We start from the raw sequence: 57,671 nt of genomic DNA, 5'->3' as shown, positions 1-57,671 counted from the left end.
CCATATTTATAGAATCTATGCTGATACCATAGCTTTAAAAAACCACTAGAGCGTATATACATTCCCTCATTAGTAAGAAAAATCGCATTTCTTTGACGAAACAAGAGCCCATTAAAGCTCCATAAAACCAATAAAAAAGGTGCAGGAAAGCAAATACTATATAACCCCAAAACAAGCCAATTTTCTAAGCTCAAATATGTAGGATAACTAAAGATTAGAATCATCGTATCATAGATTGCACTATAATTATAAAAATCTAAAATCAATCCAAGTGAGACAAATAAAACTATTATTGTCGCTACTCTATCTACTATCCGCTCAAAACGATTAAACCACCCCTTTGGAAAACTATACTTAAACTCATAAATGATTTCATCTTTGTGTGGTTGTGGTGATTTATTCCAAGCCGACATTTGCACCCCTTGTTTCCTCTGCGATTATCAATCCTTATGCTGTGATTATAACAAAATCTTTTATGATAAATTTTAGTCCCAACCCCCCCCCCCTTTTTTTTTGACAAAATGTAAGTATTTATAATGCCAAAATTGATTTTATATTAGATTGCAAGGAGCAACAATGCAAAGCACAATTTCTCACTCTCAGCAGAATTTTCTGAAAACTTCAATGATAAATTCTAAGCTTTAAAGTTTAGGCAAGATTTTTTAACTCACCTTTGATAATTCCTCTCAATGTGCGTACAAGTAGCCATATAAAAGTAAGTGTTACAGCAATTAAGAGCATACTAGAGAGTGCAGAAAAGAATATTGCTCCACCACTTAGAGCAGAGGATTTTGAAGCGATAGATTCTGCAATATTAAAGCTTGCAATACACATTGCAGCCAAAGGGAAACTAATCGCCCACCACGAGATTCTAAATGGGCAACATTTGCCGATTTGAAAGACTTGAGGCAATAGAGCAAAAAGCAAAAATAATCCAATGGAAAGCAGCGCGTAGTCTAAGTTATTTGTACTATTAAGGAGACTAATAAGAGCTTGTACATAGCTTGAATTATCTATGCTACTAAGAATAGGAATTCGAATGAATACTGCATAGGCACTTACTCCTGCACCAAATGGAGCTAGAAGTATCACAAGGGTGGGCATTAGCTTTTCAGGGAGTTTTTCAAAAAACACGATGCGTGCAAAAATAAGCACACATAGCACGATACTCCAAAAGAATCCAACACCCACACAAAATCCAGCAATGATAAAGCTAAAATCCTGCACCCATACTTTATCCACAAACAAAGGCAAGGCTAAGGGCAAGTCTAGCAAACCTACGACAGGGATAATCCACGCAGGGGTAATATGGGAAAGCTCAAGCTTGTTGCAAATCCAAAATTGCACGATATGCACACTAAAGATAAACATTAAAATTGCTCCTACAATCCATACCGCAAGGCTTAAGGATTCAGGAAGTCCAAGTCTATGGAGTGCAAAGGGCAAAAGCAGTAAAGAGATAAAAAATGTGCCAAAAAATGGACGCGTCAGAGGCGAGACAAACTCAAGCTTGACACTCTCAAAGCTGCTTAGAATCTTCAAAGCATAGGCACTTACTAGCCCTATAAACGCAATGAGGGCAAGGAGTGCAAAAGAGACAGAAAGAGCAAAGCTAAAATTAGCAAGGAGAGTTGAAGGCAAGAAGTTTGTGTTATGGGTTGGGGCAAGGAAATTTTCTGTATTTATGGTGAGGTTTTGGATTAAGCGCATCATTTTATCCCACGCCACGCTGATTGCACTAAGCCCCATACACGCACCAAAAAAGCTTATGGGCAGATAGCTAAAATAACCTTTTGTTTTATATTCTTGTGTCATTTTGGATTCCTTATATGGCATATTATTTTGTATTATATTTTAATTGAGATTTATTTAACTTTTTCTTTATTTTATCGTGCGTATCAAAATCTTTTTCAAACTCATCTTTTGGTTTGATTTATACTATTTTATGTTTTAGAATCCTCACATATTGCTTTGCTACTTTTGCATAAGGCAGAGTGTGCAAATCTTTAAAATGCACTTTTATAAGCTCCCGCGCATTTTTGGCAAAGAATTTCTCCATTATTTTAAGCGTTTTTTGCGCTTGTTTTAAATCCCCTAGTTTATAGCACTTATAGAGAGTTTTGCGCTCTTTAGGCTCTAAAAAATGGGGTAAAAACTTATATTCCTTGCCTAGAGAAAAAGCAAAATTATTTTGTCTTAATGCCACACGCCAAGAAAGCAAAATCAAAAGCCCCTCTCTCATCATCGCTAAATGTGCGTTTGCAAGGAGCAATTCGCCTCTTAAAATGTCCTTGTGTGTGCAAACATAGAGCCAATACAATTCATTGCAGCAGTCCAAAAAGCTCTGTTTGGTTAGAGGCTTGATAAAAAATGCACTATCACTTGGCTCATTGATAGGCATAAATTGATTATCCTTATCAAGCAAAACGCGCATTAGCCGCTCATTGTCCTTATACCATTCTATGTCTGCAAGGGGAATAAGGCTCAAATCTATGCGCACTCCATCATCAAAAAGCACTAAAAAGCTAAACCAACCCTCCCTTAAATCAGGCGGGTAAAGTTCCATAGATTCGGGCTTTTGGAGCATTAAAATATTGCCAAAGATTTTAAGCCATTCCTCATTGTTTTTAAAGGATTCTAAGTTTTTAGCGTTTAAGAAAAAAGAAATATCATAATCGCAAAATTTATCTTGCTTGATGTTGGGATTTGCCCTTGAACCCTCTAATGTAACCGCGCGGATAGAATCTGTGCGTTTGGCAAAATCTAAAATAAGGGCGAAAATTTCTTTTTGCGTGCGCATTAATTCCCTCGCCACCTTTTTAGTGTTGGGAAAATTTTAGTGCAGTGCGCATTGAATTGCTCCTTTGAAGTGATAGGCATACCGCAGTTTTGGCAGATTGTATTTTGCATTAAGAATCCTGTGTCATATACTCTGCGAGGAAGTTAAAAAACTCTTTGGAGACTTCAAAATGCCCAAAACGCAGTTTGCTTGCGTAGGCTTTCCATTCTGGGTGTGTCTTTGCCACGTTTAAAGGGCATTCTCGCTTAATTTCACTCCATAGCACATTGCGCCTAAAAGGGAAAAATCCCTTAAACATCTCCACTTGATACACATTTTCATCTGCGATTTCACCTAGTGCAGTGAAGGCTTGATAAGGCTCTTTAGATTCCATAGTAAGCTTAGGGCTATAATAGATGATTTTATCATTTTGCTTCATTCTTTTAAGCGGTGCGGCTTTGCCGTGGCAGAGTTGGCAAAATCCCCCTGCTTGTCCTATTTGAATATGATTTTTTGATGCTATGCCGATGAAGTAGCGCATTGGGTGTCCTTATTTTAATTATTTAGTGAAAATATCAACATTCCAAATTTTGAAAAATTCTTGTGTTAATCTCTGTGTCCTATCCCTTATGGTATCTTCGTTCCATATTGTTTTATCGCATAGCTCTCTAGTAATAAGCAAATCCGCACAGCTTTTAATGCTATTTTTACGACTTCCATCGCCGTTAAGTTTGATTTTCCAAGAAGCATTTTTTATTGCACTATTAAGAGAGCTTTTTAAAAGCGTCATATTGCCTATTTGATAGATTAAATCTTCCGCGTGAGTCTCATCTTTTGCAATATTTTTCCAATTTTCTTCCCACGATTGCGGCATAAGATGTTCCAATGTCCATTTATAAGAAAGCTCTATACTATCTTGTGTCTTTTTATTTGTATGGCGTCTATAAAGTTCTATCCAAAAAAGGATTAATGCAGCTTTTTTATTTGCAAGATAGCAATCTTTAGATATTAAACAATCCTCAATTTCATATCTCTTTGGAATATCTTTTTCTTCTAAATTATTTTTTAAAAATTCTAGAGGGTTGGTTTTGTTAAGCTTTTTTGTCATATTTGCAAAGAGTTTATTATAATCTTTTGTGCTTTTAAGACATAGCCAACGCGTAAGGATAAAAACTTCTAATAAGTTTAAGCAGCTTTTCATAGTATCGAAATCGTTTTTAAGGTTAAATTTTAAAGCTAAAATTAAAGGCATTATTGTATTTGTATCTGTAACTTTTAAAATATGAAATAAGCGTTGCTCATCATTTTCAAAGCATAATGGAGTATCTTTGGTAATGTATGGAAAATTTTGATAAATTAAAGCATATTCTTTGATTTTCTTTAAAAAAGATTCTAGTTGTTGTGCACTAAAATCTCTTGTTTTTTGTTTATAAATATCACTTAAGTTTTCTAAAGTGTCTTTCTCAACATCAAAGAAACCCCCGATAATCGCAAAAGCGTGTAAAAAAATCTCACTTTGCACCCTTTTAAGTCTTCCTGTGGCAATTTCTTCTTCCCAAAATTCTTTATTTTCTTTTGCTTCAAATAAATCTTCCCAATACTCCTTATAAAGCTTTTCATAGTCTGCGTTTAATGCCATAGCTTTTGCAAAAAGCGCATTTTTAATAATATCTGTTGCGGTGAGTTTTAAACCTGCGGTGTTAATAGAGTCAAAGATTTTTTGTTCGTCTTCATTTGTGTCTAAATTAATGGTAACCCATAATTTAGAGTTGAGAATAAAATCTAAAAATTCTTTATAATTTTTTTCTATTTCCTCTATTCGTTTTGTAAAATATTCATAGCATCGGATCAATCTATTTTTGATTTTATCCTTATCTTTGCCTTCTTTACATCTTTCAATATCTTGCAAGGATACAAAATCTTTAGCCTGTAGAATTTGATTAAAAGAAGTTTTATCAACCTTAGAATGTTGAATTTTTGGATTCTTTTCTTTGGTCGGCTTTTTGAATAGATATTTAACATTGTCTTGCTTATCATCTTCATCTAGCTTATCATATAAAGATTTTACGAGAATGGAGAAAGTTGTTAGTCTTTGTTGTCCGTCAATTAGGCTTCTTTTTGTTCCCTCTCCTGCGTTGGTAGGAAGTTGTTTTAAAACTATTGAGCCTAAAAAATGTTCTCTGTTATTTGTATAACTATCTTGTAGGTCTTCAAAAAGTTGTTTCCACTGGTCTTCTTCCCATACATACGCTCTTTGAAAAAATGGAATTTCAATCAAAGATTCTTGCTCCATAAAACCAAAATTATTTTCTGTTGCTTTCATTCCCTCTCCTTTTTTCTATTAATTTCCAAATCTAATATTATAACCAAAAGGCTAATTTACCGCAAGTTTCAGCCTTTCTCCCCTTGCGCTTTCTCTTTGTGTTTTCTCACCCCTCACGCACAGGAATGCGTAAAATTGTTTTAAATTTATGCACGGGAGTTTTGTGTGGATTACTCAAATAGATTTCGTGGTGCGCTCTTGTGAGATTATCTTTGCCGATGTCATTTTGCAAGCCATTACGAGTGATAAATTCCTCTATTTTTGCGAGACTTTGTGGCTCCTCATCATACGAGCCGATATGTAGTATCTGCACGCAAAGCCCCTCTTCAAAGCGCAATAATCGCGCTTTGGAGCAGTCTATGCCCTTTTTGCTCTGCACCTCTTCACACGCCCATTCAAAGAGTTCTTGCGTGATAAAATCAGGCTGGGCAATCATCGCTTGCCATTTGAAATTTGCCTTATTGCTCAAGTTCTCATTACCCCACCACAAGCTTTCTAGCGGAGGCACGACATATTCTACATAGTCTTTCAAAGCCTTTGTGGTTTTGCTCATTTTGAGCGTGTAGGAGAGGGTAAAGAGAGTTTTTAAAGCTGCTTGATATGCACCATTTGGCTCATTTGGATTCCCTGCTCCTTGCACACTTATAAAAGAAAGCGTTGGCACAAAAAGCTTTAAGGGTGTAGGTTTGGGCGCGTAGCAGTCTTTATAAACCTTTTTGAAGTCAAATTTTGCACTTGCAGGATTTTTGGTGGCATTATGGAATCCTTTTGTTTTCTATTTTTCATTTCTTAAACTTCACGCCATATCTACCTCCACCCATAAATATCAAGGCAATACAAGGGAGCATATAGAGCAAATGTAGCTCAATTACCCACGCGCCGTGATTATCAAGGGTAAAAATCTCAAATCCTGTTGCAACATAAATCGCCACAAGCATTGTAAAAGCCTCTAAGGCAGCAGCTATACGCACTTGATAGCCTACAATTATCATCAATGGCGCAAGCACCTCGCCGATATACGCGCCATAGGCAAAAAGTGTGGGTAATCCGTGAGATTCCATAAAACCCTCTATACCGCTTACGCCATTTGTGATTTTATTGACTCCGTGAAAGAGCATAAGCCCACCTACGCATAAGCGCACAATTAATTTGCCCAAATCATCATTATATAACATTACAAATCCTTTTTATTGATTGAAAACCCCGCATTCTATCAAAAAAAAAAAAAACAAATTGCAAGGCAATGGATAGAATATTGTAATGAAGAATAGGCACAAAATCTTTTTGCATAAAATCTGTGCCATTATATCATTTAGAACCTATAATTCAATGAGGCTTATTCTTTGGCACATTTTAATTTCTCCACTAGAAAGCAGTTTGATAAGTGCAGTCGCATAAGTGCTATAAGACACTCTACTTTCACCTTTTGTATTGACTTTAAATTCCTCGCCTATTAACTCATAATTTTGCGATTTACCTTCATAAAAAAGTGCTGCAGGGCTGATATAGAGCCAATTGAGATTGCTTTTACGCACAAACTCAAGCACCTCTGCAGTTGCTTCTGCCACTCCCATATATTCCTTAGGAAACTCTGGCGTATCCATTAGTCTAAGAGTATGCGTTGTATTCATATACAGACTTCCTGCACCTCCTACTACGATGAGCTTTGCCTCATTGCCTTGCAAAATGGAGTTTAAATACTCAATATGTTTTAAATGTAAAGACAAATCTTGCCACTCTCCAAAAGCATCAATAATCACATCAAATCCTTGCAAATCAGTGCTTGTAAGTGAAAACATATCTTTCACAACAAGATGAACCCTCTCATCAAAATGCGCTTTGCTCCTCACAAATGCACTCACTTCAAATCCTGCATTGATTGCCTCTTGCACGATTGCACTGCCCGCCCTACCTTTTGCTGCTAAAACTGCGATTTTCATTTTGTCTCCTTTGAATCTTAAATGTTGAAATATGAAATTTCAGCTTTGCAATTTTATAGAACTTAGTATATAAAATCAAGTAAGCACTTTTTTAATATATAATATCTATTTTGATACTATTGTATAAATTTGGGATTTATTTGTGCTATAATTTTTGAAAACTTTAGAATCTTGCGTATAAATTATAGAGAAAAGAGGTGCAAAATGAATGCGTATATTTCAGAATGTCCGATTGAGACGACTTTAAACCTCATTGGCAATAAATGGAAAATCATCATTATCCGCGATTTGCTAAGTGGCACAAAGCGATTTGGTGAGCTTAAAAAGTCTGTGGGTGCGACAAAAAATCAGAGCATTTCTCAAAAGGTTTTAACTCAAAACTTGCGCGAATTAGAGGAAGCAAAGTTGCTCAAAAGAAAAGTGTATGCAGAAGTGCCTCCACGAGTGGAATACAGCCTCACTCCACTTGGGCAGAGTTTGGAGTGTGTCTTAAGAGCTTTAGAATCTTGGGGGGAAGGCTATAAGAGGGAGCATTAGGGAAATGCGTCTGTATTCAAAACGCAGTTTGCTTACGCATTGTTGCCACTCATCGTGTGGTTTGCTACGCTTAATGGATACTCTCGCTCATACACTTGATGAGGATTTGCGGTTTAAGCATTCTTAAACCTTTTTCAAGCTCCTCACACGCTTTTTTATACATTTACTTGCCCAATCATAATGGCTTGAAGTCGCACTCACACAATAGCTCCCAAGACTTGTGTTGCCGCACCACTTGTAGTGCTTTTTGACAAAAAGTTCCTTTTGTGGGAGAGTCTCTATCAGCTCCATACATTCTATGTGGCTTTTTCCTAACATTGCCTTTGCGTTCTCTAATGGCGTGCTTTGGTGCTTTTGCCAAATCTCCCTATTCATCGCGGGATAGGTTTTGAAACTATAAGGCGCAGGGAGAAAAGGCACAAAATCACTCGTCCTCTCAAGGTTTGTGCGCACAAAGCGAAGCAAAAGTATCTGCCATTCATACAAATGCACAAGCACATCGCGCAAAGCCTTATCTCGCTCGTTATATTCAAAGGGTGTGCTTTGTTGTTCAAGCGGGATTTGCTCTATCAACGCAAGCAGAGATTCATAATTTTTCTGACTTAAGGCAAGCAAATCGCTTTTGTTGGTAGGGCGTGGCATAGGTGTCCTTTGAACAAATCTCAAGGCATTATAAGATTCTAAGACTTAATTTTCAAGCGTGCAATGCTCTATCACATCAAAGTGGATTTTGGGGTATATTTGTAGTTTAATCAGTTCCTTTGACTTTGGCATTGCTAGATTTTTTATCGCTTTGGTTAAAAGGTTGTGTTTTCAAAGTGAAATCTAACTCTAACTTGTCATTGCAATTTGTGATTTTTGGATAAATCACAAAGGTTTTTAAATCATTTAATCGTAATCTGTTGTGCTATAATTTTTGAATGATTTTAAGGATATGCAAGTGAGAAAATCAAAAATAGAAATTTTTTTAGAACTAGCCAAGCCTGATAAAAATGGCATTTCAAGGTGGGTAAGTGTGAGTGAGTTTATAGGGGAGTATAAAGCACTCGCGCTTGGCAATGGTGGGAGTTGGTGTCGTGCAAGTAGCACTTTGGCAAAAAAATATATTTTAGAATTTGATAAAAGCAAGAGTGCGGGGAATGCCATTGATGCAATAAGGCTAAAGGGATTTAATACGCAAAAAACTTTCAATCAAGCCATAAGAAAAGATATTAAAGATTTTTATAAAAATCAAAATTGTGTGATGTTAGGAATTTGTGGCAAAAGCGAAAATACCAAAATAGAAATTGACCACAAAGACGGACGCAAAAATGATTTGAGAATATCCAATCAGCAAACGCAAAAATTAGAGGATTTCCAACCTTTATGCAAAGCAGCAAATGATGTAAAAAGGCAAATTTGTAAAGTTTGCAGAGAAACGAACAAGCGGTGGAGTGCTAAAAATATCAAAGGCAATCCTTACGCATTTTATCAAGGTGATGAGAATTATACGCAGGAACTAGGCTGTGTAGGTTGCTATCAATATGACCCTGTCGCATATCGCAAAGAGAGTGCAAGAAAAATTGCAAAAGAAGCTGCAGATTTTATCACTCAAAAACTCTATAAAAAAGAATAATATATGAACTACATTGGCTCCAAATTTAAACTCTCTCACTTTTTGCAAACGAGCATAGAATCTACACTGCAAAAAGCCCACAAAAAGCCCCTTAAAGATTCTATCTTTTGCGATATGTTTGCTGGAACTGCGGCAGTGGGGAGGCTTTTTAAAACACAAGTCAAGCAAATTATTAGCAATGATAGGGAGTATTATAGCTTTGTCTTGGCGCAAAATTATATCGGCAATCATCAGAAATTAACACGCGTTAATGAGCTGCTACACATTCTTAATGACACAACTCAAACGCCACCACAAAAGGGTAAAATCTACACTCATTATGCGCTTGGCTCTGGGAGTGGGAGGCAGTATTTTAGCGATGAAAATGCACAAAAAATTGATGCTGTGCGCTCTAAGATTGCGCAATGGAAAAAAGAAAGGTTAATTGAGGACAAAGAATATTATTTTCTCCTTGCTTCCCTTTTAGAATCTGCCGACAAGGTTGCAAACACTGCTTCAGTGTATGGAGCGTTTTTAAAGCACCTTAAAAAAAGTGCGCTCAAAGGTTTTATTCTAAATCCTGCGGAGTTTGAATGCAATGAAAATGAACATTTGGTATTTAATGAGGACGCAAATACACTTATTACTAAGATAAAGGGCGATATTCTTTACCTTGACCCGCCTTATAATGCACGAGAGTATGGCGCGAATTATCATCTTTTAAACACAATTGCCTTATATGATGACTTTATCCCAAAGGGCAAGACAGGATTAAGAGAATATGCAAAATCGCCTTGGTGCAGAAAAGCAAAAGTCGCAGACGAACTAGAAAACCTCATCAAAAATGCGCATTTTGAGTGGATTTTTCTAAGCTATAATGATGAGGGATTGCTTAGTTTAGAGCAAATTCAAGCTATTTTTGAAAAATATGGCAAATATTCTTTTGCCACACAGAAACACCAGCGCTTCAAAGCAGATTCTAAACGAATCCAAAAGCAAGATTGCACTTTAGAATATTTGCATATTTTGAGGAAGTAAAGAGTGCTTTAGATACTATTTCTTAGGAGGGTTAGGATCATCAGGGTCATAGATTTTATGTGTTTTGCTTGGAACAATCACATTTATTTCTCTAGGATCTACATCTTTGCCGTTATTGCTTAGCCTTAAAAGCAACTTTTTAAACTCATACGCACTGCTTGGCTCATAAAAACTTCCTTCTGTGGCAAGGGTAAGCTCTTTTAAAGAATCAAGGTTTTTATTTAAAGCTAAAGTATGGATTGTAACCCAATTTTTCTTGGAGCCACCGCTATTTTTCACAATATTGCGATTAAGATTCTTCGTAAGATAGAGCATTTTTTCCGCACTTCCTCTATCATTTGGGTTGCCATCAGTGATGAGAAAAATTTCTTTCTTCAACCCATTATCTTTTGTAAAATGGCTCATCGCTTTAATGAGCGCATAATTGATGAGTTTTGTTTGCGAATTTACAACTTTTAGATTTTTTGCACTTTCCACAAATTCGCTAGAGCTAAACACATCATCAAAATCCTTAACATCATAATTACTAAAGCTCACAAGCGTGATTTTGGCATAGCTACCTCTGCTTTCTTCTTGAAGTATATGTTTGGCAATAAGGGGCGCGATTTCCTTAAACGCAAAGACATAATCTTTCATTGAATTTGCGACATTGATTACAATAGCAATTTCTTTGGCAGGTTTTGCGCGAAGTTTGAGATTATAATCCTCTTTTTCTTTGTCATAATTGTTTAAGATAAGCTGCTGTTTATCGCAAATGCTCATAACCTCTAAATCAGCCCCATTTAGTGTGTAGAGAAATTCTTTATCCGCACTAGTATAAGTGCTATTTCCACTTGAGATACCACCCGATAGAATCCTTCCCGCAAATCGGAGATAGCGGATTTTAGCTGGGATTTTTTGCATATCAATTTTATCTTTATCTTTTACCCACAGCACACTTGGGTCAAAGTGCGAAATCATCGCCATTTCATCGCATTTTGCTCCATAAATAAGGCGAGAGAGCATAGTATCAATGAGCTTTTCATCTACTTCTGGAATCTTTGTTGAAGGATTTGCACCTAATACACTAGAGGTAAAAACGAAGCACAGCAAAGCTTTAGCTAAGAGTGATTTCATCAAATATCGCATTTGAAATCCTTTTACACTTATTTTGTAATTGTTTTCAAGGATTCTATCAAGCTTTTGCTTAAAGGGTCTCTATTTTATCAAAGGAATGTTATAATTGATTACCACAGCAAAAGGAAAGAATATGAAAACAAATACTTCAAAAACCATTCGGCTTATCTATCCGCAATGGCAGGGTGGAGACATCGCGCATTGGTTTAAAGGGCTGCCTAAAGAGGAGATTTCCAAAGGCTATTTTTTAGGTGCAAAACTCCTTGAACTTCTTACACATAACACCTCTCATCAAACCCTTGAAGTGCCTGTTTCACAAGAGTTTAAAAGAGAGGTAAAAGACGGGGTGCTAGATAAAAGCGATATTTTAAAGCAAACCAAAGCCGCAATGAAACTCATCACAGAATCTAAACCCGATAAGATTCTCACACTTGGGGGTGAATGCTCTGTGTCTGTCGCGCCTTTTAGCTATCTTGCAAGTAAGTATGGCGATGATGTCGCAATGCTATGGATTGACGCACACCCTGATATTGGGCTGCCAAATGATGAGTATAAGGCTTATCACGCAATGGCGGTTACGCATTTGCTAGGGCTTGGCGATAAAGAGATTCTTAAAGTCCTCCCCGCAAAAATACCAGCTCAAAATACCCTGCTTGTGGGATTGCATAGTGAGGAGGCAAAATTTTATGCCAAGCGTCAAAAGGAGCTAGGGCTAAAAGCCCTTAAAGCAAAGAAAGTAAGCAGCAAAAAGGTCTTGCAATGGTTACAAGGCACTAAAGCCTCTAAGGTTGTAATACACCTTGATTTAGATGTGCTAGATTTTAGCGAGATTTATGTCGCTGTGGGCAATAGTGGCAAACTCAAAATGAAGGAAGTCGCACACATTATTGAATCTGTGAGCGCACACTATGAAATCGTGGGCTTAAGTATCGCCGAGCTAATGCCAAAGGAACTCATTAAGCTACAAAATATGCTCCAAAAACTGCCTTTGATGTGATAATGTTTAACCCTACTTTATAACCTTAGAATCCGCTTTTGCTTAAAGGGAATAAAATTGTATTTTATTATTCGGTAAGGGTTTTAAGTAGTGAAGGCACTATTTAAATTATCCACAAATGCACACCACTTGTAGTGCTTTTTGACAAAAAGTTCTTTTTTTTTGGGGGGGGGGGGTTCTATCAGTTCTATATATTCTATGTGGCTTTTTTCTAACATTGCTTTTGCGGCTGTAAATCTAATGATTCCTGTGCTTCTTGGCTTTGGCGCGGTGATTGTGGCTGAATTTTAAGCTTTTTAGTTGTTCTTTACTATCTAACAACACAGCGCGCCAAATAGGGCTATGGTTAAAATTCATCATTGCTTTGTTGGTTGCTTATCCTCTTCTTTATCTCCTCTTTTACCCTTTGTAAGTCGCTGCAAGTTAGCAGCGGGATTAGACTTTGAATCTCTGCTATGCTTTTCTCCCACCATTGAAACGCAAGTAAAAGCGCAATAAGCTCCTCATCAAAACGCTTTTTGATTTCTTTTGCAGGATTCCCCACCACAATGCTATAAGGTGCGACATTGCTTCCCACAACAGCATTTGCGCCGATAATCGCGCCATCACCGATATGCACACCGGGCAAAATCGTGGCATTTTGCCCAATCCATACATCATTGCCAATCATCGTATCGCCCTTAAGAGGCAGATTTTCGGGCGTTGGAGGTGGCGCATTCCAACCCTCAAAAATATTAAAGGGAAAAGTGCTGACTGCATTCATTTGATGATTTGCGCCGTTCATCACAAACTCCACACCCGCAGCGATTTGACAGAATTTGCCGATAATGAGTTTGTCTCCATTAAATGCGTAATGGTGGCTGATATGCCGCTCAAAATCGCTATCACTAATGTATGTAAAGTCGCCCACGATGACATTTGGATTCTTTATGATGGGTTTGACATAGCAGACATAATCCACGCCCTTAATTGGAAAGGGATTGTTTGGATTGGGAAAGATTCTATGTTTCATATTTGTCTCCTTGTGTCAAATCTTATAAGGCAGATTTATTAGTAAAAGTCTGTTATATGAGGTGTTATTTCAATCTGTGATTTATGGATATAGCCAATTTTTGCATCTTTAATCTTTTGCACATTGGGTGGGAAATACAATACTTTTACCCATTCTTGTCCAAGCTTTTGGCTATCTTGAAAATCTAGTTTTTGTTTATAGCCAATTTGTCTTTGCCACTCGCTTATTTTATTTAGACTCCAAAGCATATTTGAGAGATTGATAAGTTTAATGTTTTCTTTATCTTTTATAAAAATTTGCGCTAGAATTTTCCCATTTGGCTTATTGCGCAGATTCACATAGTTATCCGAAGTATTAAGGGTTACTTTATAATACTCGTTATCTGCATAATCTTTCTTTTGGCTTGGATTTTCTGAAATCTTTTTAAGAATCTTAATATTCTTAATCTGTATCGAATTTCCGGTAGCACAAGAAAATTTCCACGGCATTACGCTTTCAAGTTCTAGCTCTACTTCAAAGTTCACACTCCCACCAAGTCCCTCTTTATACCACTCTGGCAAAAGAGGTGCAAAAAGATTATAATAAGTTTGGTTATATGTTAAATCAACTTCTCCAAATGCAAAAACAAGATTCTTATTATGTGGTTCAAAGGCAATATAAGGAGAAGAGCCATCATCACAAGACCCTAGTCTTGCAGGTTGCAAGTGGAAATCTTGTATAGCTTTTAGCACTCCTCGCAAGACAAGAGGCTTTTTAGGGACAAACCTACACTCTCCGCTTTCTGCAGTAACATAGTGACAAATTTTTTTTCTCTTACCATTATCATCTATTTCTGTTGCTATTTTAAAATGCTTTTTCATAAAAAGGAAGTTTTCATACGCCTCTTTTTGTGAAGGGCTATTTTTGTTTATTGGAAACCAAAATACAATCTCATCGTAAAGATAATATTCTTTTTTATATTCAAAATTTTCATATCCCATATTCGAGCCCATTCCATATTCTGCAAATAAATGTCCAAACTCTTTTGCCATAAATTTAGTGAAGAAATAAGCTGCATTAGTAACAAATCCCGGTGTTACGCAATCCTCAAAAGGTGACATTTCACACAGCATTAATGCTTCTAATTTTTGATAATCCTCAAAACTCAAATCGCGTTGCTTTGCACGAGATTCCAAGCCTTTTAATAAAGCTTTTGCTTGCGTATAATCCTTATTGTTTAATAATTCTACATTTAACCCTAGTTTGTCAAAATCAAGGCCAAAAGTAAAAGTTACCAAACAAATAAAACAAAGAATCTTTTTCATTTTTTCTCCTTTTTGCGTATATCTAAAGCGGCATTGTATCAAAAGAATCAAGGGATTATTAGGTTTTGTTTGAAGATTCTTTTACTCTTCTCTCTTTAAAAAGTTTGAAATAGCCTCTTTTGCCCAATCTTTATTCTTATTTTTGTTGATTTTATCTCTTCATATTGACATACAGAATGTATGTATGTTATAGTATTATAAAATTTAGGGGGAAAAGGTGAAACACAAAGACCATTATAATGATGCCTACATCGTGGAGTTATCCCAAAAGATTCTAAGTGTAATGCCACAATTTGAAGCGCAAAAGTTTTGCGCAATGTTGCAGGGTAATTTAGAGGATAAGGAACTCTTTGCAAGATTAGATTGTATCGTTGATGCAATGGTTAAGACAATGGGGAGCGATTATACTCAAAACATTCAAAGCTTTTTTCATCTACTTGGCGAGGAGCTAGAAAAAGCGGAGGGAATGTTTAGCTTTGGCTATTGGTTGTTTCCTATTTCACGCTATGTGGAACGCTATGGCAATACAAATTGGCAAGTTTCTCTAAGTTTTATCAAAGAGCTTACCAAGCGATTTACAGGTGAATACGCTATCCGCCCGATTCTAAGAAAGCACCCAAAGGAAGTAATGGACGAACTCATTTTATGGAGCAAGGATAGTAATGTGCATATTCGCAGGCTTGCAAGTGAGGGTGTGAGAATCCACCTGCCTTGGTCGCCAAAGCTCCTTGTTGTGCTTGATGAATTTGAAAAGTATGCGATGATTTTGACAAACTTAAAAGATGATTCACAAAAATTTGTGCAAAAAAGCGTGGGGAATAATCTCAATGATTTGTATAAAGAAGCACCGCAAAAAGCGCAAACTCTCATCGCACAATGGCGACAAAGCGGGGTGAGTAAGGCTTGTGAGTGGATTATCAAACACGGAGAGAGAAATCAAAATAAAAATCAACAAAAAAGAAAGAGAGGAAAATAAATGGCACAGAGTATTTATCCCGTCCTAATGACAGACAAACTTCAAGAAAGTAGCCTATTTTACAAAACTTATTTGGGCTTTGCGCAAAACTTTTCTAGTGATTGGTATATTAACTTATCTCACCCTGATGGTGGCGAGTTAGCCTTGATTGATGTAACTCACGAAAGCATACCCGCACTCTATCGCGCAAATGCGAATGGAATCCTCATTAATCTTGAGGTAGCAAATGCCACACAAATGTATGATTTTATCAAAAGCAAAGATGAACGCATTATCGTAGCGCATTTGGCAGATGAGGTTTGGGGGTGGCGACATTTTATCATAAAAGACCCAAATAATGTGTTGATTGATATTATTGAAGTTTTGCCGCCAAGTGCGGAGTTTTTAAACAATGATTCTAGCGGTGTATTATGACAAATAAAGAAGCTACGCACAAAACTACCTCCGCCTTGCTAAGCGTTGCAAGAGCGCATTTTGCGGAATATGGTTACTTTGATGTCGCACTAGAAAAAATCGTAGAAGAAGCAAATGTAACGCGCGGGGCGGTATATCATCATTTCAAAAACAAGCAAGGGCTTTTTGTCGCTGTGCTAGAGAGTGTGCAAGAAGAGGTTGCCGCGCAGATAGAAAAACAGGCTTTGAAAAGTGATGAGGCGTGGGAGCAGCTGATATTAGGCTGTGTGGGGTTTATCAAAGCAGCAAATGCAAAGGAAAATAGGCAGATATTATTAGTTGATGCACCTGCTGTGCTTGGTTGGGAAGTGTGGAGAAGCGTTGATGCGAAGCATTCAATGAGTGTGTTGCAAGCGCATATTGAGGAGCTAAAGGCGCAAGGCTATTTGCGTGAAGAAGTAGATACGCAGTTGATGACATTTGCGCTCTCTGGTGCGCTCAATGAGCTAGCATTGCAATTTTGTGCGAATTTCAAAAAGAAGCAAGAAAAGAAACTTCTAGCCACTCTTACACAATTTGTGAGCGGGTTTAGGAAAGCTTGATTTGTAGAGCGGGAGTTGGTTGCCCTTTGCTCTTAAGCCTTATTTTTCTTTGGCTTTTTGGGCTTTGGCATAGGCAGAGTGGGAGCAAGGGTAAGCACGACTTCTCTTAGAGTCGTATAAGAATCCACATCAAGGATATAAGATTCCTTTGCACCCGCGTAAGGAAATCCAAGCGGGGCGGATTCTAAAAGGGGCTTTAGAATTTCAAATTGCTTGACATAGAGCATCTCATCACAGAGCAAGAAAATAGGCTTAGGCACACTCTCGCCCCTATCAATCACATAAATGCAATATTCGCCAAACATCTTTTTAGCGCTAAAGTGATAAGGCGTATCCTCTAATGCGCTTTTAAGATTTTCTAACACAAAATCCTTAAAACTCTCACTTGTAGCCATATAAACTCCTTATTTAGAATGAATTATTGGGTAGCTTAGCATAATTTTTCTTGCGAAAAAATAGTTAATATCTTTTTACTTGGGATATTAGATAAAGAAACGAGCTTATTAACCATAGCAATAGGAATAAAAGATTTTTCATATAAATCACATTTAAGCCGAAACAATACTTCTAAAATATTTTTTAATGAGAGAAAATCCTCAATTTTTGGTTGTTTAATATAATCCTTGTATGTGATGCTTTCATCAAATGGAATCGCTACATCTAAAACAAAGGACAATTCTTTTTCTTTTCTTACAAACATCTTAATCCCAAAATAAGTATTTTCTCCAAAAACTGAAGTATTGTTGCCTGTAATGTATTTTTTCATATAATCTAAATTTGGCAAAAGAATGCTTCCTAGAGGGATTTTAGATTCTATATTTTTAAGATGTTCTACAAACATACCACTTTTATCCAAGCCTACAAGATTAATATAGCTTATATTTTCATTCAAAGATTTTGCATAAAGAAATTGTATAAACGGACGCACAATTTTAAAAGCAAAATCATCAAGACGACTAAATAAAGCCAAAGGACCATCTTTGATAAAGAGAATCTTTGGTAGCCATTGTATAGTGTTTTCTTCAAAAAGGAATCGAAACATTGAAAGCATTAAAATAATTTCAAAAGCACTCATAATGTAGGATTCTATAAGCGTTGCTCCATTGATTTCATCAATGAGAGTATGTAAGTCAAAACAATCTGTAATGTAAATGATATTTTCACATTCTGAACATTTTACAAAATTATTTTGCTCATCTAAATAATTGGGGGTTTGCTTTTGGAATGTCTGCATTTTCTTGCAGTGAGGACACGCAAATGTTATAGAACTTTTCCCTTTAGAATTTGAATCTAAATATTCTTTAAAAATGAGCCATTTAATTGTATGGATAAATGAACTCTTTTCATTTCCCTCGCTTAAATAATTTTTGAGGAAAACTTCTTCATAAAGTGTTTTTCTAAATGTAGAGATAAAATCCTCATTTTTTAAACGAATATTTTGTGTGGGTATCACAAAGCTAAATCGTTCAAGATTCTCTAATTTGCCTATATCGCTTGGGTTAATTGTTTGTTGCCTTTCAACTACTTCTAAATCTTTAACACTAAACATAAGAATACCTATATTATAGTAACAAAGTTTTTGTGAGGGAAAATTATCATTGATATTTACTTCTTGGTAGCCACCATCTATTGTGATGACGCGTTCAATGCAAGAGGAAAATTTGTTTTGTATGTTAGATATTGGTGAAGTGATAGCTTGAGAATCAACTTCCAAAGGTAGATTTTGTCCTATCTTTTCGCATTTTGCAAGATAATCTTTAACCTTTGGATTCTCAATAATATATTGATGATTGATTTTGGAGGCTTTTTCATTAAAATATGCCATTTTAATCCCTTACTTCAAATTTTTGAATCTGAACAGGCACAATAAAATTATTGGAATAAGTTTTTACTCTAGCAAACCCTACATCGCTATTGCGGATAATATTTTGAGAGAAATCAGCAAAATCATAATACTTTTCTAACGCTTTAATTTCATCTTTATTGTTAAGATGAGAAATAAACCAATTTTGCGTATTTTTTAAAATACTTGGAGCAATAGAGCTGACCTCTTGAGTAGAATAACTAATGCCAATTTTAAGCTTTGCTCCCTCTTTTGCCAAACGATTATAAATGTTTTTTAAATCTTTATCATCTTTTGGAAAAATATTATGTGCTTCTTCAAAATACATTTGGATAAATTCAGGCTCTTCATCATTAGTGAATTTTTCCATAGATTTTTTAAATATATACTCACAAAGCCTATCAATATATTTTTGCTGTGTTTCGGTTGAAGCGGTGGATAAATCTACTAAAATAATTTTTCCCTCACGCAATGCAGAATCTATATCTTTTTTATAGTCATTTTCACCTTTTAAGGAATGCAAATAATTAAATTTTGTTAAAAATCTATAACCCGAAACCTTAGTCCCTTGAAACACTTTTAATAAAGATTCCCAATCCTTGTCTTCAGCATATTTTTTATCAATATTGCCATTATTATTGTCTATCTTAATCTCATCAAAGTATTCGCAAGCCTTTTTTATATCTAACCCCTCTCTTGGTATAGAATTTAAAGTTGAGCTGCTAAAACCAGAAAACTTAAGTATTTGTTGTGGAGTTTCAAATTTAGCTCTATATAATATGCACTTATATAAGGCTTTTTTGCGCTCTTGATTGCGATATTCACTAGAGTTTTTATCACTAATATTTTCAAACATATTGATATTGGTAAAATGCGTTATATAGTCCGCTTTTTTATCAGATTGTGTAATTTCATCACACAGCAAGTTAAAGGATTCTTCCAAAGTTTCATCATTATAAAAATTATACTGCACTGCTCTAACATCTGGGTGTTGTTGGGATTTTTTAAGCGAAGTGCTAAAGCGAATGACTCTTTGTTTAAATCTATCATAGATTGAGCCTTCATCTTGTCTATTGCTAAAGGTGTATTCACCATTAACATCAAAAATAATTTGCCCTATTTTTCTCTCTTGTTTTGTATTAAGATTTTCAATAGCACTGATAATAATCTTGATTGTATTAGACTTACCTGTTCTTGTCATTCCAAAAAAGGCTGTGCGTCTTGCAACTATATCATTTGTCCTTAAGAAAACATCTGGAGCATAGTTTTTATCTTCATCATAAGATTGGCTAGAAGCATATCTTAGGATTCCTATCTTTTCTTGTGTTTCGTTATTGCTAGATTCTGTATTCTCATTTACAATGATTTGTAGCTGCTGTTTTTGAGGCTTATACACTCTATAATTATGCGCTCCTAAGAAATTTTCTATATCTGTTCCAAAGATTAATTTTTTATCTTTATCTAAAAAGAATGTCCCTAGAACCCTACAAGATAAGCCCGAAAATTGATAAAAATATTTTGTATAAATATCTGGGTCTGTGTTTGCTCTATTTTCTTTTTTTGAAATATAAGAATCTGTCATACTTTGGATAATCTCTTTCTTTTGTGGAATTTCACAAACGCCAATCACTCTAAGTAAAATAGCCTCTGTTTGATTTTGTCTTAATTCATTATTATAAATTGCAACCAATAAACAGCCGTGAGGCAAACCTTTGATAGCATTCTTATCAAAATCATTGACTAAGATTTTGGCTTCTTCGTAGTCCAAATCATACAAACTCCCAACAAAATTTTTATCTTTCTTAATTTCCTCAAAAAATTTTGTTTTTGCCTCTATCAACTCTCCTTGAGGTTTCTTTTGAAATTCATCTGTAATGCCCATTTGCCTACTCCTTTTGCAAAACTAAGATTCTATCAATTTTTGTTGCCTTGCCTTTTTTTGCACCCCAAATTCTTGTTACCTTTTTTTCTTTATCATTGGCAATGACATCTTCGGCAATGTGTTTAAGTCGTAATTTGCACCCACCATTATTTTGTATGTAATCCCAAGTGTCTTTTGCAAGGTTGCGCTTGTCAATATCTCCAATAACAACAAAAGCATAGGATTTTGGCTTCAAAATTTTTTCCCAACTTTTGAAGAGTTCTTGCATATATTTAGCATAATTTTCAAATGCCAAATTATCTTTTAAACCTTTAATTTTTTGCATATTATGATAAATACTTACGTTCTTATCTACTTCTTTTACTTCCTTATTGAGCAACCAAAGCCTAATCCAATTATATTTACCATAATTAATGTTTTTTAAGTATGGAGGGGAAGTAATAATGAGTTGGACACTATTTTCTCCATATTTTTTAATGATTTTTTTTGTGCTTTTGATTGCATCTTTATTAAAGCAATCACCTTTTTGATAAGAATCTAAACTTTGAAATTCTTTTGTTTGATTTTGAAATAAATGCTCAATGCGTTGTTGCAAAAGTTCAAAAACATTTTGTTTTATTTTTTTAAGATGATGTTTGGCAATGAAATTACGGATATAATTAGGCGACATACTAAAAGTATTAGGCATATCAATGCTACAATAAATTGAAGTCCCATCTTTTCTATGTTTGCCGTGCATAATGCCTGTTAAAACTGCAAGAATAAAATTATCAATCTTTCTATTTTTGTTTAAATTATTTTTTAGATATACAAGTTGTGGCAAGGTTTCGCTTTCTTCATAAAGCATTTTAATATCATCTGAAATGTTTTTAATTTGTTTATTTGTAATGCGTGTAGTTGTGAAATCTTGTTTTAGTTTTTCGAGTCTTTTTTGTATATTATGTTTTTTGGGTATATCAATTTTACTTTTTGTTAGACACACTGCAAGTGGATTTAAGTCATTTCCTATCCCTTTTCTTCCCATTCTGCAAGCTTCAAATGCTGTTGTTCCTCTTCCAGAAAATGGGTCAAACACCAAATCCCCCTTTTGGGAATATTTTTTGATAAAATGATAAGGAAGATTAGGCGGAAACATTGCTAAATATGCGGTTATTTGGTGTATTTTTGAAAAATCTCTACAAAAATATTGTTTATAGTCATTGGTATTTATTTCATCACTCAATATACTACTATTGCCCATAGCGTTTAGCCCTCATTTCTTGTAGTTGAGACAAAGACGAAAGTTTGGCAGCGATATTCCCCATTTCCTTTGCGCCTCCATAAAATGCCTATTATAGCATTAATTACCTAAATTGCGCGTTACTTGATAGCCTTTAGGGATTCCCTCTCAAGCCCTAATAGCCACTCTTTGCGTTTCAAACCTCCCGCATAACCCGTGAGGCTTTTATCACTCCCAATCACTCGGTGGCAAGGGATAAGTAGCGCGATAGGATTTGCTCCTACTGCACCGCCCACAGCTTGAGCGGACATTTTGGCTATGCCTCTTTGGCAAGCGAGAGTTTGTGCAATCTCCTTGTAAGTTATCGTGCGTCCATAGGGGATTGTGCGTAAGATTGTCCATACAGATTCTCTAAAGGGTGTGCTTTGCGTGTGAAGTGGAGCTAGAGGCGGAGTGAAATGTGGAATCTCTCCGCTGAAGTAAATCTCTAGCCATTGTTGCGTTTGGGCTAAAATCGGCGTTTGCTCCCGCACACAATCTTTTGGCAATGTAAAATACTTTTGCCCCTCAAACCATAAGCCAAGTAGTGTGCTTTTATCACTTGCAAGTGCGATTGTGCCAAGCGGTGAGTGGAATTGCTGCGTATAAATCATTAAAACTCCACATATAATCAAAGGTAATGATGAAACGATTTTGCTCCTAAGCTCCGTTATCCCCGTCTTCTATAATTTCTACTTTTTGTCCATTTTGTTGATATGTATTCTTAAAATCTGATTCATCAGAGCAGTCATTATACTCTATTTCCAAAGTATTTTGATTTGGACGCTTTATATCCATAAAACAAGTTTGACCATACTTGTTTTTTATTTCTACTCTTTTTGTAGTTTGGATATTTGGTAAATCTTGCAACAAAGCTTTTTGATAAAGGTGTGTTTGTGGTTCATTAGCCCTTTCTCTTCTTTGTGCGCTTTCTATCCAAAACCTTAAATCATTTCTAAACGCAGTGAGAATATCTGTGTTGTTTATCCAACACTTTGAAGCTTCGCAAGAATAATCATCACCACATATTTTCTTTCTATATCCTACTTCACATTGTATATCAAGCCTCTGTGCAGCATCTATAAAGCCAAAGCTAACAAAACATAATATCATTAACCTCTTCATTGCGCCCTCCTTAAATTTAAGAAAATTTTACCAAAATATATTTAATAGCTTGTGTTTTAAGGCTAGGATTGCACTTTGTATGAAACTAAGGAATCCACTCTACAATAGCATTTTGCGGACGAGATTTGTGCCATTGCATAAACTCTGTAAAGTCCGTAATGCCTTCTTGTAGCACGGCTTGATAGTATTCTATCCCCGCGATTTTAAGGTTATCTGGCGTTTCAAACTTAAGCTTTAGAATCTGCTCTTTTTGTGCTTCGCTCATTATTTGTAAAATACGCTCCGCCACTCTCTCAAAATACCCCGCATACTTGCTGCCTTGCACAATGTGAATCATATCTATTTGCCAAAGTTGCTCGTCTTGATAGAATGCGTGCCATTCCAAACACTTATCCTCTTCCTCCAAAAGATTGCGATACTCTATGTGGATAATTTTAGGATTGTTTGCGAGTTTTGCCATTGCGTCAAAGCTTCGGGTAACTTCAAGTGTGGGCGTGTAGATATGGAAATCAATATCAAGATGTTTGCACAACAAGCCCATTTTGAGTGAGCCAATGCAGTTAATCTCCGCACCAATGCTTTGCCAACACTCCAAAACTTTGGTTTGCTCTATCACTTCAAAGGCTTTTTGTTGGTTTTCTTTGGCGAGTTCTAAGAAATGCAAAGCTCACTCCTGTTATGCAATGAAATCACGCAAGATTCTATAATGCTTTTTTACACATTTTAGCAGATAGGTAAATCACATTATAACATATTTTGCAATTTCCCCTTGACAAACACTAGGTATCAGGCTTTATAATTTCAAAGTTGGTTTTATTTTACCTCTAAGGAGTAACAATGCAAGAGCACAAAGAGCTACTAGAGCGCAGGGAGTTTCTCAAAACCTCTGCAAAGTTTGGCGCAGCAGTAAGTCTAGCAAGTTTAAGTGGATTTGCTTTAAGTGCGTGTGATTCTAAAGAGGATTTGAAAACAGATTCCACACAGAATCTACAAAGCACAGAAAAAGCGGGAAAATCCCAAATACAAAATCATTTACAAGGAGACACAATGGAATTTATCACTTTAAACAATGGCGTAAAAATGCCAATTCTAGGCTATGGAGTATATCAAATTGACCCAAAAGAAACGCAAAGATGCGTAGAGGACGCAATTTCTGTGGGATATAGAAGCATTGATACCGCACAAGCGTATTTCAACGAAGCAGAAGTAGGTGCAGCAATAAAGACAGCTCTACAAGGTGGGCTAAAGCGCGAGGAACTTTTCATCACGACAAAGCTTTGGATTGACAATTACCCTGAAGAAAAAGCACTCAAAGCGTGTGAGGAATCTTTACGCAAATTAGGTTTAGAATATGTGGATTTAATGCTACTTCATCAGCCTTATAATGACACTTATGGAGCGTGGAGAGCATTAAGCAGATTCTATAAAGAGGGCAGATTCAAAGCCATTGGTGTGAGTAACTTTTATCCTGATAGGATTATGGATTTTTACCTCAACAACGAGATTAAGCCGATGATTAATCAAATTGAGCTGCACCCTTTCTACCAAAAACAAGCCGAACAAAAAGTAAATACAGAGCTTGACATAGTTACACAATCGTGGGCGAGTTTCGCAGAGGGCAAGAATGGACTTTTTACCAATGAGATTCTTAGAAACATCGGGGAAAAATATAATAAAAGTGCCGCACAAGTGGTGTTGCGTTGGCTTATCCAAAGGCAAATCGTGGTGATTCCAAAAACAACGCGCAAAGAGCGAATGATTGAGAATTTCAATGTGTTTGACTTTAGCCTAAGTGGCGAGGATATGCAAAAGATTGCCACAATTGATACGGGCAAAACGCTTTTTTTAGACCATCACGACCCACAGAGCGCGAAATTCCTCTTTGATTATACCAAGATACATAAAGCATAAATTTTAGGAGAACAAAATGACACACACAACATTCACACAAACTTTCACACGCATTTTTATAATGCTAATATTTTTTATAGGAGGTGGAGCAATGGCTCAAGAGAAATGGGATAAGGTGTTTGCAAAAAGCAATGAAGTCAAAGTCCAAAAGGTAAAATTCACCAATCGTTATGGAATCACACTCACGGGGGATTTGTATCTACCTAAGAATCTAGGCAAAGCACAAAGGCTGCCAGCAATCGCAATCAGTGGTCCTTTTGGCGCAGTCAAAGAGCAAGCGAGTGGATTCTATGCGCAAACTTTAGCGCAAAAGGGCTTTATCACTCTTGCCTTTGACCCTTCCTATACAGGAGAGAGCGGAGGCAAACCTAGAAATGTCGCCTCACCCGATATTAATACAGAGGATTTTAGTGCAGCGGTGGATTTTCTAAGCAATTATGCAAATGTGGATTCTAACAAAATCGGCATTTTGGGCATTTGCGGATTTGGCGGATTTGCACTTAATGCTGCCGCAATGGATACGCGCATTAAGGCAGTCGTGGCTTCTACAATGTATGATATGAGCCGCGTCAATGCCAATGGCTATAATGATTCAATGGACGCAAAGGCGCACTATAAGCTTAAAGAAAGTCTCAATGCACAGCGCACAAAGGATTTCAAAAGCGGCACTTACGCCAAAGCCGATGGATTGCCCCAAAAGCTTAGAGGCGATGAGCCACAATTTATCAAAGATTATTTTGACTATTACAAAACGCCTCGCGGATTCCACGCACGCTCTATTAACTCCAATGGGCATTGGAATCTCACTTCGTCTTTAGGCTTTATCAATGCGCCTATTTTGGCATATAGTGATGAGATACAAAGTGCGGTTTTAATCATTCACGGCGATAAGGCACATAGCAAATATTTTAGCACTGACGCGTATAAAAAGCTTAAGGGCAAAAATAAAGAATTGTTGCTTATCAAAGATGCCAATCACACGGATTTGTATGACAATGCGCAAAAGATTCCCTTTGATAAAATCGCAGTGTTTTTTAATGCGAACTTGAAGTAGAACGCAAAGGAACAATATGCGCAAATATACATTTCTTTGTTTATTGTTTGCGCTGCTAACGCAATGCGCTTTAGGCAAAGACTTAAGGGGGAGATTGGAGGGGCAAATGCAAATACAAATGCAATTTCAAGGGAAAAGCTTTGTTTTGACTTTAGAAAATAATGCGGCTGCAAGGGATTTCTACGCACTCTTGCCTTTAGCTTTAAGCTTTAGTGATTATGTAGGCAAGGAAAAGATTGCTAGGCTTGATAAAAGCCTAAGCACACAAGAGAGCGGAGAATATGACCCACAAAGCGGCGATTTTTTCTATTTTGCCCCTTGGGGTAATGTCGGAATCTTTTATGCCAAGCAGCCCCCATACAAGGGCTTGGTTAAGCTAGGCGCACCAAAGGCAGAAAAAGAATCTTTTATCACGCACCTGAAAGCCCAAAAGCAGGATTTTATCCTCACGATAGAAAAATATCCTGGCAGGGAGAAAAATGAAAGCCTTAGTCGCGTTTTTTAGCGCAAGTGGAATCACAAAAGAAGTTGCGCAAACTTTAGCAGAAGCCGCAAATGCGGAAACTTTTGAGATAATCCCCGCGATTCCTTATTCTCAAGCGGATTTGGATTGGAGAGATGAGCAAAGCCGCAGCACTTTAGAGTGCAAAGACAAAGCCTCGCGCCCAAAAATTGCTAAAGACATAGAGATTTCAAGCTACGATACAATATTTATTGGATTCCCCATTTGGTGGTATAGTGCGCCACAGATTATTTTTACCTTTTTAGAATCCCACGATTTTAGCGGCAAAGTCATCGTGCCTTTTTGCACAAGCGGTGGGAGTGATTTGAGCAATGCCCCGTGTGATATGGCAAAGTGCGCTCCTAATGCGATTTTCAAAGAGGGCAGACGCTTTAATTTTGGCACAAGCAAGGCAAAACTCAAAAAATGGCTTGAAAGCTTAGAGGTATAGTGTCTGTATTTTCACAATTCTAACGCATACACCTTTGTATGTGTAAGGGCAGATTTGTTTATTTCGTAAAATTAAAATGTCTTTAAAATCTAAAAATCAAATTCTACCGCTTCAAATAAAAGCATTTTCTTGGACGAATGATTAAGAGAGGTTTGCTATAATTAGATAAATTGTAAAGGGGCGAATAATGAATCAACAAGATCAATCTTTAAGAGATATTGTAGGGCTAAAAGATAAAAATTTTATCATTCCAAGCTATCAAAGAGGCTATCGCTGGGGAGAAAGAGAGGTTCAAGCGTTACTGCAAGATATTTGGGATTTTGCACAAATGCAGAATCAATCTGACTTTTACTGCTTACAACCTGTGGTTGTGAAAAATAATAAAGAAAAATATAGAATCATTGATGGACAACAAAGATTGACGACAATATTTTTAATCATAAAATTGCTTGAAAATAAAAATTTCTTTAATATTTCCTATGAAACTCGTCCCAATAGCACCAATTTTTTGCAAAATATTCAAGATAAAACCCAAAAAGAAGTTGAGAATATAGATTTTTACCATTTTCATAAAGCTTATGAAGTTATACAGGTTTTTTTCGACAATAAAGATATTAATCAAAATAAATTCTTAGAGGTATTGCTCAATAAATGTAAAGTACTTTGGTATGAAATAGCCCCCAAAGAAAATGAAAATGAAGTCTTTATTCGCCTCAATATTGGAAAAATTCCTTTAGCTGAAGCGGAAAATATTAAAGCCTTATTTTTAAGCAAAAATGACGAATTAGATAGTGATGATTTAAAAGATAGAGCAGAACTTTGGTATCAGAGCGAAATTGAAGCAAGAGAAAATAGGGATTTTAGGTATTGCGTGTTAAATAAAATTGATAAAGAAGATATAGAAAATAAAATCCTAAAAGATGATATTCAACGAATTGAAGCATATTTAAAATCACTTGTTCCTTACTCAAATAAAAAGCATTATTTGTTTGAGTATTTCTATAAATGCTATAAAGACGGCACACTCAATAGCCAATGGAACGAGTTAGAGAATGCAATCAACACACTCTCTGGCTTTGCAAGTGGAAATGGGAATGATAAAATAGATAGAGAAATTTTTCACCATCTTGGGTTTTTAATTTTGAGTGGAAAAAATATTTATTCCCTCTATAAAGAATGGAAAAACGATACAAACAAAGAATCGTTTTCGCAAAAGCTTTTAGCAATAATTCAAAATGAAATTTCAAAGATTGAAAATATAGAGCAACTACGTTATAAAAAAGATGATGCAAAAATAAAGGATATTCTCCTACTTTTTAATTTGGAATATCTTATTCGCGAGGAAAGTTCCAATGAATATTTTAAGTTCAATCGTTTTGTGTTGGAGCAATGGACCTTAGAGCATATTTATGCCCAAAACTCTAAAAGCATCAAAGAAGCTATAAAAGGTAAAGATAATGAAAATATTATTCAATGGCTTCAAGAAATTTTATCATATATTGATGATGATAAGCTTAAACAAGAAATTGAACAAAGCATAAAAGAAGTCATTTTTGCTGATAAACTATTTGAGGACATTGATGACAATTTTAAAAATAATGAAACTTTGCATACAATCCAAAATCTCACATTGCTTGATAAAGATTCAAATAGTCAAATTGGCAATCAAATATTTAGTCAAAAACGCAAAGCAATACAGAAACTTGGTGAACAGGATAAACTCATTCCCATTACCACAAGAAAGGTGTTTGAAAAAGTATTTTCTGAAAACAAGAGCAATCCTGACATTTTTGAGCAAAAAGACCAAGAAGATTATCTCACAGCTATCAAAGAATCTTTAAAAAGATATATAAAGGAGGACAAATGAATCTCAAAGAATTGCTAGAAAAATATAGAATTGAAATTCCTATATTACAAAGAGATTATGCGCAGGGTAGGAAGTCTCAAAGTAAAATCGCTAATGAGTTTTTATCCGCAATCTTTAATGTATTAAATGGCAAAAGACAATCCTTGCATATTGATTTTATTTATGGCTATCAAGAAAATGATAAATTTTTGCTTATTGATGGACAACAACGCATTACAACACTTTGGCTATTGCATTTTTACCTTTATAAAAAAGCAGATTGTTTGGGACAAATCAAAGATTTATTGGCGAAGTTTTCTTACAATACGCGTAAAAGCTCTGCAAATTTTTGTAAAAATTTATTGAAAAAAGACTTTGATATAAACAAAAAACCAAGTGAAGCTATTAGGAATAAAGGTGGAGAGTTTGAGAAAGCAGAAAACCTCAATAATGACCCTACTATCAAAGCAATGCTATATATGCTTGATTTAATATTTGAAAGAGTTGAAAATAAAAAAGATATTCAAAAACTTACAGAAAACTTAGATAACATCACCTTTAATTTATTTGATATGGGAAAGTTTGAGCTTGGTGAAGAGTTATATATCAAAATGAATGCGAGAGGCAAGCAACTGAGCAAATATGAAAACCTCAAATCATTTATTGAAAAAGATTCTAAAATCTCTAAAGAGCAAAAACTTTTAGAGAGTATAGATACTAATTGGAGCGATTATTTTTTTGATAGTAAAAATCCAGAAAAGTTTGATGCGCGAGGATGTAATTTTCTCCATTATGCTACTCTCTTTTTTGCATTGGAAAATAAAGAAATAGAATCTAAAGACATTAAAGAAGCTATTGAAAATCCCAATCAGCAGGTAAATGAATTTTATGAACCTTTGCAAAATATTGAGAATATAAAATTACTTGATAGAGTAATAAGTTTGTGTATTTTATTTGATACTCTAGAAATTAAGGAGGTTTTGAAAATAAAGGATTCCTCTTTTTTTGATCAAATATTGAGTTATCTAGATATTTCCTATTTTTTCTCTATTTTATTTTTTGTAAAAGAAAATAGAGAAATAGAAAAAATTGATAAAACTGCGCTTAATGATTATTTAATGGTGAGTAGGCATTTTATTGAAAATCATAAACTTGATTCACCTGACAACATTAAAAGCTTTTACCAACTTTTTAAACATCTCTCACAAGGACATAGTAATATTTATCAATTTTTAGTAGATAACCCTACACATAGTTTCCATTCTAATATTTATCATTTAGAAGTGAGAAAAGCAAAACTTATTTTGGCTAGTCGTCAAGGAGGAGAAAATTGGGAGGAAATACTCAACCAAACAAGTGAGCATAAAGTTTTGAAAGGTTGGGTAGATTTCCTCCTTGATTTTAGTGATGAAGAATTTGTATATAAAAGTTATTCAAATAATAAAAACTATAGACAGGGACAATATGGCTTTACATCTCTTTATGAATCTCCAAATTTAGAAAAATTCAAACAATATACCACTACAACAATGCAAATTTTAGATAAGGAACAATTCTTAAGTGATAATCTTACATTTTTCCAAAGAGCCTTTCTGTGTATAGGTGATTTTAGCTTTTATAGCACGAACTGGTTTTATGGCAATTCTCCTACTGATATTTTTAGAGATAGGGAAGCCTTAAATTGGATTCTTAAAGGAGATAAAAATGGTTTAAAATTGCCTTATTTCAAAGATTTTTTAGATACTTTACTAGAATGTAAGGGTAAAAATCTAATTGATAAAATGCAAGAGGTTATCAAAAAGACTGATTTATCACAAAAAGAATGGTGGGAACAACTTCTAATTGGAGAAAGTGATTTATTTGATTTTCTTAATGAGAGAAAAGAGACTTTTCAGAGATATTCTAGAATCCGATATTTTAATAATATCGATAAAATCGATAAAGTCGAACTTTTACCAGGTTTAAGAAATACGACAAATGTAAAAGATTTACTTGATTACGGATTTTACTGCTATTGTAAAGATAGAGGCTTAAAAATTTCGGTATATGAATGTAGCGAGAAACAATTTGGAGATAAATTTGAGTTATCACCACATTTTTCTTTAGATAATATGGAAGTTTTATGTAATAGTATGGAATCAAAGATTTACTTTAACAATAAAGAATATCCAATCAATCTTGAAAAAGGTAACAATATTTTTGATGAGTTTGATAGAATTTTAAAGCTAATTGATGAGGATAGAGTTATCAAATGAACCACTTCCTAAACCAAAGTATAGAACTTGCAAATCAAAAGGATTATTTTGAGAGTAGCTTTTTAGAGTATATCCTATAAGTCCAGACAATATAAGAGAAATAGATTCTATCAAATGGAATAGGTTTGAAAAAGCCTTTAGTGTCAATGAGCAAGAAAAAATTATAGAATCCTTACTTGATTTTGATTTGTTTCTTATTAAAGATTTTTATATTGCTTATCTAAGGCGCGACAAGAGTGCAATCAAAAGAAATCCTGCAACGATAGCAAGAATTTGTGGGAGATTAAAAGAAATGGGATTAAATAAAATTTATGAAAATCTCTCACAATAATGCTATTTTAAATGTTTCTGATACAGCTATGCAAAAATTTGCAGAGATTCTCTATGATGTCTCACGAATGCAAAAACCGCCTTTTAGTCTCTTTATGGGTGAGGCAGCGTTTAAGAGTGCGGAGAATAAAATCGCGTGGGTAAGTGAGGATATTAAGGCTACACAAGGCTATGCAGGAGCTGCTGCTGACTTTAGCGATTCTGCAGGAAGTGCGTTTGATAAGAGATAACAAAATGATGAAAGCCTTGCTTTAAGCATACGAGGTAGAAAATACACGCCAGAGTTTTGCTTTGATACCAATCTTTATAAAAACATTGCACAAAAGGAAGTTATCGCGCTCGTTTTTGAAATAGGATTTTAGAATCCTAGAAAAACTCCCTAACAAGTAATTGAGTGGAGAGGGCAAAGCACACGCATATTACAATCGGGCGGATAATCCTTGCTCCGTGCTTTATTGCAAGGCGTGCCCCAAAGCTTGCACCGATGATTTGTCCCACACACATAATAATGCCTAGAATCCAAAGCACATTGCCTCCGAGTATGAAAAACAAAGTAGAGGCGATGTTGATACTAAAAACAATCCAACGCGAATGCGCTAAGGCTTTGCTAAGTCCATAACCACCAATACTTACAAGCAGAGCTAAGATAAAAGAGCCAATCCCAATGCCTAAGAATCCTCCATATAATCCTGCTATTGCGATGCTTATAAACAAAAAGATTTTATGAGGATTTTTGGCTCTGTCCTCCTCGCTAATGTTTGGAGAGAGTAAGAAATATGCACCCACTGCTATCATCACAAAAGGCAAGATTTTTGAGAGTAAAGCAATCTCTATAAACTGCACTAAAATCGCACCCACTGCTCCAAAGAGCAGTGCAATTATCATCACCGCACGACTTTCTTTCATATCCACCAAACCTTGATGATAATAATGTGCTGCGCTGACGAATGAGCCTACACAGGCTTGAAGCTTATTTGTCGCTAAGGCTTGGAGGGGATTTAGTCCGCTTACAAGTAATAAGGGCATAGTTATCATTCCTGCTCCACCAGAGAGTGAGCCTACAACCCCGCCTACAATAGAAGCAATAAAGAAGAGAGGATAAAAATACAGAGCTATGCCTTCAAATGTAGGGGTTGTAAATGTAGCCATTGTGAATAAATCTAAGCTCATATTTCTCCTTATTAAAGTATTGCTTTCTTATGTTGGCAAAAATCAAAATCTTTGCATTATATACTAAATTTTATTTGAAAAAAGGCATTTGCAAATCTCGTATTATTTTCTTTCACCCCTTGACAAATACTTAGTATCAGGCTGTATAATTACACAATCTATTTTACAAACAAGGAGGATTCTATGAAATCGTATAATGTAAATCGCAGAGACTTTTTAAAGAATCTAGCACAATTCACAGGAGTGGCGACACTCGGGGCTTATATGCCTTATCCACTTTTCGCACAAGATTTGAAACAAATTTCCAAAAAAGGAGCAAAAATGCAAACTCTCACCCTCAATAATGGCGTTAAAATGCCCATTCTTGGGCTTGGCACTTATTCGCTTACGGGCAAAGCAGGGCAAAAGGCGATGAGCGAAGCCATAGAGGTAGGTTATCGGCTCTTTGATAGCGCACAGATGTATAATAATGAAGCCGAGCTTGGAGCAGCGATAAATGCGGCAGTAAAAGGCGGAATCAAACGCGAAGAGTTTTTTATCCAAACTAAGCTTTTAGAATCAAGTAGCGAGGATTTAGCAAAAAAATCCATTGAAAAATCCTTAAAAACTTTAGGGCTTGATTATATTGATTCTTTGCTTATCCATATGCCATACTCTCAATCTAAGGCGATGTATAGAGCAATGGAGAGCTTTTATAAGCAAGGTATTTTAAGGGTTATTGGCATTTCAAACTTTGGTGCGAAGGCGTATAGCGAGTTTGTGAAATCTTGCGAGGTGATTCCTGCGATTAATCAGTGCGAGACACATTTACTCCTCCAACAAAAGCCCTTAAGAGAGGCGATGAAGAGCAAAAAAACTTTGTTGCAAAGCTGGAGCCCTTTTATCGCGGGGAAAGGTTCAATTTTAGAAAATCCCACACTTAAAAGCATTGCACAAAAATACAACAAAACACCCGCACAAGTGGTTTTGCGATTTTTGATTGAACAAGGAATCTCTGTCATACCAAAAACTTCTAAAAGAGCAAGAATGCAAGAAAATCTTAATGTCTTTGATTTCTCTTTAAGTGCGCAGGATACGCAGATTCTTAAAGAGCTTGATACGAATAAAAGTGCGTTTTCTTGGACGAATTATTAGGGGAAACTGCCAATTAATCGCGCCAAAATATTTGGGTAGGTAGCGCACGGCTTTATCCTTGCAGCTTATCCAAATACGCTTTTACTCGCACAATTTCATCACTTTCTATCGTGTTAAGCCTTAGCAGTGTAATGCTGCACTTTTGTAAAATCGCATTTTTCAACTCATCTCTTTTACTTTGCCTAGAATCTTCCTTGTGATAGGCAAAGCCATCTATTTCTATGGCAAGCACAGGGAGTTTATCCATCGTGTTAAAAATCAGCAAATCAATATGGCTTGAGCTTTGGATAAACTTTATTTCTTGTGCATTTAAGCCTTGAGTAGAGCTTAAGATTCTATATAGTGGAATATGTGTAGCAATATCCAAGTTCCCATAAGAGCTAATGCAATTTTTAAGCGCGTGATAGGCAAGGTTTTCAGAATCATAAGCGGAGATTTTTTTCTTGCCTTTAAGATATTTGCGCCTTGCTTCCGCATTTGCCTTATACAGCAGGTCAAAGATAGATTTCACTTTGCTTTGTGTGATTTCAAAATTATGGTATTGCATATAGGCAATTAAATCTTTTAAATGGCTTTTGCTTTGGTAGATTTGCGCAGAGATGACAACTCGCAAAAACCGCTTAGCACGGCTTATAGCGACATTAAGCAAATTTGGATTATCAATAAAATCACTGATTTCATTCTCTACTGTGCTTAGGATAATCGCCTCTTTTTCTCGTCCTTGATATTTGTGAATCGTGTCTATTTCTATCCCACTCACATTATGTTGCAAATGCGCTTTTTGCTTCCTAAAGGGCGAGATAATGCCAATTTGCTCCTTTGTGAGATTTGCTTGTAAGGGTGGCAAAACTTCTTTTACTATTACATCAATTTCTCTTTGGTTATAATGCCCCCTTGCGTGATTGCCCTTTTGTGTAACAAATGTCTGTATTACATCATTTTCACCCTTATCTTCGCTTAAAATAATCAATTCATTGTTATAGAATCTTTTATTGCAAAATCCAATGATTTTAGGGTGGCAGCGATAATGTTCTTTAAGCATTACTTTTGGCACATTGGGCAATGTTGCTATCACAGAGCTTAGCAAACTTTGCTCTAAAAAATCATAATGCAAAGGAATGCAATATTTTCGTGTGAGCGTTTCAATGAGAGGTTTTTTATCTTGGGCAATCACATTAGGAAGTTGCTTCGTATCTCCCACGATAATAGCGTTTTTCGCGCTACTTAATGCCAGAAAACCTGTAACTAAATCCACTTGTGAAGCTTCTTCAATAATCACATAATCAAACAATGTGTCTTTAAGATTGAGCGAGGATTTGATAGAATGTGTAGTGCTTAGAATCACGGGATATTCTTGCAAGATGGCGGGTGCGTTTTGGTTTAAATCAAAAAGTTCAAATCGCACTCTTTGTTGTTTGTTTTGGTATTTTGCCCTAAGGTAAGACTTGAATAAAAGCAAGGAACAAACTTTGAGCTTTTGTACGGGATTTTCTTGCTGCAAAGATGGGAGATCGGATTGGAGCTTTTCAATAGATTTTGAAAGTTCCATATCTTTAAGGATATAATAATAAGAATCTAATGTATGCAAAATCTCTTTTTTAGGAGATTTATAGAATCTAAAATCCCCCACTTTGTCTAAAAAAACAAGTTTGAGTTTTAACCAAAAGGAGAGTTTTTGGATCTGTTCTATCTGCACTTTGGCTTTAAGAATCTTATCACTTGTTAATTTTGTAAAGTTTTTGATTGCTAAAGGCGAGATGTTCTCTTGCGCTTTGAAATATTCATATTCTAATCTTAGCGCGTTTAAAAATGTCTTTTGCTTGGCTAATTCGTTAGTAAGATGAAAACTCTCTAATGCCTTTTGATTAAGGCAGACAAGCTCGGCTTTAAGCTTTGTCGCATCTGTTGCAGGAATATCAAAAGAGGGATAAGTGCCACTTTGGTTAGCGATAAAGCTTTCTTTATTGTCCTTTTTGCCCAAAGTCGCACAAACAAATCCAAACCCATAGCCCTCAAGCTTTTCAAAAACATTTTGCGTAGCGGAGTTGTTATTAGAGAGTACTGCGATAGTTTTGTTTTGGCAGATAAGATTTGCGATGATATTTAAAATCGTCTGTGTTTTGCCTGTGCCCGGTGGTCCCTCAATAACGCTTATTTGGCTACCCATTGCATTTTGCACCGCTTCGTATTGGGATTTGTTTGCGCCAAAGGGAAAAATAAGCGGCGATTCATTGATAGAATCTTGCTTGAACGATGAGGGATTGAGGTAGATAGACAAGGCAGATTGTTTGGGGATAGTTTGGATTCTCTCATATTCTTTGAGCAACACATTTAAATTGTCCTCTGGTGTTTGCATTTCTGAAAGAGCACAAAGCTCTTTAAGGTAGTTAAAGAACTTATAGCTTGTCGCTCTTTTTACAAGCGCAAAATTTTCTTTTTGGTAAGTGTAAGTTTGCGGATTGTTTTTAAATACTACTTTGAGATTCTCATTTTCAAGGCAGCAATACTCAATCTCCGCGCTCTTATCCTTGCCTTTAAGAATGATAAAATACTCTTTTGTCATCGTGCTTCTTTATTTTGGGTAAATATGTATTATAACAAATTCTAAATGAGCTTGATGTGAATGTGTTTTTTTGGACTGGTTATTAAAGGAAACTTGCTATAATCACACTTAAAAGCTTGAAGCGCAAGAAAAAAACAGATTGGATAGGGGAAAAGGAGCAAATATGGGAATGCCGATAAGTTTTAATCAACCAATACCACAAATTATACCAACAACACCCGTTGTGCCTCAAAGTAACCCAAGAAAAGATGAGGAAACTTATAAGTTGGATAGTTTAAAAATGCACGAAACACGAATGCCAGAGGTTACATATAGTTTAGAAAGTTTAGTAGTAAGCAAAGGGCTATTGTTAAATACTAAAGCATAAAAGAAGGGGTTAAGTTAAGGTTTCAAACTAGATTCTATATAGAATCTAGTTTGATGAAGGTAGGAAAGATGAAGAATTAAGATTGCGCATCTTCCACAATGTTGATAATTGTGTTTGCTACTCTACGCGCAGTTTTATCTAAAAACTCTGCCGGAGAAGTAAAGCCTACACAAGAGCAGTTAATCTCACCCAAAACATATTTATCTTTACCATTTGCATCTGTATCAAGGATAAAGTCCGCTGTCCAAATGAGCGGCAAATCATAGTTGCCAAGTTTAGTTTTAATCTCTGGGAGATTTGAAAGGAAGTAATCTACTAGAGTGCTCCATTGCTCTGGCTTATCATAGCGATATTTTGCGCCACTAAAGAGTGTTGCAGAGAATGCATCCGCGCCTTCAGCTGGTTTTTTATGCACAACATAAATCGGATCTTTATAAAGCATAAGGATTCTGATTTCACCCTCTTTGATACGAGGTAAGAATGTCATATCCACGAGCATACCATTATCACCCTTGAGGTATTTTTCACAAAAATCCATAAACTCACCGAGTTTGCGCTCTTCAACGTGATTATCTACTGCTTCTGTGCAGCGAATCTCTGTATCAAGTGGTAATTCGCTCACACCTTTGTATTTGCTTGGGTCTTTGATTTGCACCCGCCAAATACCCTCACCTGTTGAACCACGATTTTGTTTGAGCACCCTTTCGCCTTTTGCAAGAGTTTTGGGAAAGTTCTTTTTGAAGTCGTGTTCGCCTCCTGCTTCCCATTTTACACCAATTCTAGCTGCCTCGCTTGGGTCATAATAAGCTAGAGTGTCTGTTGGCACAAGTTCTGTATTGCGAAGCTTAGTTAAAGCATCTTTTGCACCATAGCCAATCATTGCATCAGGGTGTGGCATACCGATGACGCCATCAGCGCAAAGTTTGCGCAATACATCAAAATAGAGTTTTTCTTCTTTGAGGTTACCCGGATTTACGCGTGAAACATACGCATCAGCAGACTTTTTAACATACTCATAGATTTCATTCTTTTTTGCCTCATCGCGTAAAATCTCGTCTGTAAAAAAGACAACCTCTGCGTTCCAACCAAGCTTCTTGAGATAATCCATCATTGGCACAGTGTCTTTTCTGTGCCCGTCTTTACCTTTATCACTGCCTCCCACTGCTTCAAAAAAAACAATATGTTTTTTCATGAATTCCTCCTTAAAATAAAATGAAACATCTTTATATTACGCTAAATTTTCACAAGAACAACTAAAATAATTTATATTCTTATGAGATTTTGTTTGTCTTCTTTAGAATCTACCCATTTTTATTTTCATTTTGTGTTTCACCTTTAAAATATTTTAATCGCATAGAATTAAATACTACAATAAGAGAGCTTAGACTCATAGAAAGCGCAGCGAAAAGCGGTATTACAAGTCCAGCAGTAGCTATTGGCACGCTTAAAGCATTATAGCCGATGCTCAAAGCTATATTTTGCTTGATACTAACATAAGTTCTATGGGCGATTTCAAAGGCATTATGTAGCGTGGAGAGTTTATCATCAAGAATGACTACATCGCTACTTAAAATAGCAATATCACTCCCTGCACCCATAGAAATAGCAATATCGCTCTTACTAAGCGCAGGTGCATCATTGATCCCATCGCCCACCATCACAAGCACATTGCGAGGGTGTTTATGTTTATAAGATTCTATCCATTCTGCCTTTTGTAAGGGCGAGAGACTATGATGAGATTCTTGAATGTTTATAAGTGAGCTGATTTGCTCTACGCTCTCCGCTCTATCACCGCTAAGAAGTGCTGTGGCAATCCCACGTTTATGAAGAGATTCTATTAAAGTTTTAGCATAGGGTTTTGGTTCATCATAGAGCTCAAAAATTTCAAGTAAAATATTTTCTTCATTTTTTTGCATACCATAGGCAAAGACCATACCTTTATTAATTGTAAGTTTCGGGAGAATAAAGCCCTTATTTTGCAAAAATTCTAAATTTCCTCCTACAAGTGTAATACTTTGATTTTCACTCTCTACCAAAGCAGAAATACCTTGTGCATCAAATTGCTGAAAGTCCTTAAGATTCCATATAGTTTCTTGTGTGCTTGAATCTGTATGAGTATCCAAAAAATCAAAAATTCCTAGTGCCACAGGATGTTTGCTTAATCGCACAAACTCACGTAAAAGTTGCTTATCATAAGCGGATTGTATGTAACATTGTTGCACCTTTGGTTTGCCAATAGTAAGTGTTCCTGTTTTATCAAAGATAACTATATTTGCTTTTGCAAGACTTTCAAGGAATTTTGCTTGTTTGAAAAGCACATTGTGGCGATAAGATTCGCCAATACCAACTACAGAAGCAATAGGCGTAGCCAAAGCCAACGCACAAGGACAAGCGATAATAATCACAGATATAGCTACCATAAGCGATTTTTCAACCCCTACATTTCCTATGAAATACCAGCCTAAAAAACAAAGTAAAGCTATACTTAAAATCACACGTGAAAAATACTGCGAGAGGCTATTAGCAAGATTCTGTATATGTGGTTTATAATTAAGAGAAGCGCTTACAAGTTCGATAATATGGCTCATAAGGCTTTGTGAGAATATTTTGGTCGCTTGATAAAAAATTTGATGGTTAAGATTAACATAGCCGGAGAGAATCTCATCGCCTTCTTTAGATTCTATAGGCAAGGATTCACCACTGATTGCTTTTGTATCAAAAATTGCTCTTTGACTGAGCAAAATGCCATCAATGGCAATTTTTTCACCTGCTTTTACAAGAATCATATCACCAATTTGCACCTCTTCTGGAGTAACTTGACGTGTGAGATGAGGATTTTGTTTATCACAGAGTTCCACACTTGTGGGTAGTAGATGATTGAGTTTATCAAGGCTATCCCCTGCATTTTTGCGTGCTCGAACTTCTAAAAACTTACCAATTAATACAAAGGTGATAATCATACTCACAGATTCAAAATAAGTCTCTCCACTGTGCGTAATAGCAGCATATATAGAATAAAAATAAGTCAATGTAGAGCCAACAGCAACGAGTAAATCCATACCCACAAAACCATTTCTTAATCCATAATAACTTGAGCGAAAAAACACCCACCCAGAGTAAAAAAGTGCAGGAGTGCAGAGGATAAATGAGGCAAGATTCAAAATATCTTTTGCTTCCTTAGTGATACCAAGAAAATATCCACTATATTGTGCAATGGCTACCCACATAATATTCATTGTGCAAAAAAGCGCAACAATAACGCGTATATAGTATTCTTTCATTTGCTTTTTATCTGCACTTTCTTGAATTCGGCTATCATATACATACGCATCATATCCTATAGATTGAATAAGAGTGATAATAGTGCTTAAAGGAAGCTTGTTTCTATCCCATACAATTGTTGCTTTGTTGTTTGTGTAATTAATTGTGGCGCTTATAATTCCTTCCTGCGCTAAAAGGAGCTTTTCATTGAGCCAAATACACGCTGCACAATGAATTCCGCTAATGATTAAATGCACTTCGCAGAGTTTCATCTCATCTTTTGTAATGGTATGGACGTATTTTTGCATAAACGCGTCTGTATCAAATCGTGCTAAATCATTGTGTGTATCAAGTGTTGGTGGAGTGAGAGGGCTTGTGAGCTTATCATAAAAGCTTGTGAGTGAGGACTTTTGGAGTAAAAAATACACACTCTCACAGCCATTACAGCAAAAATGCAACTCCTCGCCTTGCTCATTGTAGCGTGTGCTTAGTTGTGAAATATCATATTCAAGCTGACAATGGGAACATCGCACTTTTTAGCACTCTGCAAGTTCATTATAAAGAGAATCTCGCTCTATTGCACGAAATCCGGCATCTTTAATTTGAGAGATAAGTTCTTCTTTGCTTAATCCACCTTTGCTTTTTGCTCCCGCAGCAGATTGAATACTTTCTAATTGGATTGTTCCGTCCATATCATCAGCGCCAAATTCTTGTGCAACAATAGCAAGATTAAGCCCTAAAGTTGCCCAATATGCTTTGATATGTGGGATATTATAAAGCAAGATTCTCGCAATAGAAATTGTTTTTAGAATCTCTTGTCCGCTTGGAAATGTTTTGACATTAAGGAAATTATTTTCACGTTGATAAAGAAGAGGAATAAAGGCATTAAAGCCACCTTGCTTATTTGTTACCTTGCTACTTTCGCTTTGTGTAGAGCGTAATCGCAGCATATGGTCAATTCTATGTTCTCTTTGTTCTATATGTCCAAAAAGCATTGTTGCATTACTCATTTTTCCTAGAGTGTGCCAATATGTGTGAATCTCAAGCCATCTTTGTGAGCTCACTTTGCCTTTGCATATAAAAGCGCGCACTTCTTCATCAAAGATTTCAGCACCACCTCCAGGCATAGAATCCACTCCTGCTTGTGCCATATCTTCGAGCACTTTTTTATAGCCTTTGTTTGAGATTCTGTCCAAATAATCCACTTCTGCAGCAGTAAGAGCTTTTAAATGGACTTGTGGTAGAGCTTTTTTTACTTCTTTGAAAAGCTCAAAATACCATTCATAAGTATAGTTTGGATTATGGCTAGAGACGATATGAAGTTCTTTTGCACCATTTTCATAAGCATCGTGTGCTTGAGCGAGAATCTCATCAATGCTCATAGAATAAGGATTAGGATTTTTGCGTGAGGCGGAAAATGCACAAAATTTACATACATCTGCACAGATATTGCTTGGGTTGATATGACGATTGTTATTAAAAAATACTTTTTTGCCATAAAGTTCTGTGCGGAGATTGTGCGCTGCTTCGCCAAGTGTGAAAATATCATATTCATAAAGTCCGCTTAGCTCTTTTGGGCTTAAATCTGTATCTTGTGCTAGAGCCCTTTGCAATAAATCCATTTTTCCTCCTGTATAAATTTCATATACAATAAAAGTGATTGTATAGTATAAAATCTTAGAATCTCATTTACACACTTTGTTTGCACAGCAAAGAATTATCCGCCTGTATAATAAAACGCACGTGTAGAATGGTTTTGTTGCTCCATTTCCTGCTCCCATTGATTTTTTTCAGGTTTATTACGCACAGAGAGTTCTAAGAGTTTTTGCATACCTTCCTTATCACCTTGCATAATGGCATCTTTAAGATTCACACTCTCTTGATAATACAAGCAAGGACAAATCACACCATCACTTGTGAGGCGGATACGATTACAACTCGCACAAAAATCATCTTCGTGCGGAGAGATAATGCCAAAGGTGAGCTGTTTTGGCAAAGAGTGTGAATCATTATTTTTTAAGGTAATTGAATAAAGCTTTGCAGGACCAAAGCATTCTTTTTTTTCTAAAGTAGTAGGATATTTGGCATTGATAATATTAAGAATCTCTGCACTTCGCAAACCTTTTAAGCCATCTTTTGCGTGGATATTTTCCATAAATTCAATAAAACGAATACCAAAGCTATAAGTGGCAGCAAAATGAAGCATATCAACAATCTCGTCGTCATTTACGCCTTGAATTGGCACCATATTGAGTTTAATGCCTAACCCAAGAGCGGCAGCTTTGTGAATGCCTTTTAGAATTTGTGGCAAGGCATCGCGTTTAGAAATAAGCTTTATACGTTCATTTTTAAGAGAATCTAAGGAAATATTAATACGCGAAAGTCCTGCTTCTTTGAGGTCTTTGGCATATTTTTCAAGTAAGAAAGCATTGCTTGTAAGTGTGAGTTCAATATGTGGAGCGTATTCATAAATTTGAGCAATAAATGCGCTTAAATCTGCTCTTAAGAGCGGTTCACCGCCTGTAATGCGAATCTTTTTTATACCATTATCAATGGCAAGTTTAATAAATTCAAGCATTTTGGGTAGGGGGAGCGCACTCTCATCTACAAAAGATTCTGGTGTATCAGGCATACAATATTGACAGCGAAAATTGCACATTTTGGTAACAGAGACGCGCATATAATCAATGGTGCGAGAAAAAGAATCTATTAACATTAAACCATTCCAAAATAATAAATTTGCTTTATACCCAAGTATTTAGGATTATACAAAATAAGATATAATGCCCACCAAAAATGAAAGGTTTTTATGCAAAAAATAATGATTCCGTGCGTGATTTTAGCTGGGGGTAAAAGTTCGCGTTTAGGAGAGGATAAAACGCAAGTCGCTTTTGGGAAGGAAAATCTAAGCCAGTGGGTATTTACGCACTTAAGCAAAATATGTGAAAAAGTATATATTAGCACCAAAGATAAAAAGAAATTCACCTTTGATGCGCCATTTTTGATTGAAAGAAGTCGCATTTATGCACCCATCATCGGAATGATAAATGCCTTTGAGAAGCTTAAAACCCAAGAAATACTCTTTGTTAGTGTGGATACGCCTTTTGTGCGTGGAGAGACTTTGCGACAACTCGCAGATTCAAATGCACCTATTACTTACGCACAAAGTGCCGATAAGGCGCATTATCTTATTTCTAAATGGCACAAATCTATGCTTGATGCACTTATATGGGCATATAAGTCTAAAAGTTATGCTCTGCACCGCATTATAGAATCTCACCCACATCAAAGTGTCCTTGCAACAGAAAAGGAATGCTTTAATATCAATACAATGGACGATTATTATAATGCCTTAAAACTTTATGAGAATATGGAATAAATTATGGCTGATGAAGAAAAAACCCAAGCCCCATCGGCGCATAAGATTCAAAAGGCTCGTGAAGAGGGCAATGTCAGTAAAAGCCCTGAACTTGCTGGTTTTTTTATTTTGCTTGTAGGGTTAGGTTTGATGTTTTTGCTCATACCTTTTTGGATTGAATGCGCTCAAAGAATCTTTCACCATATTAATAAGCTTATTATACTTGATGTAGATAGGCGTTTATTGGGTAATCTAATGCTAAGTATTGGACTTGAAGTTTTTTTTATGCTCGCACCACTTTTTCTTGTGTTGATGATTACGGGGGTTATTGCAAATATTGCACAATTTGGGTTACTTCTATCGCCTAAGGCTATTAAACCTAAAATATCTAAAATTAACCCTATAACGGGCATTAAAAATGTTATTTCTCTTAAAAAGATTCTTGATGGCTTTATGATTACATTAAAGGTATTTGTAGCTTTTATTGTCGGGTTTGCTGTGTTTGTAAGTTTTTTTAATGAGCTTCCTAGTGTGTCTATGAGTGGATTGTATGGACAAATTATGTGGTTTAGACAAAAGGCACTTATTCTTATTGGAGTGTTATTAATTTTGTTTTTTATTATGGCAGTAAGTGATTATCTCATTAAACGTTATCAATACATTAAAAGTCTCAAAATGAGCATTAAAGAAGTCAAAGATGAATACAAGCAATATGAACAAAGCCCGGAGGTGAAGGCTAAGATTCGTCAAATGCAACAAAAAATTGCAAGTAATCGTATGATGCAAGAAATTCCCTCTGCCTCAGTTGTTATTACTAACCCTACACATTATGCTGTGGCATTGCGTTATAGTGAAAAAGAGATTGCTCAAGGTATGCCTCCGATATTAGTGGCAAAAGGCATTGATGAGCTTGCTATACGAATTAAAAGTATAGCAAGGGAATATGATATTAAAATCATTGAGAATCCACCGCTTGCACGCGAACTTTATCGGCAGTTGGATTTAAATCAAGTTATACCTCACGACCTTTTTGCTGCGGTAGGACAGGTGTTAAGTGAGGTAGCATATCTTGAAGAGCGTGAAGGTAAGAAAAAAATGAGTAAGATTCTTGAAATTGCAGGGGAGAAAGTAGCTAAAGAGCGTCAAATATAAGACTTTATGATATAATAAAACCTTATATTCTTTAATTAATCCAAAAAAGGCACGAGTATGGGTAATAAGCGGTTAATATTGGCAAGTTTAGGTATTATGACACTTGTTATTGTGGGGATTATCGCCTTTACTTCTATCATCTTTGAAACACAAGAGCCACGTTTGAATATGCAAGGACAAGATCTTCCAACGCATTGGAATCTTCAAGATGAGATGGTGGTGAAATTTGATGATGAAAGTGGCATTAGGCATTATCGGGTGCAAGTGATATTTGATGGGGAGATTTTGAGTGATGAGAAAGAAATTATTTTAAACAAACCAAAATCTATCAAAATTTCTTTGCCAAAGCCTTCCACTTTGCTTAAAAATGGGGCAACGCTTCAATATAAAATTGCTGTAACAGATTGGAGTAATTCACATTTTTTTAGTGGCAATACTGCCAAAGTTGAGCTCAATCTCGTGGTAGATACGACTCCTCCCAGTGTCATACCTATTGCATCATCGTATCAAATTGCCCGTGGAGGGAGTGCGATTGTAGCATTTGAAATCAAGGATATGGCATTACAAGATGTGCATATTAATAATGGCACTGATGATTTTAAGCTTTTTAAATATCTTGATAATGATATTTATGTAGGGATTATTGCGTGGCCTCTAAAAAATAAATTTTTTAATGCTCAAATTATTGCCACAGACAAAGCAGGCAATATTACAAAACAAAACATTACTCTTATGCGTAATATTAATGTTGCTTATTATCATTCTAATATCAGAATAGAAGAAAGCTTCCTTCAGGGTAAGTTAAACGAACTTCTTGGACGCATTGATAAAAAACTCCATAGGGATTTTAATGATGATGTTGAGCGGTTTGTGTTTTTTAATGAGGATATACGCAAGGAAGATGAAAATAGAATCTTAAAAGCTTGTAATGATTTGATTTCAGATGATGGCTACATTGATGAATCTTTTCGAGCCTTTGTGCCACTTAAGGGTTCAAAACTCGTAGGGAGTTTTGGGGATTATCGCACTTATTATCTCAATAAAAACAAAATTAGTGAAGCTATTCATTTAGGTATTGATGTAGCAAGTGTCAAAAATGCTCCCATTATCGCAAGCAATAAAGGTGTTGTATTGCTTAAAAGTCGTCTTGGGCTTTATGGCGATACGCTTTTAATTTATCACGGATTTGGTGTTTCATCACTTTATTCACATATGTCAGATAGCCACGTTGATGTGAGTGATGAGGTAAATGTAGGGCAACAGATTGGCAACACAGGTATGACAGGTTGGGCATTTGGAGACCATTTGCATTTTAGTATTTTAGTGCAAGGGCATTTTGTTCGTTTAAGTGAGTGGTTAGACCAAAAGTGGGTTGATGATAATATTATTAGTGTTTTAGCTAAAACACGAGCATATTATCAGGCAAAACATTCAGCGCATTAAGAAGTTAGGCAGTATGATTAAAACTCGGCAACATACCTTACGATTGTTTGAATTTGAAGCAGGAGGGAGCATACAGGAATATATTGATTTTATTACAAAACACCTCCCTCTTTTGCAACGTCATACACTTGGCTTTAGAGATGAGATTGACCCACAGCTCCAAGCATTCTTACAAGAGCATAATTTAAGTTTTGCTCATTTAAGTGATATGGCGCACATTTATCTCACGCGTAAAGATTCTGACATACCCGCTCAACCTAGTTTTTCTGATGTGCAAACTGCGCATACTTCTTCCCGCACACTTTTTGTTCAGAAGGTTGTCCGCAGTGGTGAGGAAATTTATCATAATGGCGATATTGTAGTGCAATCTCAAGTCAATAGCGGCGCTCGGATTATTGCGGAAGGAAATTTGCTTTTGCTAAGTGAGTGTAGTGGCAGTATAGAATCTCAAGGCGATTATATTATCTGCACCAAGATTCTTGCTCCTGCAATTTTATTTCAAGATGCACTTCTTGATGAACATTTTTTACATAAGATTAACCAAAGCAGTGCATTATTCAAAATAATTTTTAAAAAAGACGATGATATATGCGTAAAGGATTTAGTATGAAGCAAAAGACCATTAAAAATAAAGTTGAGCTTGTAGGGATTGGCTTACATAAAGGTGTGCCTGTAAAAATGGAGCTTGAACCTTTGGAGGTGGATAGCGGTATAGTATTTTATCGTTCTGATTTGGGTGTGAGTATTGAGTTTAAGGCTGAAAATGTCATTGATACTACTATGGCAACCGTCATTGCTAAGGGTGAAGCAAAGATTTCTACCATTGAACATTTGCTTTCCGCTATTCACGCCTATGGCATTGATAATATTAGAATCTCGCTTGATAATGAGGAAGTGCCTATTATGGATGGAAGTGCAATAGGATATTGTATGTTGCTTGAGGAAGCTGGTATTGTTGCACAAAATGCGCCTAAAAAAGCCATCGTAATAAAAAAATCTATTGAGATTGTAGATGAGAAAAAATTTGTGCGTGTTGAGCCAAGTGAGAGGACAATTTTTGATTTTAAAATTGATTTTAATCACCCTGTCATTCGTCAGCAACACTATAAATTCACTTTTAGCACTCAGGCTTATAAAGAAGAAATTGCTCGCGCAAGGACATTTGGCTTTTTACACGAGGTAAATTATTTGCGTTCTAAAGGCTTAGCAAAGGGCGGGGATTTAAGTAATTGTATTGTGCTTGATGAGAGCAGTATTCTCAATAAAGAAGGTTTGCGATACAAAGAAGAATTTGTGCGACATAAAATCCTTGATGCTATTGGTGATATGGCATTGCTTGGTATGCCTTTACTTGGCAGTTATATATCTTTTGCGGGAAGTCATAAGCTTAATCATCTCCTTACAAAACAGATTTTGAGTGATGAAAAGGCTTATGAGGTTGTAAGCCTTGAAGATAAGGTTGAGGAAGCAGCTCTTGATTACGCTTTTTTGCACGAGCAGCATTAACCTTAGCCGTGCGATATTATAAGGCACAATTATATGCGACATATCAGCATTGCCCTTGTGAGTATAGGTTTGCCTATAAAATGTGGGCTTTATGAAAATAATATATTAATTAAAGAAATGGTAAGTGATGATTTGCCCCTTATCGCACTTCCTCGTATCTTTGAATCTTTGCTCCCAACGCCCAAACAAAATGCAATGTATCGTGATACGAAAATAGAATCTATTTATTATGCTAACGGACCCGGAAGTTTTACTGCGCTCAAACTCACGCATATTTTTCTTCATACCCTCGCAATGATATATGATATAAAGCTTTTTGCCACTTCAAGTTTTTATTTTACAAGTGATTCTTATATCAAAGCTTTTGGCACCACTTATTTTTATTGTGATTGTAATGGAAACATTTCTCTTGCCCATAATATAGCTCCCAAAAATGCTTCTCTCTTCCTCCCAAAAACACTTGATATAGCACGATTTCACGCACATACTCAACCCCTTTATATTCTCCCTCCCATTTAGCTCTAATGGATAGAATCAGTGCAGTCCTTGCTTCCGTGAAGATTCTTTAAAAACTAAAGAAAAATCAATTAAAAACACATTATAATTAACTTTTGACTTTATGCTATGGAGTAATCGTGGTTATTTCTGTTCCTGCTACAAGCGCTAATCTTGGACCCGGTTTTGATACTTTGGGTTTAGCACTTAAATTACATAATACTTTTAGTATTACACCCTCAAAGCTAAGCAGTATCCATATTTCTGGAGAAGGCGAAGACCGCCCTAAACTTCGCATAGATAATGTTTTTATTAAAATTTTTAATGAGATTTTGGCTCTTCATAATTATCCTATGCAGCCTTTTAAGTTTAGTTTTCATAATGCTATACCTATATCACGTGGGCTTGGCTCAAGTTCTGCAGTGATTGTAGGTGCGATTGTAGGTGCGTATCACATTATGCAAAAGCCAATCAATAAGTCCGAGATTCTCCAGCTTGCACTTTCTTATGAGAATCACCCAGATAATATTACACCTGCACTCTATGGAGGATTTAATGTAAGTATGCTTGATTCCTCGCTTAAAACAAAAGAGCAAGTTATCAATGTTCAAGCACTCTTGCCTACAGACATTAAAGCCGTAGTAGTAATTCCCAATGTAGCTATTTCAACGAAATTTTCACGCCGATCACTTCCTAAGAAGTATAGCACAAAAGATGCAGTATTTAATCTTTCGCACGCTTGTATGTTGAGCGCAGCATTTATCACGCATAAATGGGAACTATTGCGTGTTGCTAGTCAGGATAGATTCCATCAAGAATTGCGTATGAAAAATATTCCTGCACTTTTTAATGTGCAAAAGATTGCCCTTGAAAATGGAGCACTTTTATCGACACTCTCTGGAAGTGGTTCGTCATTCTTAAATATTTGTTATTGCGATGATAGTGGGAATTTAGCACATATTTTGCAAAAGCATTTTCCAAAATTTCGTGTGATTGAGCTTGAATTTGACAATATCGGGGCAACCCTGATAGAATCATAGAAACTTTAGGTATAATGCTATGAAACAACCCAAACAAATGCGTATGTGTGTTAAATGTCGCAAGAGATTTTATCAAAAGGAGCTTTTAAGATTGCAAAGTAATGGCTACTCTGTGTGTCAGTTTAGTGGAAGAGGAAGAAGTTTTTATGTATGTGAGGAATGCCTAGGGCAACCTAAAACACTTCAAGTTATCATTAAAATGAATAAATTAAAGCCAAGCGAGCATCACGCTTCAACCTTAAAGGAGATATGGAATCTATGGAAAAAATAAGATTATCAGATTTTGCAAAAGAATTTGGCAAAGAGGCAAAATTTGCTTATGAGAAAGCTAAAGAAATGGGATTAAGCGTAAAAACGCCTTCAAGCTCTTTGACACAAGAGGAGGCTGCTGCACTTTTTGAGTATATAAATACGGGTGTGAATTCTTATATCCCTGCAAATAAAACAAAAGATAAAAAAGAGACAAAAAAACCCAAAAAAGCAACCACAAAAACTTCACAAAGTGCTGCAAAAGAAAAAGAGATAAAGAAGACTACCACTACCAAAGCTCCAAAAACTGCTAAAAAAACAACATCAGAAAAACAAAAAGATAAGGGTGAGCAAAATGAGATAGAACAAGATGACGCTCAGTTCCCCGCTCAAGCACCTCAAAGTAAACGTGCTTCAAAAAAAGTAGAATCAAATGATATGACTGCACCTCTTGAAACAAAAGCAAAAGTTGGGCTACGTATTGTGCGCAAAAATGATACTCCACAAGAGCAGCCAAGTATGGTGTCTAAAAAAGATGAAAGCAAAAAGCACGCTCCAAGCTACAAAGAACTTCTTGCTGATACTGCTGATGAGGAATATAAAAGACACAAAAAAGATAAATCAAAACCTAAAGTTGCCACCAAACATACGGACCAAAAAATACATATTTTAGATGATAGGGATATTTCTTTTCATTCAGATTATGATGATGAACAAGATGAAATTATGCTTTTTGATTTAAATGAGCGTGAGGTGCGAGATGAAGAGGAAGAGAATCAGATTCGTCAAGCTATTACTGAACGAGTACATATTCATCGTAAAAATCCGTGGATGAACGAAGGAAGTATCAAACGCGGAGGAAAACGACGCAAACCTATAAAAACGACAAAAAATGTTGATAAGATAAAAGGTCCTATTTCTATTCCTGAAGAAATTCGTGTATATGAATTTGCAGAACTCATTAAAGCCGAATTAAAAGATGTTATTAAAGTGCTTTTTAATCTTGGTGTAATGGCGACAAAAAATGATTTTTTAGACCGCGATGCGATTGAAATTTTGAGCGATGAATTTGAGCTTGAAATTTCTATCCAAGATGCTCCTGAGCAAAATATTATAGAATCTACTCCCGATATAGATTCTCCATTGCTTGAGCGTCCGCCTGTGGTTACAATTATGGGACACGTTGATCACGGAAAAACTTCACTGCTTGATTATATCCGCAACTCGCGTATAGCAAGTGGTGAGGCTGGAGGGATTACGCAGCATATAGGTGCATATATGGTGGAAAAAAATGGCAAGAAAATCAGCTTTATTGACACGCCCGGACACGAAGCTTTCACACAAATGCGAAGTAGAGGTGCGCAGGTAACTGATATTGCTATTATTGTAATTGCTGCAGATGATGGTGTCAAGCAGCAAACTATTGAAGCTCTTAATCACGCTAAGGCTGCGAATGTCCAAATTATTATCGCAATGAATAAAATGGATAAAGAAAATGCAAATCCAGACAAACTTAAGGCTGAATGCGCTGAAATTGGCTTTACACCTAATGAATGGGGAGGAGAATATGAATTTATTCCTATTTCTGCCAAAAATGGTGATGGTGTAGAGAATTTGCTTGAGACGATTCTTATTCAAGCTGAAGTATTAGAACTTAAAGCATCTCATCAGGGCAGAGCAAAGGCGATTGTGCTTGAGGCAAGTTTGGAAAAGGGACGAGGACCAGTGGCAACTATTATTATGCAACAAGGGATTTTAAATGTTGGGGATTCTGTTGTGGCTGATACGGCTTTTGGGCGAGTACGAGCATTGCTTGATGATAGGGGACAAAATATCTCGCAGCTCTCACCCTCTGGGGTGGCAGTAGTTACAGGACTTTCTGAAGTGCCTAGTGCAGGAGCTATCTTTCAGAGTGTTGAAAATGACACTATTGCAAGAGAACACGCGCAAAAACGTGCATTGTATTTACGACAAAAGGAATTGAGTAAATCCACCAAAGTTACTTTTGATGAGCTTGGAGAAATGGTTGCTCAAGGCAATCTCAAAACTTTGCCTCTCATTATCAAGGCTGATACTCAAGGCAGTCTTGAAGCGATTAAAGCGAGTTTAGAAAAACTAAGTAATGATGAAGTGCGTATAAATATTATTGGTTTTGGCGTAGGAGGCATTAGTGAGAGTGATATTACACTTTGTGCTACAAGCACAAATAGCTTGATTTTAGGCTTTAATGTCCGCCCTACCGGAAGCGTAAAAGCAAAAGCTAAAGAATTGGGTGTAGAAATTAAGACTTACTCTATTATTTATGCCTTGCTTGATGATATAAAAGCATTGCTTAGCGGGCTTATGTCTCCTATTGTTGAAGAGGAAAATACAGGACAGGCTGAAGTGCGCGAGACGTTTAATATTCCTAAAGTTGGCACGATTGCTGGGTGTATGGTTGTTGATGGAAGCATTCAGCGTGGTATTAAGGTGCGGCTTATCCGTGATGGTGTAGTGGTGCATACAGGTGCTATTAGCTCACTCAAGAGATTTAAAGATGATGCTAAAGAAGTTTCTAAAGGATATGAATGCGGCATTATGCTTGAAAACCATAACGATATTAAAGTGGGCGATGTCTTTGAGACCTATAAAGAAATAACAAAGACAAAGATTCTATAAAATGAGAAATTATAGAATCTTATTAGAGCTAGCTCTAATCTAAACTTTCTAATACCTTTTGTGCGTGTCCTTTGGCACGGACATTATAAAAACTCTCTTTGATGATGCCATTGCGTTCAATTACAAAGGTGCTACGGATAATGCCTTGCACTTCTTTTCCATACATCATTTTTGTGCCATACGCACCATAAGCGCTTGCAATACTTTTATCAGTATCGCTAAGGAGCAAGATTTTGAGTGCTTTTTTGTTGATAAAGTTTTGATGACATTTGGGACTATCAGGGCTTATGCCTACTATGATGGTATCTTTTGCTTCAAATTTTTCTAATAGAGTGCTAAATTCTTCTGCTTCAATCGTGCAACCGGGCGTATTGTCTTTGGGATAAAAATATACTACCACGCGTTTTGTGAGCAAATCTTGTAAAGAGATTTCTATCTCATCAGCATTTTTAAGCCTAAATTGTGGTGCTTTATCCCCTTTTTGTAGTTTCATTTTTTCTCCTTAATATTTTAAACAAAATATTACTTAAATTTTTCTACATATGCTTTAATATGTTCTAACACTTGAGGATTTATTTTAAGTTCTAATCTCATCACGCTTAATTTTAAGTTGCTGTGGAGTAGCTTGACTTCATCTTTGCTTGTTACAAGCAAAGATGAAGCATTATATTCTTGCATTGCCTTTTGTAAAGCATCTTTATCAAATTGTGCGTGGTCAGCAAGTGTGATTTTCCCTACCACAGAGGGCAAAAACGCATCAAGCCTTGAAGGATTAGCAATAGCCGTGAGCAGCAGCATACGCTCACTTGGAGATTCTATTTGCACCTCTCGTGTATAGTCTATTCCTTCACGCACAATTAAATCCGCTTCTTTAAGGGCATTTGGTAGCTCGCGATAAATCCCACTTGGCAAGCAAAAAGTAAAATAGGGTTTAAGCAATGGTTCAAGCACGATATTGAGCTTGGCAAATTTGAAGCGGAAACCATCGTCTAAAAATATGACTTTTGCGCCTATTTGTTTTGCTTTTTCTATGGCTTGGATTCTATTTTTGCACACAATTACACTTGCATTTTTGAGTTCTCTCGCGATGAGGTAAGGCTCATCTCCAGCCTCTTCTTGTGAGACTTGGATATTGCCCCATTCACTAACGAGAACAAGACCTTTTGATGTGCGTTTATAACCCCTAGATATTACTACCGCACGTTCATACGTTTTTGCCACTTCAATAATAAAAGGAGTTTTGCCACTGCCACCAGCAATGAGATTCCCTACACTCACAATAGGTATGCCAAAATCATAGAATCTTGCTAATTTTCGTCTCATAGTAGAACCGATTCCATAAAGCAATGATAAAGGCAAAAGCGCAAAACTCACAAGCTTTTGGGTAAAATTTGGCTGATAAAAATATGCATCAATCCATCGCATACATTCTCCTTAAACTTTATATTCTAATATGGTTGGCTTAGTGCGCTTAAAGGTGTTATTCCATACACGAGTGCTTAGAGATTCTATCATATTGCATTCAAATCCTGCATTTTTAAGTTTTTCTTTGATATGCTCTCGTTCTTTATTTTGTGTAGCTTCAACACCTCCTAGTTTCTCAAATGCTTCTAAGAATGTATCAATGTCCGCATAATTATATCCCAAATCGGTTTCATCACTTTGATTAGCGAATAAATCTGCACTTGGTTTTTTGGCAATAATCTCTTGTGGCACATTAAGTGCTCGCGCGAAAGCAAAAATTTGTGTTTTATATAGCCCACCAATAGGATTTATAGCGTATGCTAAATCTCCAAATATTGTGCCATAACCTAATAGAATCTCACTTTTATTGCTTGTTCCTAATACAAGGGCATTGTCTGCACTTGCGCAATCATAAAGCATAGTCATACGGATTCTTGCGCAAAAATTGCCCATACGCATTTTTTGATTCATATCAAGCTTTTCCATATATTTTCCGCTCAAATCCATACCTTCTTGCTTTGCAAAATTCTCTTGAAATGGGGCAAGCTGGATAATTTTGCTTTCAAGTTCAAGATTATGAGCAAGATTGAAAGCATCATTAAAGTGTTCCTCATTAGAACTAAGAGAGGGCATAAGAAGAGCTCGCACATTTTCGCTCCCTAAGGCTAAAGTAGCCAAAGTAGCCACTACTGCAGAATCTATACCACCACTTAAGCCTAATACTACTTTCTTAAAACCTCGTTCTTGAAGTTGCTTTTGAATAAAATGTATGCAAGGATTCACAAAATGTTTCATTTCTATACCTTAAAATTTTTATCATCTCGTATCGTAATTATAATATACTCTAAAAATAAACAAAAATTTTAACAAGAATAAACAACATTTAAGCCTTTTTTGCATACGATATATAGTTTTTAATACTTCAAATTAGTGAAAGGAGAAAAGATGCAAGACACAAAAAGACGCGATTTTCTAGGAATGGCTCTAGGCGGTGTTGCTGCTGTGGGTGCTGTGGCATCTCTGTATGCAATGAAACGCTCTTGGGACCCGCTACCTAGTGTTGTCTCGGCTGGTTTTACGACATTTGATTTAAGTGCTCTACAAGAAGGAGTGCTTCAAACGGTGGAGTGGAGGGGAAAACCTGTATATATCCTCAAGAAAACTGCTGGAAGTCAAAAAACGCAGGGACGAGATTTTGAAGTTAATGGTGCAGTATATACAGTGGGGATTCAAATCTGCACTCATTTGGGTTGTATTCCTAGCTTTAATCAGGCTGCTCAAGAATTTGCTTGTGCGTGCCACGGGGGGCGATTTGATGCTTCAGGTGTTAATGAAGCTGGCACTCCACCACCTCGCCCTATGGATATTCCACCTTTTAAGATTGATGGGACTAAAATGGTGCTAGGTGAGGAAGGGCAAGAATACAAAGCCTTGCTTGAAGCGAAAAAGGCATAAGGAGAAGATATGGAAGTGAAAAAAGCTGAAGGCTTGGTGGATTGGCTAGACCAACGCCTTGTTATCAAGAAATTATTGGAAGTGATGATGACAAAATATTGGATTCCAAAAAACATCAACTTCCTATGGGCTATGGGTGTAGTATTGCTCACGCTATTCTCGTTGCTTGTGGTGTCTGGATTTTTTCTTTTGATGTATTATAAGCCCGATGTAAATTTGGCTTTTGATAGTGTCAATCATACAATTATGAGTGAAGTAGCATTTGGTTGGTTATGGCGGCATATTCACGCAGTAGCTGCGAGTATGATATTTCTTATTATCTACATTCATATGTTTGTAGCCATTTATTATGGTTCATTCAAAAGAGGACGTGAGATGGTATGGATTGGCGGTATGCTCATTTTTGTGCTTTTCTCCGCAGAGGCATTTAGTGGATATATGCTTCCTTGGGGACAGATGAGCTATTGGGCTGCTGCAGTTATTACAAACCTCTTTGGTGGTATTCCTGTGATTGGACCTGATGTTGTTGAGTGGGTGCGCGGTAATTTCGTTGTGGCAGATTCTACATTAACAAGATTTTTTATGCTCCACGTATGCCTTTTGCCAATTGTGATTCTTGGTGTAATTGCGCTGCATTTTTATACTTTAAGAATGCCTCACGTGAATAATGAAGATGGAGAGCATATTGATTATGAAACCGAAGCAAAAAAATATGAAGAAGGTAGAAAGAAAGAATCCAAAGTAATACCATTTTGGCCTGTATTTCTCTCTAAAGATATTTTTGTTGTGTGCCTCTTTATGATAGGCTTTTTCTATCTTGTATGTTTCCACTTTGATTTTGCAATGGACCCTATCAATTTTGACCCAGCAAATAATATGAAAACGCCTGCACATATTTATCCTGAGTGGTATTTCTTATGGAGCTATGAAGTATTGCGAGGATTTTTCTTTAGTGCCGACCTCGGTTTAGCTGCTTTTGGTATTGCACAAGTAGCATTTTTATTTTTGCCTTGGCTAGATAGAAGTTCTGTTGTTGCTCCAGCACACAGACGTCCTGGGTATCTCTTGTGGTTTTGTCTTCTTATAGTAGATATGATAGTGCTTACTATCTTTGGTAAGCTTCCACCAGAAGGTGCAAATAACTTTATTGGCTTTGTAGCATCTATTGGATTCTTGTTCCTTGTATTTATTGCATTGCCACTTGTAACATTATTTGAAAATAAGAAAGGAGCACACTAAGATGAAAGAGATTAAGATTCTAGCCATTATTGTGGTAATTGTGGGTGTGCTATATTGGGGTGTAGAGCCTCTTGCTCACGCGACTTTCCACCCTGAAGTTGCAAAAGCTGATTTTGCATTCAAAGATTTAGAGGAGATTGATGTATCCAAAGGCAATGCACAACGTGGTAAAGCGCTTATAGAAGGAAACTGCACAGCTTGCCATACACTTAAAGATGTTGGTATTGCAGGAGGTGAGATGGCGGTATATGTGCGAGATGGTAAAGAAGCAACCATCTTCACACCTGATTTATCTACTGCTGGGGCAATTTATAATGATAAATTTTTAGCAAATCTTATTTTAGACCCTGCGAATGCTCTCCACTTGGCACATAAATTTCCTGATGGTGATTTTCCAATGACGCAGTATTTTGGAGAAGAAGATAGCAAACAAGAAGTTGCTGATATGGTTGCTTATCTCAAATCAGTGGGTTCTATTGCGCTGAAAAAGCAAGTCTTAGAATCTGAAGAGTTCATTGGCAAAAAAGAAAATATTGAAAAGTCAAGTCTCTCTGAAGGACAAAAGCAAAATGAAATTGCCAAGCTTGAAGAAAATCTTACAAACAAAGCAGTTTTTCTCAACGCTTGTTCTCGTTGTCATACTATGAAATATGACAATACTAAAGCTTCAACTTCGCCCGAGAGTTTGAGTGTATATCTTGGTTCTGCTGCTCCTGACCTTTCAACAATGATTCGCAGTAAAGGTGCGCATTATTTGGAGTATTTTATTAATGACCCTCAAAAGGTATCTTATAAGGCTATTCAAGATGCTATCATCAACAAAGAGGGATCGCTTCCGCCTAATGACAAAAGAAGCGAATGGCAAGATGAGCGAGATTATAGTAATCTTGCCAAAGAGCTTGGTGTTATGCCAGTGGGGCTTTCTATGCCACGAGTAGGATTGACACAAGAGGCACAAGAACGTGTTGTTGCTTATATAGAATCTATTGGAGATTCTAAAAAGGAAGAACGTGAAAGCTTAGGCGTGTATATTATGATTTTCTTTGGTGTGATGAGTGTGCTTGCATACCTTTGGAAACGTCGCGTTTGGAGCGAAGTGCATTAATCTTCTTAGTCTTATAACTCCCTCCTATCCAAAGAGGGAGTTTCTTCTTTACTACAATAATTATAAGGGCTGAGGCTCATTCGTATTGCAATGTATTTTTGAAGTAAATACACTTATAGTCGTTGTGCTAGGGTTTAGTATTATCATTTTTTGAGATTTTTTTAAAATGAAAAAATTAGAAGGAACAAAAAATGATAACAATAGACATAAAAATTTAAAAGTAAGCGAGATACTCAAACTTAATCCTCAAAGCTTTAAAGTCATTTGTGATTTAATATAAAAATAACAAAGCATTATTCTTATACTTTGTCTTCACAAGATTGTGCAGAGCAAGACACGATTCTTCTTTTTGTAAAAAATCTTAATATTTGTAATTGAGACTTATTTTATAAAGATAGAAAGAAGATTCTCTATTGATGTTTCAATAGAGAATGTAGTGGATTATTTTGCTGAAGCTTCAATTTCAATTTTTACATCAACATTGTCGCTCACCATCGCATTTGCTGTATCGACACCGATGCCAAAATCTTTTCTATTAATTTTGCCATCAAGAGTAAGAGCAACTATATCCTTGCCACTTCTAGGATTTTTCACAGGACCATTAAGCACAACGTCAAAGACTACTTTTTTAGTAATATCTCTCATTGTAAGGTTTGCTTCAAGCTTTTTGCCATTATGTTTGATTAATGATAAAGTAGCCTTAGGAAACTTCTTTGAATCAAAGAAATCAGGTGCATTGAGGTGTTTATCACGTGCTTTGTCATTTGTGTTGATTGAAAGCACTTGCGCTTCACCCTCTAAAGCCTTGATAGTTTTACCCTCAATATCAAGTGTGCCACTAAATTTATCAAGACTCCCTTTGACATTACTGATAGATAAATGTTTTACGCTAAAACCTACCGATGAATGTCCCGCATCAACTATATAAGGCTCTGCCATAAGTG

General features: G+C 36.1%; 60 protein-coding genes (2 of these 60 only partly in view). 31 read left to right on the top strand and 29 right to left on the bottom strand.

What is annotated here, in order from left to right; all coding sequences use genetic code 11:
- From HH_RS05225 to HH_RS05190, 8 genes are all read right to left on the bottom strand, one after another.
- On the bottom strand, nt 1–413 hold the 5' portion of the coding sequence (locus HH_RS05225) for a hypothetical protein (protein WP_011115905.1). Its footprint begins 280 nt before the window's first position; the window shows 413 of its 693 coding nt (coding positions 1–413); the start codon lies at nt 411–413; its stop codon lies off the left edge, out of view.
- A gap of 235 nt (nt 414–648) precedes the next feature.
- A complete protein-coding gene (locus tag HH_RS05220; protein ID WP_011115904.1) occupies nt 649–1,815 on the bottom strand; it encodes an SLAC1 anion channel family protein in 1,167 nt (388 codons plus the stop codon).
- 118 nt (nt 1,816–1,933) lie between these two features.
- Nucleotides 1,934–2,800 (bottom strand): aminoglycoside 6-adenylyltransferase, encoded by an 867-nt coding sequence (locus HH_RS05215; RefSeq protein WP_050720608.1) that lies wholly within the window; start codon nt 2,798–2,800, stop codon nt 1,934–1,936.
- Between the two features lie 109 nt (nt 2,801–2,909).
- Nucleotides 2,910–3,320 (bottom strand): EVE domain-containing protein, encoded by a 411-nt coding sequence (locus HH_RS05210; protein ID WP_011115902.1) that lies wholly within the window; start codon nt 3,318–3,320, stop codon nt 2,910–2,912.
- A gap of 18 nt (nt 3,321–3,338) precedes the next feature.
- Complete coding sequence (locus HH_RS05205; protein WP_011115901.1) at nt 3,339–5,102, bottom strand: DUF262 domain-containing protein; 1,764 nt, start codon at nt 5,100–5,102, stop codon at nt 3,339–3,341.
- Nucleotides 5,103–5,208: 106 nt separating this feature from the next.
- Nucleotides 5,209–5,766, bottom strand: coding sequence for a GyrI-like domain-containing protein (locus HH_RS05200; RefSeq protein ID WP_011115900.1), 558 nt, complete (start codon nt 5,764–5,766; stop codon nt 5,209–5,211).
- Between the two features lie 118 nt (nt 5,767–5,884).
- Nucleotides 5,885–6,277 carry a DoxX family protein gene (locus HH_RS05195; protein ID WP_011115899.1) on the bottom strand — a complete coding sequence of 131 codons (393 nt, stop codon included), beginning with the start codon at nt 6,275–6,277 and terminating at the stop codon, nt 5,885–5,887.
- Between the two features lie 144 nt (nt 6,278–6,421).
- Nucleotides 6,422–7,042 carry an SDR family oxidoreductase gene (locus HH_RS05190; RefSeq protein ID WP_011115897.1) on the bottom strand — a complete coding sequence of 207 codons (621 nt, stop codon included), beginning with the start codon at nt 7,040–7,042 and terminating at the stop codon, nt 6,422–6,424.
- 204 nt (nt 7,043–7,246) lie between these two features.
- Here HH_RS05190 and rrpB point away from each other — a divergent pair, with 204 nt between their 5' ends.
- Nucleotides 7,247–7,579: a MarR family transcription factor RrpB gene (gene rrpB / locus HH_RS05185; protein ID WP_034342469.1), complete on the top strand. Its 333-nt coding sequence runs from the start codon at nt 7,247–7,249 to the stop codon at nt 7,577–7,579.
- A 4-nt stretch (nt 7,580–7,583) separates the two neighbouring features.
- Nucleotides 7,584–7,706: a hypothetical protein gene (locus tag HH_RS09810; protein WP_011115895.1), complete on the top strand. Its 123-nt coding sequence runs from the start codon at nt 7,584–7,586 to the stop codon at nt 7,704–7,706.
- On the opposite strand, the gene HH_RS05180 is transcribed toward HH_RS09810, so the two are convergent.
- The gene (locus HH_RS05180) at nt 7,703–8,221 is read right to left on the bottom strand and encodes a ClbS/DfsB family four-helix bundle protein (RefSeq protein WP_011115894.1); all 519 of its coding nucleotides are present in this window, start codon (nt 8,219–8,221) and stop codon (nt 7,703–7,705) included. The genes HH_RS09810 and HH_RS05180 overlap by 4 nt on opposite strands.
- 298 nt (nt 8,222–8,519) lie before the next feature.
- Here HH_RS05180 and HH_RS05175 point away from each other — a divergent pair, with 298 nt between their 5' ends.
- Together HH_RS05175 and HH_RS05170 are read left to right on the top strand one after the other, a co-directional pair.
- Nucleotides 8,520–9,194, top strand: a complete 675-nt coding sequence (locus HH_RS05175) for a type II restriction endonuclease NlaIII (RefSeq protein WP_011115891.1) — start codon at nt 8,520–8,522, stop codon at nt 9,192–9,194.
- A gap of 3 nt (nt 9,195–9,197) precedes the next feature.
- Nucleotides 9,198–10,211, top strand: coding sequence for a DNA adenine methylase (locus HH_RS05170; protein WP_011115890.1), 1,014 nt, complete (start codon nt 9,198–9,200; stop codon nt 10,209–10,211).
- Nucleotides 10,212–10,226: 15 nt separating this feature from the next.
- On the opposite strand, the gene HH_RS05165 is transcribed toward HH_RS05170, so the two are convergent.
- Nucleotides 10,227–11,339: a vWA domain-containing protein gene (locus HH_RS05165; protein ID WP_011115889.1), complete on the bottom strand. Its 1,113-nt coding sequence runs from the start codon at nt 11,337–11,339 to the stop codon at nt 10,227–10,229.
- 121 nt (nt 11,340–11,460) lie between these two features.
- Between HH_RS05165 and HH_RS05160 the strand changes: the two genes are divergently transcribed.
- Both HH_RS05160 and HH_RS09535 read left to right on the top strand, forming a co-directional pair.
- Nucleotides 11,461–12,324 (top strand): arginase family protein, encoded by an 864-nt coding sequence (locus HH_RS05160; protein WP_011115888.1) that lies wholly within the window; start codon nt 11,461–11,463, stop codon nt 12,322–12,324.
- Between the two features lie 141 nt (nt 12,325–12,465).
- A complete protein-coding gene (locus HH_RS09535) occupies nt 12,466–12,615 on the top strand; it encodes a hypothetical protein (RefSeq protein WP_158295431.1) in 150 nt (49 codons plus the stop codon).
- Nucleotides 12,616–12,670: 55 nt separating this feature from the next.
- On the opposite strand, the gene HH_RS05155 is transcribed toward HH_RS09535, so the two are convergent.
- Nucleotides 12,671–13,336 carry a CatB-related O-acetyltransferase gene (locus tag HH_RS05155; protein WP_011115886.1) on the bottom strand — a complete coding sequence of 222 codons (666 nt, stop codon included), beginning with the start codon at nt 13,334–13,336 and terminating at the stop codon, nt 12,671–12,673.
- A gap of 38 nt (nt 13,337–13,374) precedes the next feature.
- Entirely contained in the window at nt 13,375–14,640 is a 1,266-nt protein-coding gene (locus HH_RS05150) for a hypothetical protein (RefSeq protein WP_011115885.1), read from the bottom strand.
- A gap of 217 nt (nt 14,641–14,857) precedes the next feature.
- Between HH_RS05150 and HH_RS05145 the strand changes: the two genes are divergently transcribed.
- The 3 genes from HH_RS05145 to HH_RS05135 are packed head-to-tail and all read left to right on the top strand — an operon-like array spanning nt 14,858 to nt 16,611.
- Nucleotides 14,858–15,616, top strand: coding sequence for a DNA alkylation repair protein (locus HH_RS05145; RefSeq protein ID WP_011115884.1), 759 nt, complete (start codon nt 14,858–14,860; stop codon nt 15,614–15,616).
- The gene (locus HH_RS05140; RefSeq protein ID WP_011115883.1) at nt 15,617–16,030 is read left to right on the top strand and encodes a VOC family protein; all 414 of its coding nucleotides are present in this window, start codon (nt 15,617–15,619) and stop codon (nt 16,028–16,030) included.
- On the top strand, nt 16,027–16,611 hold the full coding sequence (locus HH_RS05135) for a TetR/AcrR family transcriptional regulator (RefSeq protein WP_011115882.1): 585 nt from the start codon (nt 16,027–16,029) through the stop codon (nt 16,609–16,611). The genes HH_RS05140 and HH_RS05135 overlap by 4 nt, the downstream gene beginning before the upstream one ends.
- 32 nt (nt 16,612–16,643) lie before the next feature.
- On the opposite strand, the gene HH_RS05130 is transcribed toward HH_RS05135, so the two are convergent.
- The 7 genes from HH_RS05130 to HH_RS05100 all read right to left on the bottom strand — a co-directional run bounded on the left by HH_RS05130 (nt 16,644) and on the right by HH_RS05100 (nt 23,383).
- Nucleotides 16,644–17,006 (bottom strand): hypothetical protein, encoded by a 363-nt coding sequence (locus HH_RS05130; protein WP_011115881.1) that lies wholly within the window; start codon nt 17,004–17,006, stop codon nt 16,644–16,646.
- A gap of 35 nt (nt 17,007–17,041) precedes the next feature.
- The gene (locus tag HH_RS05125) at nt 17,042–18,436 is read right to left on the bottom strand and encodes a DNA double-strand break repair nuclease NurA (protein WP_011115880.1); all 1,395 of its coding nucleotides are present in this window, start codon (nt 18,434–18,436) and stop codon (nt 17,042–17,044) included.
- A gap of 1 nt (nt 18,437) precedes the next feature.
- A complete protein-coding gene (locus HH_RS05120) occupies nt 18,438–20,336 on the bottom strand; it encodes an ATP-binding protein (protein WP_011115879.1) in 1,899 nt (632 codons plus the stop codon).
- A 4-nt stretch (nt 20,337–20,340) separates the two neighbouring features.
- Complete coding sequence (locus HH_RS05115; RefSeq protein WP_011115878.1) at nt 20,341–21,576, bottom strand: DNA methyltransferase; 1,236 nt, start codon at nt 21,574–21,576, stop codon at nt 20,341–20,343.
- A 119-nt stretch (nt 21,577–21,695) separates the two neighbouring features.
- Entirely contained in the window at nt 21,696–22,208 is a 513-nt protein-coding gene (locus HH_RS05110; RefSeq protein ID WP_011115877.1) for a methylated-DNA--[protein]-cysteine S-methyltransferase, read from the bottom strand.
- A gap of 46 nt (nt 22,209–22,254) precedes the next feature.
- Nucleotides 22,255–22,719 (bottom strand): hypothetical protein, encoded by a 465-nt coding sequence (locus HH_RS05105; protein WP_011115876.1) that lies wholly within the window; start codon nt 22,717–22,719, stop codon nt 22,255–22,257.
- Nucleotides 22,720–22,804: 85 nt separating this feature from the next.
- Nucleotides 22,805–23,383 (bottom strand): hypothetical protein, encoded by a 579-nt coding sequence (locus tag HH_RS05100; RefSeq protein ID WP_011115875.1) that lies wholly within the window; start codon nt 23,381–23,383, stop codon nt 22,805–22,807.
- Between the two features lie 173 nt (nt 23,384–23,556).
- Here HH_RS05100 and HH_RS05095 point away from each other — a divergent pair, with 173 nt between their 5' ends.
- From HH_RS05095 to HH_RS09425, 8 genes are all read left to right on the top strand, one after another.
- Nucleotides 23,557–24,630 carry an aldo/keto reductase gene (locus HH_RS05095; protein WP_011115874.1) on the top strand — a complete coding sequence of 358 codons (1,074 nt, stop codon included), beginning with the start codon at nt 23,557–23,559 and terminating at the stop codon, nt 24,628–24,630.
- Between the two features lie 61 nt (nt 24,631–24,691).
- Nucleotides 24,692–25,684 (top strand): alpha/beta hydrolase, encoded by a 993-nt coding sequence (locus tag HH_RS05090; protein WP_050720635.1) that lies wholly within the window; start codon nt 24,692–24,694, stop codon nt 25,682–25,684.
- A 16-nt stretch (nt 25,685–25,700) separates the two neighbouring features.
- Complete coding sequence (locus HH_RS09200) at nt 25,701–26,189, top strand: cyclophilin-like fold protein (RefSeq protein ID WP_158295430.1); 489 nt, start codon at nt 25,701–25,703, stop codon at nt 26,187–26,189.
- Entirely contained in the window at nt 26,164–26,637 is a 474-nt protein-coding gene (locus HH_RS05080) for a flavodoxin (RefSeq protein ID WP_011115871.1), read from the top strand. The genes HH_RS09200 and HH_RS05080 overlap by 26 nt, the downstream gene beginning before the upstream one ends.
- A 187-nt stretch (nt 26,638–26,824) precedes the next feature.
- Entirely contained in the window at nt 26,825–28,504 is a 1,680-nt protein-coding gene (locus HH_RS05075) for a DUF262 domain-containing protein (RefSeq protein WP_011115870.1), read from the top strand.
- Nucleotides 28,501–30,738 (top strand): DUF262 domain-containing protein, encoded by a 2,238-nt coding sequence (locus tag HH_RS05070; protein ID WP_011115869.1) that lies wholly within the window; start codon nt 28,501–28,503, stop codon nt 30,736–30,738. The genes HH_RS05075 and HH_RS05070 overlap by 4 nt, the downstream gene beginning before the upstream one ends.
- Before the next feature lie 76 nt (nt 30,739–30,814).
- A complete protein-coding gene (locus HH_RS09430) occupies nt 30,815–31,069 on the top strand; it encodes a hypothetical protein (RefSeq protein WP_148141043.1) in 255 nt (84 codons plus the stop codon).
- Nucleotides 31,050–31,298 (top strand): hypothetical protein, encoded by a 249-nt coding sequence (locus tag HH_RS09425; RefSeq protein WP_041309074.1) that lies wholly within the window; start codon nt 31,050–31,052, stop codon nt 31,296–31,298. The genes HH_RS09430 and HH_RS09425 overlap by 20 nt, the downstream gene beginning before the upstream one ends.
- A gap of 136 nt (nt 31,299–31,434) precedes the next feature.
- On the opposite strand, the gene HH_RS05060 is transcribed toward HH_RS09425, so the two are convergent.
- Nucleotides 31,435–32,238: a TSUP family transporter gene (locus HH_RS05060; protein WP_226989473.1), complete on the bottom strand. Its 804-nt coding sequence runs from the start codon at nt 32,236–32,238 to the stop codon at nt 31,435–31,437.
- Between the two features lie 183 nt (nt 32,239–32,421).
- Between HH_RS05060 and HH_RS05055 the strand changes: the two genes are divergently transcribed.
- Nucleotides 32,422–33,372: an aldo/keto reductase gene (locus tag HH_RS05055; RefSeq protein ID WP_050720607.1), complete on the top strand. Its 951-nt coding sequence runs from the start codon at nt 32,422–32,424 to the stop codon at nt 33,370–33,372.
- Between the two features lie 52 nt (nt 33,373–33,424).
- Here the strand turns inward: HH_RS05055 and HH_RS05050 are convergent, their stop codons facing one another.
- Nucleotides 33,425–35,935, bottom strand: a complete 2,511-nt coding sequence (locus HH_RS05050; RefSeq protein ID WP_011115865.1) for a DUF2726 domain-containing protein — start codon at nt 35,933–35,935, stop codon at nt 33,425–33,427.
- 163 nt (nt 35,936–36,098) lie between these two features.
- Here HH_RS05050 and HH_RS05045 point away from each other — a divergent pair, with 163 nt between their 5' ends.
- A complete protein-coding gene (locus tag HH_RS05045; RefSeq protein WP_011115864.1) occupies nt 36,099–36,302 on the top strand; it encodes a hypothetical protein in 204 nt (67 codons plus the stop codon).
- Between the two features lie 76 nt (nt 36,303–36,378).
- Here HH_RS05045 and HH_RS05040 read toward each other — a convergent pair whose 3' ends face one another.
- The 4 genes from HH_RS05040 to moaA all read right to left on the bottom strand — a co-directional run bounded on the left by HH_RS05040 (nt 36,379) and on the right by moaA (nt 42,279).
- Nucleotides 36,379–37,494 carry a Cj0069 family protein gene (locus HH_RS05040; RefSeq protein ID WP_011115863.1) on the bottom strand — a complete coding sequence of 372 codons (1,116 nt, stop codon included), beginning with the start codon at nt 37,492–37,494 and terminating at the stop codon, nt 36,379–36,381.
- A 109-nt stretch (nt 37,495–37,603) separates the two neighbouring features.
- Nucleotides 37,604–40,096 carry a heavy metal translocating P-type ATPase gene (locus tag HH_RS05035; RefSeq protein ID WP_041309071.1) on the bottom strand — a complete coding sequence of 831 codons (2,493 nt, stop codon included), beginning with the start codon at nt 40,094–40,096 and terminating at the stop codon, nt 37,604–37,606.
- Between the two features lie 3 nt (nt 40,097–40,099).
- Nucleotides 40,100–41,185 (bottom strand): aminofutalosine synthase MqnE, encoded by a 1,086-nt coding sequence (mqnE, locus tag HH_RS05030; protein ID WP_011115861.1) that lies wholly within the window; start codon nt 41,183–41,185, stop codon nt 40,100–40,102.
- A 95-nt stretch (nt 41,186–41,280) separates the two neighbouring features.
- Nucleotides 41,281–42,279, bottom strand: a complete 999-nt coding sequence (gene moaA / locus HH_RS05025; RefSeq protein WP_011115860.1) for a GTP 3',8-cyclase MoaA — start codon at nt 42,277–42,279, stop codon at nt 41,281–41,283.
- A gap of 93 nt (nt 42,280–42,372) precedes the next feature.
- Between moaA and mobA the strand changes: the two genes are divergently transcribed.
- The 9 genes from mobA (at nt 42,373) to infB (ending at nt 51,464) form a co-directional block, all read left to right on the top strand.
- Nucleotides 42,373–42,942: a molybdenum cofactor guanylyltransferase MobA gene (mobA, locus tag HH_RS05020; protein ID WP_011115859.1), complete on the top strand. Its 570-nt coding sequence runs from the start codon at nt 42,373–42,375 to the stop codon at nt 42,940–42,942.
- 3 nt (nt 42,943–42,945) lie between these two features.
- Nucleotides 42,946–44,073, top strand: coding sequence for a flagellar biosynthesis protein FlhB (gene flhB / locus HH_RS05015; protein WP_011115858.1), 1,128 nt, complete (start codon nt 42,946–42,948; stop codon nt 44,071–44,073).
- A 57-nt stretch (nt 44,074–44,130) separates the two neighbouring features.
- Nucleotides 44,131–45,516: a M23 family metallopeptidase gene (locus HH_RS05010; protein ID WP_011115857.1), complete on the top strand. Its 1,386-nt coding sequence runs from the start codon at nt 44,131–44,133 to the stop codon at nt 45,514–45,516.
- A gap of 13 nt (nt 45,517–45,529) precedes the next feature.
- On the top strand, nt 45,530–46,126 hold the full coding sequence (minC, locus tag HH_RS05005) for a septum site-determining protein MinC (RefSeq protein WP_011115856.1): 597 nt from the start codon (nt 45,530–45,532) through the stop codon (nt 46,124–46,126).
- A complete protein-coding gene (gene lpxC / locus HH_RS05000; RefSeq protein ID WP_011115855.1) occupies nt 46,123–47,022 on the top strand; it encodes a UDP-3-O-acyl-N-acetylglucosamine deacetylase in 900 nt (299 codons plus the stop codon). The genes minC and lpxC overlap by 4 nt, the downstream gene beginning before the upstream one ends.
- Before the next feature lie 33 nt (nt 47,023–47,055).
- Nucleotides 47,056–47,541 carry a hypothetical protein gene (locus HH_RS04995; RefSeq protein ID WP_011115854.1) on the top strand — a complete coding sequence of 162 codons (486 nt, stop codon included), beginning with the start codon at nt 47,056–47,058 and terminating at the stop codon, nt 47,539–47,541.
- A 116-nt stretch (nt 47,542–47,657) separates the two neighbouring features.
- Nucleotides 47,658–48,557, top strand: coding sequence for a homoserine kinase (gene thrB / locus HH_RS04990; protein ID WP_011115853.1), 900 nt, complete (start codon nt 47,658–47,660; stop codon nt 48,555–48,557).
- Between the two features lie 19 nt (nt 48,558–48,576).
- Entirely contained in the window at nt 48,577–48,828 is a 252-nt protein-coding gene (locus HH_RS04985) for a DUF448 domain-containing protein (protein WP_011115852.1), read from the top strand.
- On the top strand, nt 48,816–51,464 hold the full coding sequence (gene infB, locus HH_RS04980; RefSeq protein ID WP_011115851.1) for a translation initiation factor IF-2: 2,649 nt from the start codon (nt 48,816–48,818) through the stop codon (nt 51,462–51,464). The genes HH_RS04985 and infB overlap by 13 nt, the downstream gene beginning before the upstream one ends.
- Before the next feature lie 34 nt (nt 51,465–51,498).
- Here the strand turns inward: infB and bcp are convergent, their stop codons facing one another.
- The 3 genes from bcp to HH_RS04965 are packed head-to-tail and all read right to left on the bottom strand — an operon-like array spanning nt 51,499 to nt 53,723.
- Nucleotides 51,499–51,957, bottom strand: coding sequence for a thioredoxin-dependent thiol peroxidase (bcp, locus tag HH_RS04975; protein WP_011115850.1), 459 nt, complete (start codon nt 51,955–51,957; stop codon nt 51,499–51,501).
- Between the two features lie 29 nt (nt 51,958–51,986).
- Nucleotides 51,987–52,889 (bottom strand): tetraacyldisaccharide 4'-kinase, encoded by a 903-nt coding sequence (locus HH_RS04970; RefSeq protein WP_011115849.1) that lies wholly within the window; start codon nt 52,887–52,889, stop codon nt 51,987–51,989.
- Nucleotides 52,890–52,898: 9 nt separating this feature from the next.
- A complete protein-coding gene (locus HH_RS04965) occupies nt 52,899–53,723 on the bottom strand; it encodes an NAD+ synthase (protein WP_011115848.1) in 825 nt (274 codons plus the stop codon).
- Between the two features lie 150 nt (nt 53,724–53,873).
- Between HH_RS04965 and petA the strand changes: the two genes are divergently transcribed.
- From petA to HH_RS04950, 3 genes are read left to right on the top strand one after another with little or no spacing between them, the layout of a single operon-like run.
- Entirely contained in the window at nt 53,874–54,383 is a 510-nt protein-coding gene (gene petA, locus HH_RS04960) for a ubiquinol-cytochrome c reductase iron-sulfur subunit (RefSeq protein WP_011115847.1), read from the top strand.
- Nucleotides 54,384–54,392: 9 nt separating this feature from the next.
- The gene (locus tag HH_RS04955; RefSeq protein ID WP_011115846.1) at nt 54,393–55,622 is read left to right on the top strand and encodes a cytochrome b; all 1,230 of its coding nucleotides are present in this window, start codon (nt 54,393–54,395) and stop codon (nt 55,620–55,622) included.
- A 1-nt stretch (nt 55,623) separates the two neighbouring features.
- Nucleotides 55,624–56,727, top strand: coding sequence for a c-type cytochrome (locus HH_RS04950; RefSeq protein ID WP_034364633.1), 1,104 nt, complete (start codon nt 55,624–55,626; stop codon nt 56,725–56,727).
- Nucleotides 56,728–57,168: 441 nt separating this feature from the next.
- On the opposite strand, the gene HH_RS04945 is transcribed toward HH_RS04950, so the two are convergent.
- Nucleotides 57,169–57,671: the 3' portion of a YceI family protein gene (locus HH_RS04945; RefSeq protein WP_034364628.1), read on the bottom strand. The gene runs 49 nt beyond the window's last position; only the last 503 of its 552 coding nucleotides appear in the window; the start codon falls outside the window, past its right edge — the gene reads right to left on this strand; it ends in the stop codon at nt 57,169–57,171.

It is taken from the genome of Helicobacter hepaticus ATCC 51449 (assembly GCF_000007905.1).
Classification (GTDB): Bacteria; Campylobacterota; Campylobacteria; order Campylobacterales; family Helicobacteraceae; genus Helicobacter_C; species Helicobacter_C hepaticus.
The sequence above is the reverse complement of the archived record's forward strand: the minus strand, read 5'-3'. Positions and strand labels throughout refer to the sequence as shown.

What these genes read in the sequence shown, in the direction of transcription:
- moaA (WP_011115860.1), bottom strand. Translation starts at nt 42,279, where the DNA reads ATGTTAATAGATTCTTTTTCTCGCACCATTGATTATATGCGCGTCTCT.
- HH_RS05130 (WP_011115881.1), bottom strand. Translation starts at nt 17,006, where the DNA reads ATGGCTACAAGTGAGAGTTTTAAGGATTTTGTGTTAGAAAATCTTAAA.
- HH_RS05115 (WP_011115878.1), bottom strand. Translation starts at nt 21,576, where the DNA reads ATGGGCAATAGTAGTATATTGAGTGATGAAATAAATACCAATGACTAT.
- HH_RS09425 (WP_041309074.1), top strand. Translation starts at nt 31,050, where the DNA reads ATGAAAATCTCTCACAATAATGCTATTTTAAATGTTTCTGATACAGCT.
- HH_RS05125 (WP_011115880.1), bottom strand. Translation starts at nt 18,436, where the DNA reads ATGGCATATTTTAATGAAAAAGCCTCCAAAATCAATCATCAATATATT.
- lpxC (WP_011115855.1), top strand. Translation starts at nt 46,123, where the DNA reads ATGAAGCAAAAGACCATTAAAAATAAAGTTGAGCTTGTAGGGATTGGC.
- HH_RS05165 (WP_011115889.1), bottom strand. Translation starts at nt 11,339, where the DNA reads ATGCGATATTTGATGAAATCACTCTTAGCTAAAGCTTTGCTGTGCTTC.
- HH_RS04985 (WP_011115852.1), top strand. Translation starts at nt 48,577, where the DNA reads ATGAAACAACCCAAACAAATGCGTATGTGTGTTAAATGTCGCAAGAGA.
- bcp (WP_011115850.1), bottom strand. Translation starts at nt 51,957, where the DNA reads ATGAAACTACAAAAAGGGGATAAAGCACCACAATTTAGGCTTAAAAAT.
- HH_RS05120 (WP_011115879.1), bottom strand. Translation starts at nt 20,336, where the DNA reads ATGGGCATTACAGATGAATTTCAAAAGAAACCTCAAGGAGAGTTGATA.
- HH_RS05170 (WP_011115890.1), top strand. Translation starts at nt 9,198, where the DNA reads ATGAACTACATTGGCTCCAAATTTAAACTCTCTCACTTTTTGCAAACG.
- HH_RS05150 (WP_011115885.1), bottom strand. Translation starts at nt 14,640, where the DNA reads ATGAAAAAGATTCTTTGTTTTATTTGTTTGGTAACTTTTACTTTTGGC.
- HH_RS05180 (WP_011115894.1), bottom strand. Translation starts at nt 8,221, where the DNA reads ATGCCACGCCCTACCAACAAAAGCGATTTGCTTGCCTTAAGTCAGAAA.
- HH_RS05140 (WP_011115883.1), top strand. Translation starts at nt 15,617, where the DNA reads ATGGCACAGAGTATTTATCCCGTCCTAATGACAGACAAACTTCAAGAA.
- HH_RS05010 (WP_011115857.1), top strand. Translation starts at nt 44,131, where the DNA reads ATGGGTAATAAGCGGTTAATATTGGCAAGTTTAGGTATTATGACACTT.
- HH_RS09810 (WP_011115895.1), top strand. Translation starts at nt 7,584, where the DNA reads ATGCGTCTGTATTCAAAACGCAGTTTGCTTACGCATTGTTGCCACTCA.
- petA (WP_011115847.1), top strand. Translation starts at nt 53,874, where the DNA reads ATGCAAGACACAAAAAGACGCGATTTTCTAGGAATGGCTCTAGGCGGT.
- HH_RS05220 (WP_011115904.1), bottom strand. Translation starts at nt 1,815, where the DNA reads ATGACACAAGAATATAAAACAAAAGGTTATTTTAGCTATCTGCCCATA.
- HH_RS05210 (WP_011115902.1), bottom strand. Translation starts at nt 3,320, where the DNA reads ATGCGCTACTTCATCGGCATAGCATCAAAAAATCATATTCAAATAGGA.
- HH_RS05135 (WP_011115882.1), top strand. Translation starts at nt 16,027, where the DNA reads ATGACAAATAAAGAAGCTACGCACAAAACTACCTCCGCCTTGCTAAGC.
- HH_RS05045 (WP_011115864.1), top strand. Translation starts at nt 36,099, where the DNA reads ATGGGAATGCCGATAAGTTTTAATCAACCAATACCACAAATTATACCA.
- HH_RS05080 (WP_011115871.1), top strand. Translation starts at nt 26,164, where the DNA reads ATGAAAGCCTTAGTCGCGTTTTTTAGCGCAAGTGGAATCACAAAAGAA.
- HH_RS05195 (WP_011115899.1), bottom strand. Translation starts at nt 6,277, where the DNA reads ATGTTATATAATGATGATTTGGGCAAATTAATTGTGCGCTTATGCGTA.
- HH_RS05070 (WP_011115869.1), top strand. Translation starts at nt 28,501, where the DNA reads ATGAATCTCAAAGAATTGCTAGAAAAATATAGAATTGAAATTCCTATA.
- HH_RS05060 (WP_226989473.1), bottom strand. Translation starts at nt 32,238, where the DNA reads ATGAGCTTAGATTTATTCACAATGGCTACATTTACAACCCCTACATTT.
- HH_RS05040 (WP_011115863.1), bottom strand. Translation starts at nt 37,494, where the DNA reads ATGAAAAAACATATTGTTTTTTTTGAAGCAGTGGGAGGCAGTGATAAA.
- rrpB (WP_034342469.1), top strand. Translation starts at nt 7,247, where the DNA reads ATGAATGCGTATATTTCAGAATGTCCGATTGAGACGACTTTAAACCTC.
- minC (WP_011115856.1), top strand. Translation starts at nt 45,530, where the DNA reads ATGATTAAAACTCGGCAACATACCTTACGATTGTTTGAATTTGAAGCA.
- HH_RS05160 (WP_011115888.1), top strand. Translation starts at nt 11,461, where the DNA reads ATGAAAACAAATACTTCAAAAACCATTCGGCTTATCTATCCGCAATGG.
- HH_RS04950 (WP_034364633.1), top strand. Translation starts at nt 55,624, where the DNA reads ATGAAAGAGATTAAGATTCTAGCCATTATTGTGGTAATTGTGGGTGTG.
- flhB (WP_011115858.1), top strand. Translation starts at nt 42,946, where the DNA reads ATGGCTGATGAAGAAAAAACCCAAGCCCCATCGGCGCATAAGATTCAA.
- HH_RS05055 (WP_050720607.1), top strand. Translation starts at nt 32,422, where the DNA reads ATGAAATCGTATAATGTAAATCGCAGAGACTTTTTAAAGAATCTAGCA.
- HH_RS05190 (WP_011115897.1), bottom strand. Translation starts at nt 7,042, where the DNA reads ATGAAAATCGCAGTTTTAGCAGCAAAAGGTAGGGCGGGCAGTGCAATC.
- HH_RS09200 (WP_158295430.1), top strand. Translation starts at nt 25,701, where the DNA reads ATGCGCAAATATACATTTCTTTGTTTATTGTTTGCGCTGCTAACGCAA.
- infB (WP_011115851.1), top strand. Translation starts at nt 48,816, where the DNA reads ATGGAAAAAATAAGATTATCAGATTTTGCAAAAGAATTTGGCAAAGAG.
- HH_RS05215 (WP_050720608.1), bottom strand. Translation starts at nt 2,800, where the DNA reads ATGCGCACGCAAAAAGAAATTTTCGCCCTTATTTTAGATTTTGCCAAA.
- HH_RS04965 (WP_011115848.1), bottom strand. Translation starts at nt 53,723, where the DNA reads ATGAAACATTTTGTGAATCCTTGCATACATTTTATTCAAAAGCAACTT.
- mobA (WP_011115859.1), top strand. Translation starts at nt 42,373, where the DNA reads ATGCAAAAAATAATGATTCCGTGCGTGATTTTAGCTGGGGGTAAAAGT.
- HH_RS05110 (WP_011115877.1), bottom strand. Translation starts at nt 22,208, where the DNA reads ATGATTTATACGCAGCAATTCCACTCACCGCTTGGCACAATCGCACTT.
- mqnE (WP_011115861.1), bottom strand. Translation starts at nt 41,185, where the DNA reads ATGGATTTATTGCAAAGGGCTCTAGCACAAGATACAGATTTAAGCCCA.
- HH_RS05075 (WP_011115870.1), top strand. Translation starts at nt 26,825, where the DNA reads ATGAATCAACAAGATCAATCTTTAAGAGATATTGTAGGGCTAAAAGAT.
- HH_RS04995 (WP_011115854.1), top strand. Translation starts at nt 47,056, where the DNA reads ATGCGACATATCAGCATTGCCCTTGTGAGTATAGGTTTGCCTATAAAA.
- HH_RS05095 (WP_011115874.1), top strand. Translation starts at nt 23,557, where the DNA reads ATGCAAGAGCACAAAGAGCTACTAGAGCGCAGGGAGTTTCTCAAAACC.
- HH_RS05205 (WP_011115901.1), bottom strand. Translation starts at nt 5,102, where the DNA reads ATGAAAGCAACAGAAAATAATTTTGGTTTTATGGAGCAAGAATCTTTG.
- HH_RS05050 (WP_011115865.1), bottom strand. Translation starts at nt 35,935, where the DNA reads ATGACAAAAGAGTATTTTATCATTCTTAAAGGCAAGGATAAGAGCGCG.
- HH_RS04970 (WP_011115849.1), bottom strand. Translation starts at nt 52,889, where the DNA reads ATGCGATGGATTGATGCATATTTTTATCAGCCAAATTTTACCCAAAAG.
- HH_RS05155 (WP_011115886.1), bottom strand. Translation starts at nt 13,336, where the DNA reads ATGAAACATAGAATCTTTCCCAATCCAAACAATCCCTTTCCAATTAAG.
- HH_RS05105 (WP_011115876.1), bottom strand. Translation starts at nt 22,719, where the DNA reads ATGAAGAGGTTAATGATATTATGTTTTGTTAGCTTTGGCTTTATAGAT.
- HH_RS05090 (WP_050720635.1), top strand. Translation starts at nt 24,692, where the DNA reads ATGCTAATATTTTTTATAGGAGGTGGAGCAATGGCTCAAGAGAAATGG.
- HH_RS04955 (WP_011115846.1), top strand. Translation starts at nt 54,393, where the DNA reads ATGGAAGTGAAAAAAGCTGAAGGCTTGGTGGATTGGCTAGACCAACGC.